Raw genomic sequence first — 56411 nt, forward strand, 5'->3', positions numbered from 1 at the left:
GTGGCCTGATCGACTGGAACGGCGACTACGCCAGCTTCCTGGTGCACAAGGAAGCTGCACTCTCGGCTGAAGAGACCGCCAACGCCCTGTTCGACAAGAAGCTGGCCCAGGAAGAAGTCTGGATCCGCCAGGGCATCAAGGCGCGCCGCACCCGCAACGAAGGCCGCGTGCGTGCGTTGAAAGCGCTGCGGGTTGAGCGCAGCGAACGGCGTGAACGCACCGGCAAGGCCAATATCCAGCTCGATACCGCCGACAAGTCGGGCAAGCAGGTGATGGTGCTGGAGAACGTCAGCTTCCATCACCCGGAAGGCCCGTTCCTGATCAAGGACTTCTCCATGGTCCTGGCGCGCGGTGACCGTATCGGCCTGCTGGGCGCCAACGGTACCGGCAAGACCACCTTGCTCAAGCTGATGCTCGGCGGTCTGCAGCCGACCAACGGCACGGTGGAAGAGGGCACTCGCATCGACGTGGCCTACTTCGATCAGCTGCGCCACCAGTTGGACCTGGAAAAAACCGTGATCGACAACGTTGCCGAAGGCCGCGACTTTATCGACATCGACGGCCAGAGCCGCCACGTACTCAGCTATCTGGGCGACTTCCTGTTCAGCCCGCAACGTGCGCGTACACCGGTGAAAGCCTTGTCCGGTGGCGAGCGTGCGCGCCTGCTGCTGGCCAAGCTGTTCAGCAAACCGGCGAACCTGCTGGTGCTCGACGAACCGACCAACGACCTCGACGTGGAAACCCTCGAGCTGCTGGAAGAGGTCTTGCTGACCTTCAACGGCACCGTGCTGATGGTCAGCCACGACCGGGCATTCCTCGACAACGTGGTCACCAGCACCCTGGTCTTCGAAGGCGAGGGCAAGGTGCGCGAGTACGTCGGTGGTTATCAGGACTGGCTGCGCCAGGGCGGCTCGCCGCGCCTGCTGGGCGTAACCGAGAGCAAGTCCGGCAAGGCCGACTTGACCTCCGCAGTCGTCGCGCCCGTGGCCGCTGCTGCTCCGGCACCGGAAGCTGCACCCTCTGCGAAGAAAAAACTCAGCTACAAGCTGCAGCGCGAGCTGGAAGCGTTGCCGGGCGATATCGACGCCAAGGAACAACAGATCGCCGCGGTGGAAGCGCAAATGGCTGACGCGGGTTTCTACCAGCGTCCGGCGGCGGAAACCGCTGCGGTCATCGCTTCCCTGGAGACGTTGAACCAGGAGTTGGAAGCACTGGTTGAGCGTTGGGCCGAGCTGGATGGCTGAGTGACCTTCGCACAATGAAAAAGCCCGGCGCTCTTATGAGCGCCGGGCTTTTTTATATGAAATGCGGTCAACATGTGGGAGGGGGCTTGCTCCCGATAGCGGTGTATCAGTCACCAGATGTATCAACTGACAGACTGCTATCGGGGGCAAGCCCCCTCCCACATTGGATCTACGGCGTTCTTACGTATTTTTTACCAGCTTCACCGCCAGCACATCGCACGGCGCGCCGTGCAGTACATCGTTGGCAGTAGAACCCAGCAACAACGCCAAACCGTGACGACCATGGCTACCCACCACGATCAAGTCGCAAGCCTTTTCCTTGGCCAAGTGGTGGATTTCCTGGCGCGGTTGGCCGTATGTCAGGTGGCAGTCTTCCTTTTTCAGGTGCGGGTATTTGAGAATCAAACGATCCAGGCGCTCCTTGGCCTGGTCAAATTGTTGTTGCTGCAACTGGGAGAGGTCCATCGGCACGTCACCGCCAAAGGCCATGGCCATGGGCTCGACGATATGCACCAACGACAGTATGGCGCCATTGGCCAATGCAGATTCCTGCGCGCGCTTGATCACTGGATCGCACTCTTCGGTCAGGTCGACGGCGACCAGAATATGTGTGTAGGGCATGGGGCGTTCCTCCAGGGGACTGCAATAAATTCAGTATGGCTGCTTTCGAGCGGATCGGCTTGCGTCAGATCAAATCCGCTCATCAGGAAATTCGGGGGTACACATATGACGGTCTGGATAGTGGTGTCAATCCTTGTGGTGGTCCTGAGCCCTCTGGCATGGCTGCGTCCATCGCGCCATCAGAGCGGGCGCATGGCCCTGCGCATGGAGGCGCGCCGCATCGGGCTGGCCATGCAACTGGCGCCCCAGGAGTGGCCGCACTGGCTTAAGCAAGAGCCGCCGAGCCCCTGCGCGCAGTATTGCCGACCACGACGCGGCAGCACGCCGGCCCTCTGGAGTTACTGGCAGTTGGAGCCGGGTGTGTGGGTCAATCAATGGCGCGAGGTCTGCGTGGATGAAAAGTTGTTGCCGTATTTTTCGACGCTGCCGGCCAATGTGTACAAGGTCGAGGCCGACAAGCAAATGATCGCCTTGTATTGGGGCGAGAAGGGCGAGGCGAGCGTGTTGAAGGATATTGATGCACTGCTCAAAGCCCTGGCCTGACATAACCCACTCATTGTAGGAGCGAGCTTGCTCGCGAAAAACCTGAGAGCGCCGCGTTAAAGCTGAGGTAGCTGCGTTATGGTTGGCGATTTTCGCGAGCAAGCTCGCTCCTACAGAAAAACCGGAACGCCGGGCAATAAAAAGCCCGACTCATCATCGGGCTGGAGTTGGCCAGGCAGGCCGGTAGATCTTCAAGTTGCCGTTAGCCTAGCCGCCAATCCGTTTCTGTACAGTGCTTTCCCATATGTTTCCTATTATTGATCTTGTGAATAGTTAAATATTGACGGGTTGCTATCTTGCGCTTCGGGTTCTGAAATGACTGGAAAGTCGCGTTTTTCCTAGCCTTTGGAGCGATTGACAATTGCTCTGAATTGGATGAAGGTGGCGTACCCAAATCAAACGGGCGTATGAATTGAGCGTTTGTCCTACAGGCGACTCTGACATAACCCCGACTATCGCACTGGCGGGTGTGCCTGGCGGATTGGCGTGAGCATTGATGCAGCTGTCAATGTCCAACCAGAGGCCAGCGTCCGGTGTGTACTGTTCAGCTTCCATATCGTGGAGATCAGTTGATGATTTACGAAGGTAAAGCCATCACGGTTAAGGCTCTTGAAAGTGGCATCGTCGAATTGAAATTCGACCTCAAGGGTGAGTCCGTCAACAAGTTCAACCGTCTAACCCTGAACGAACTGCGTCAGGCCGTAGACACCATCAAAGCAGATGCTTCGGTCAAGGGCGTGATCGTCTCCAGCGGCAAGGACGTGTTCATCGTCGGCGCTGACATCACCGAATTCGTCGACAACTTCAAGCTGCCCGATGCCGAGCTGGTGGCTGGCAACCTCGAAGCCAACAAGATTTTCAGCGATTTCGAAGACCTCAACGTACCCACCGTTGCTGCGATCAACGGTATCGCCCTGGGCGGCGGCCTGGAAATGTGCCTGGCGGCAGACTTCCGTGTCATGTCCGCTACCGCCAAGATCGGTCTGCCTGAAGTCAAGCTGGGCATCTACCCGGGCTTCGGCGGCACCGTGCGCCTGCCGCGCCTGATCGGTGCCGACAACGCCATCGAATGGATTGCCGCCGGCAAGGAAAACCGTGCTGAAGACGCGCTGAAAGTCGGTGCTGTCGATGCCGTGGTTGCCCCGGACAAACTGGCCGAAGCCGCGCTGAACCTGCTCAAGGGCGCCATCAGCGGCGAATTCGACTACAAAGCCAAGCGTCAGCCGAAGCTGGAAAAGCTCAAGCTCAACGCCATCGAACAAATGATGTCGTTCGAAACCGCCAAAGGTTTCGTGGCAGGCCAAGCCGGCCCGAATTACCCGGCACCGGTCGAAGCGATCAAGACCATCCAGAAGGCCGCGAACTTCGGTCGCGACAAAGCCCTGGAAGTGGAAGCGGCAGGCTTCGTCAAATTGGCGAAAACCTCGGCTGCACAGAGCCTGATCGGCTTGTTCCTGAACGATCAGGAATTGAAGAAAAAGGCCAAGGCCTACGACGAAATCGCCAAGGACGTGAAACAGGCCGCCGTACTGGGTGCCGGTATCATGGGCGGCGGTATCGCTTACCAGTCGGCGTCCAAAGGCACGCCGATCCTGATGAAAGACATCAACGAGCACGGTATCGAGCAGGGCCTGGCGGAAGCCGCCAAACTGCTGGTGGGCCGCGTTGATAAGGGTCGTATGACCGCTGCGAAAATGGCTGAAGTGCTTAACGGCATTCGTCCTACGCTGTCCTACGGCGATTTCGGCCACGTCGACCTGGTCGTCGAAGCCGTTGTCGAGAACCCGAAGGTCAAGCAGGCGGTATTGGCTGAAGTCGAAGCCCAGGTCAAAGACGACACCATCCTGGCTTCCAACACCTCGACCATTTCCATCAGCTTGCTGGCCAAGGCTCTCAAGCGTCCGGAAAACTTCGTCGGCATGCACTTCTTCAACCCGGTGCACATGATGCCGCTGGTGGAAGTGATCCGTGGCGAGAAGTCCAGCGAGCTGGCTATTGCCACCACCGTTGCCTACGCCAAGAAAATGGGCAAGAACCCGATCGTGGTCAATGACTGCCCGGGCTTTTTGGTCAACCGCGTACTGTTCCCGTACTTCGGCGGTTTCGCCAAACTGGTCAGCGCCGGTGTGGACTTCGTGCGCATCGACAAGGTCATGGAAAAATTCGGCTGGCCAATGGGCCCTGCGTACCTGATGGACGTGGTCGGCATCGACACCGGCCACCACGGTCGCGACGTCATGGCTGAAGGCTTCCCGGACCGTATGAAAGACGACCGCCGCTCGGCGATCGACGCACTCTACGAAGCCAAGCGCCTGGGCCAGAAGAACGGCAAGGGCTTCTACGCCTACGAGGCCGACAAGAAGGGCAAGCAGAAGAAAGTGGCCGACCCGTCGGTGCACGAAGTACTCGCACCTGTCATCTACGAGCAGCGTGAGGTGTCCGATGAGGACATCATCAACTGGATGATGATCGCCCTGTGCCTGGAAACCGTACGTTGCCTGGAAGATGGCATCGTCGAGACCGCCGCCGAAGCCGATATGGGCCTGGTGTACGGGATTGGTTTCCCTCCGTTCCGTGGTGGTGCGCTGCGTTACATCGACTCGATCGGTGTGGCCGAGTTCGTTGCCCTGGCTGACAAATACGCTGATCTGGGCCCGCTGTACCACCCGACCGCGAAGCTGCGTGAAATGGCCAAGAACGGCCAGAGCTTCTTCGGTTAAGCGCCCAATCGACTAGAGCGAGAATATTTATGAGCTTGAATCCAAGAGACGTCGTGATCGTCGACTTCGGTCGTACGCCGATGGGCCGTTCCAAAGGCGGCATGCACCGCAACACCCGTGCCGAAGACATGTCGGCGCACCTGATCAGCAAGCTGCTGGAACGCAACGTCAAGGTTGACCCGAACGAAGTCGAAGACGTGATCTGGGGCTGTGTGAACCAGACCCTGGAGCAGGGCTGGAACATCGCGCGCATGGCCTCCTTGATGACCCAGATCCCGCACACTGCAGCCGGCCAGACCGTGAGCCGCCTGTGCGGTTCGTCGATGAGCGCGCTGCACACGGCCGCCCAGGCGATCATGACCGGTAACGGTGATGTGTTCGTGGTCGGCGGCGTGGAGCACATGGGCCACGTCAGCATGATGCACGGCGTCGACCCTAACCCGCACATGTCGCTGTACGCGGCAAAAGCCTCGGGCATGATGGGCCTGACCGCAGAAATGCTCGGCAAGATGCACGGCATTACCCGCGAAGCCCAGGACGCGTTCGGCCTGCGCTCCCACCAACTCGCCCACAAGGCGACGGTGGAAGGCAAGTTCAAGGATGAAATCATCCCGATGAACGGCTACGACGAGAACGGTTTCCTGAAACTGTTCGATTACGACGAAACCATTCGTCCGGACACCACCCTGGAAAGCCTGGCGGCGCTCAAGCCTGCCTTCAATCCAAAGGGCGGCACCGTGACTGCCGGTACGTCGTCGCAAATCACCGACGGTGCTTCGTGCATGATCGTGATGTCGGCGCAGCGTGCCCAGGACCTGGGCATCCAGCCGCTGGCGGTGATCCGCTCGATGGCCGTGGCGGGTGTGGACCCGGCGATCATGGGCTATGGTCCAGTACCGGCCACACAAAAAGCCTTGAAGCGCGCGGGCCTGACCATCTCCGATATCGACTTCTTCGAGCTCAACGAAGCTTTCGCCGCACAGGCCCTGCCAGTGCTGAAAGATTTGAAAGTACTCGACAAGATGAATGAGAAGGTTAACCTGCACGGCGGCGCGATTGCCCTGGGCCACCCATTCGGTTGCTCCGGTGCCCGCATCTCCGGCACATTGCTGAACGTGATGAAGCAAAATGGCGGTAACCTTGGGGTAGCAACCATGTGCATTGGTCTCGGCCAAGGCATTACCACCGTCTTCGAACGCGTCTAAGCGTTGGGTTGACGGAAGCCGGGGCCCAGTGCCCCGGTTTTTGTTTTTTGGAATTTTTAATTTTTTTTCAATAAATTTTGTAAGAGGGCCAGAGCATGAAAGTCGAACCCGGGCTCTACCAGCATTACAAGGGGCCGCAGTACCGCGTTTTCAGCGTGGCGCAGCACTCCGAGACCGAAGAAGAAATGGTGTTCTACCAAGCACTGTATGGCGATTACGGCTTTTGGGTACGCCCGTTGAGCATGTTCCTGGAGACCGTCGAGGTTGACGGCGAGCAGGTCCCGCGCTTTGCTTTGGTCCAGGCCGAACCCAGTCTTTTTAAAGGGCAATAACGGCGGGTCGCGCAAAATGCTGCGCTTGACCTCACCTTGTTGCCACTATATATAGCGTTGCCGCGACAGGCGCCAACTGCCTTTCACTTCTCGAATTCAGGAATTTTCCGATCCATGGGCAAATCGCTGGTCATTGTGGAATCCCCGGCTAAGGCCAAGACCATCAACAAGTACTTGGGCAACGAGTACGTGGTGAAGTCGAGTATCGGCCATATCCGAGACCTGCCCACCAGCGGTTCGGCTAGCGCCAGCAAGGAGCCTGCCGCCAAGCGCGGCAAGGCGGCTGCGGGCGAAGGTCCGGTGCTCACGCCTAAAGAGAAAGCACGCAAGCAGCTGGTCTCGCGCATGGGTGTGGACCCGGATCATGGCTGGAAGGCCAAGTACGAAATCCTTCCGGGCAAGGAAAAGGTCATCGAAGAGCTGCGCCGGCTCGCCAAAGATGCCGACACCATCTATCTCGCGACGGACTTGGACCGCGAAGGGGAAGCCATTGCCTGGCACCTGCGCGAAGCCATCGGCGGTGATGACAGCCGCTACAAGCGCGTGGTGTTCAACGAAATCACCAAGAAAGCCATCCAGGAAGCCTTCTCCAAGCCGGGCGAGCTGGACATCGACCGCGTCAACGCCCAGCAGGCGCGGCGCTTCCTCGACCGCGTCGTGGGCTACATGGTCTCGCCGCTGCTGTGGGCAAAAATCGCCCGTGGCCTGTCCGCCGGCCGTGTGCAGTCGGTGGCGGTGAAGCTGGTGGTGGAGCGTGAGCGCGAGATTCGTGCGTTCAATCCCGAAGAATATTGGGAAGTCCACGCTGACCTCGGCACTGCCAAGGGCAACAACGTGCGCTTTGAAGTGGCCCGCGAAAAAGGCGAGGCCTTCAAACCGCTGAACGAAGCCCAGGCCATGGCCGCGCTGGAGAAGCTCAAGGCCTCCAGCTACAGCATCGTCAAGCGCGAAGACAAGCCGACCAGCAGCAAGCCGTCGGCGCCGTTCATCACCTCCACCCTGCAGCAGGCCGCGAGCAACCGCCTGGGCTTCGGTGTGAAGAAAACCATGATGATGGCCCAGCGTCTGTACGAAGCCGGCTACATCACTTACATGCGTACCGACTCCACCAACCTGTCGCAAGACGCGGTGGCGATGGCGCGTACCTATATTGAAAGCGAGTTCGGCAAGAAGTACCTGCCGGAAAAGCCAAACGTCTACAGCAGCAAAGAGGGCGCCCAGGAGGCTCACGAAGCGATTCGTCCTTCCGACGCCAACACCGAGCCGAGCAAGCTGAGTGGCATGGAACGCGACGCCGAGCGCCTCTACGAACTGATCTGGCGCCAGTTCCTGGCCTGCCAGATGCTGCCGGCGCAATACCTGTCCACCACCGTCAGCGTGGGGGCGGGCGACTTTGAGCTGCGTGCCAAGGGCCGGATCCTCAAGTTCGACGGTTATACCCGCGTAATGCCGCAAATCGCCAAGCCTGGCGACGACGATGTGCTGCCGGACATGGCCCAGGGCGATACGTTGAAGCTGATCAAGCTTGACCCGTCCCAGCACTTCACCAAGCCGCCGGCGCGTTATTCGGAAGCCAGCCTGGTAAAAGAGATGGAGAAACGCGGCATCGGTCGTCCTTCGACCTATGCGGCGATCATCTCCACCATCCAGGACCGTGGCTACGTGGCGCTGCACAACCGCCGCTTCTATTCGGAAAAAATGGGTGACATCGTCACCGAGCGTCTGTCCGAGAGTTTCTCCAACCTGATGGACTACGGCTTCACCGCCGGCATGGAAGAGAACCTCGATGACGTGGCCCAGGGCGAACGCGACTGGAAGAGCGTGCTGGACGAGTTCTACGGCGATTTCAAGAAAAAACTCGAAGTGGCCGAGAGCCCTGAGAGCGGCATGCGTGCCAACCAGCCGGTCATGACCGACATTCCGTGCCTCACCTGCGGCCGGCCGATGCAGATTCGTACAGCGTCCACCGGCGTGTTCCTGGGATGCTCGGGCTACAGCCTGCCGCCCAAAGAGCGCTGCAAGGCCACCGTCAACCTGGTGCCGGGCGATGAAATCGCGGCGGATGACGAGGGTGAATCCGAGTCGCTGGTGTTGCGTGGCAAGCACCGTTGCCCGATCTGCAGCACGGCGATGGACGCTTACCTGCTGGATGAAAAGCATAAGCTGCACATCTGCGGTAACAACCCGGATTGCAACGGTTACGAGATTGAAGAGGGCACCTACCGCATCAAAGGCTACGAAGGTCCGAGCCTGGAGTGCGACAAGTGTGGCAGCGAGATGCAGCTCAAGACCGGCCGTTTCGGCAAGTTCTTCGGTTGCACCAACCCAACCTGCAAGAACACCCGCAAACTGCTGAAGAGCGGTGACGCGGCGCCGCCGAAGATGGACCCGGTGAAGATGCCTGAGCTCAAGTGTGAGAAGGTCAACGACACCTACATCCTGCGCGACGGTGCTTCGGGCCTGTTCCTGGCAGCCAGCCAGTTCCCGAAAAACCGCGAGACCCGTGCCCCGCTGGTGCTGGAAATCGTACCGCACAAGGATGAGATTGATCCGAAGTACCACTTCCTGTGTGAAGCGCCGAAGAAGGACCCAGATGGTCGCCCAGCCGTGATCCGCTATAGCCGCAAAACCAAGGAGCAGTACGTGCAGACCGAAGTCGACGGCAAGCCTACCGGCTGGAAAGCGTTCTACGACGGCGGCAAGTGGAAGGTCGAGGACAAGCGTCAGGGCGCTTGATAGTCCAATGTGGGAGGGGGCTTGCTCCCGATAGCGGTGTATCAGTCAACATACCTATGACTGATGCATCGCCATCGGGAGCAAGCCCCCTCCCACATTTGGATCTGCCTAATGGCACTTGCAGTTAACGATGACGCGAGAAATCTGATACACAGTGGTGCTCTCAGGTTTTTCGCGAGCAAGCTCGCTCCTACACAGCCAGCATCACGCCTCATTCGTTGTGGAGATTGCCGTCATGGCCAACGAACTCTATACCCGTACCAACCAGAAAATTTACTTCGCGGGGTTATCCCTGGAAGCCCTTGGTCGTGCCGAGGCGGGCAAGGAGATGAATGCCATCGCGCTGGTCCAGGCGGGGCGTGAGGCCGCTCTGTTTCACCTGTACGGCGCCTTGCTGGGGTTATGCCATGAAATCGCCGGGTTCTACCGCTTGCCCCAGGCCGGTTCGCCCCGCGCGGAAATGATCATGGCCCGAGACGTGTTGGAAACCATGGCTATCCCGGAATTGGCCGAGCTGGTGGAAATGGCCCAGAGCCCGGACAGTTGGGTAGCACGCCTGCTCAAGGCGCACGCCGACATGTTCCAGCCGCCCCGCGTTCCCCATGTACCCAAGGGTGATGTGACGCAGCCATTGATCGTGGCGGTTGCATTGGAGGCGGATGAGCCTAAGCCTTTGAGCCGGCAAGAGCTGGAAAGCTGGCGTCAGGAACTGAAAAAGCTGGCGTTGCGCTTTCGCGAAGGTTTGAGCGAGTGCTGAGCGGGCACGCCTGCACGCGACAACACTGATATAATCCCGCGCTTTCGTGGAGAACAGACTTTTATGCCAACGTCCTTTCTGGAAATTGTTGAACTGCCTGACGGCCGAATCGAGCTGCGTCGGGCCGAGGACGAAGGTTCTCTGGTCATTCTGGACTTTTCCGAAGACGCAAAAGCGTTCCTGCAAGGCCAGCATGTGGAAGTGGCTAAAGCGATGTTGAGCGTTGGCGTGCAAATGGCCGGTCGCCTGGCTGAAGGCGAGCCGGAGAAGGAAGATGGCCCAAAGGTTCTTCACTGAGCCTTGGGTAACCCGCTCACTTCTTACCCCAGTCGAATATTCAAGCTCTGCGCATCGCCCGTGTGCGCGGCGCTGATCAGCTGCTGCTTGGCCGTTGCATTCAGTGGGTTCAGCCAGCTCACCACCGTATGGCTACGGCCCAGGCGCAAAGCTTCGCAGGTCAACTGCTGGGCACTTTGCGCGCCTCGTGGCTGCAGCAACAGAATACGTTCACGGTTGAGGCCGGCATCCCGCAGCCAAGCCTGGGTCAGGCTGGCGGGCGGGGCGATCAGCGTCAACCAGCGCGCGTCCTGCTCCTCACTGAGTTCGCGCAGGATCGGCGCCAGCAGGCTCAAGCAGCTCCCGGCAGCCCCACGCAACGACAATTCACTGAATACCTCAGGTTCGCAGCTCCACGGCGCTTCGACCGTTTCCTTGAGGATGGGCGCAAGGGGTTGAGCCATGAAGGCCTCGAACAGCGACAGTTGTGTGTGTTGTGGGGTGTGCACGAGCTGCATGATGTCTCCTTTAGCGGCGAATGACGCCGACACTCAAGCCTTCGATCACCAGGTCCTGGTCTTTGAGGTTCACTTCAATCGGCGCGAACTCCGGGTTCTCGGCCAGGAGCCAGACCTTGCTGCCTTCACGCTTGAAGCGCTTGACGGTGACCTCATCGCCGATCCGCGCCACGACGATCTGGCCATTGCGGGCTTCGCGGGTGGTGTGAACGGCCAGCAGGTCGCCGTCGAAAATACCCACGTCCTTCATGCTCATGCCGTGCACCCGCAACAGGTAATCGGCGCGCGGATGGAAGAAGGTCGGGTTGATGTTGCAGGATTCCTCGACGTGCTGTTGCGCCAGGATCGGCGCACCCGCGGCCACTCGACCGATGATCGGCAGTGTCGATTCGTCGGCCTTGGCTTCGAAGCCAGGGATGCGAATACCGCGCGAAGCCCCAGGGGTCATCTCGATCGCGCCTTTGCGCGCGAGGGCCTTGAGGTGTTCTTCGGCAGCGTTGGGAGACTTGAAACCCAGCTCCAGCGCAATTTCGGCGCGTGTCGGTGGGTAACCGTTGTCATCAAGGCAGCGCTTGATAAAAGCCAGAATCTCAGCTTGGCGTGGCGTCAGTTTTAGCATGTTGATCGCTCTGTCTTTTTATACAGTGACTGGGATTATATACAGTGGACGGCGCTTGGCAATGATCCTTTTGCGCGACTCCGCTGGACGGTCATCCATCATCCGTATTGGGGGGCGGAGATAGCGCCGCCTACAGGCCATGAAAGATGTGATTAAATAGCGACGAAATAGATGACTGCCCAGCCGGAAAACGGACACGCAGGCTTGACAAGACATACCCTGAAACGTATGTTTCAAACAAGTGTTTGTCAGGCGGAGTAGCCATGGCCCAGTCGGAAACCGTTGAACGCATTCTCGATGCTGCCGAGCAATTGTTCGCGGAAAAAGGATTTGCTGAAACTTCATTGCGGCTGATCACCAGCAAGGCTGGAGTTAACCTCGCCGCCGTGAACTACCATTTCGGCTCAAAAAAAGCCCTGATCCAGGCGGTGTTCTCGCGCTTCCTGGGGCCGTTCTGTGCCAGTCTTGATCGCGAGCTGGAGCGTCGCCAGGCGAAGGCGGATAACAAGCCAAGCCTAGAAGAGCTTTTGGAGATCCTGGTCGAGCAAGCCCTGGTGGTTCAGCCGCGCAGCGGCAACGACCTGTCTATCTTCATGCGTCTATTGGGCCTGGCGTTCAGTCAGAGCCAGGGCCACCTGCGTCGTTATCTGGAAGACATGTACGGCAAAGTGTTTCGTCGCTATATGTTGTTGGTCAATGAAGCTGCCCCGCGTATCCCACCCATCGAGCTGTTCTGGCGCGTGCACTTCATGCTCGGCGCTGCGGCCTTCAGCATGTCCGGGATCAAGGCTCTGCGCGCGATTGCCGAGACGGATTTCGGCGTCAACACCTCCATCGAGCAGGTGATGCGCCTGATGGTGCCATTCCTCGCCGCCGGCATGCGCGCTGAAACCGGTGTGACCGATCAGGCCATGGCCGTGGCTCAATTGCGCCCGCGCAGCAAATCCACCCCCACCCTCGCCAAGGTTTGACCGCTGCGGGTGTGCGCGGCCGCTTGCATCCGCTAAGCTAGCCGCCATGCCGATTTCAGCTATTTACGCGCAATCCGTCGTGCTTACCGTAACCGGTAGGGATGACGGGTTGTGCGCGTTATTTAAGGAAGGTTTATGACTGCTGCCCTGCAAGGTTCTTTGATGGTCGACGTTGCCGGTACCTGGCTGACGGCCGAGGACCGCCATCTGTTGCGCCAACCTGAAGTCGGCGGCTTGATCATCTTTGCGCGCAACATCGAGCACCCACGCCAGGTCCGCGAATTGAGCGCAGCGATTCGTGCGGTGCGCCCGGACCTGCTGCTGGCGGTCGACCAGGAAGGCGGCCGCGTGCAGCGCCTGCGCCAAGGCTTTGTGCGCTTGCCGGCCATGCGCGCGCTGGCGGATAACCCCAACGCCGAATACCTGGCCGAACAATGTGGCTGGATCATGGCCACCGAAGTACTCGCCGTGGGCCTGGACCTCAGCTTCGCCCCAGTGCTCGACCTGGATTACCAGCGCAGCGCCGTGGTCGGCACCCGCTCGTTCGAAGGCGACCCCGAGCGCGCCGCCGTACTCGCCGGTGCCTTTATCCGCGGCATGAACAGCGCGGGCATGGCCGCCACCGGCAAGCACTTTCCGGGTCACGGTTGGGCCGAGGCCGATTCCCACGTCGCGATTCCCAACGACGAGCGCAGCCTGGAACAGATTCGCGCCAATGACTTGGTGCCTTTCGCACGCCTGAGCAAGCAATTGGCCGCCGTGATGCCCGCGCATGTGATCTACCCGCAAGTGGACAGCCAGCCCGCCGGCTTCTCACGCCGCTGGTTGCAGGACATCCTGCGCGGTGAGCTGCAGTTCGACGGGGTGATTTTCAGTGATGACCTGTCCATGGCCGGTGCCCATGTGGTGGGTGATGCGGCCAGTCGGATCGAGGCGGCACTCACTGCTGGTTGTGACATGGGGCTGGTGTGCAATGACCGCGCGGCTGCCGAGCTTGCACTGACTGCAGCCCAGCGGATGAAGGTCACACCTTCGGCTCGCATTGCGCGTATGCGGGGGCATGCAAGTGCCTCGACTGACTACAAACAGGATCCGCGCTGGCTGGCAGCCCTTGGAGCGTTGCGAGACGCTCAGCTGATTGAATAAGAAGCTTGATGTAGGCAGCGTCTGAATGCTGTTGGAGCTGTCTCTTACTCTAGTGTGGGAGTCGCCCTGCTTTAAGTCCCGTTACTGGCTGCTGTAGAGTCCTTGTTTGATGAATGATCTAATTGCACGTATCGTCGAATTGGATTGGCAAGCGTACTTTGAACCTCGCTCGCTGGAGCGTGGGTTTGAGTACGCTGGCGAAAATCGTCTTGAAATAAAAGAATTCGGGCATCACCGGCTGATCGCGCATTGCAGGGGCTCTGGCCGTAATGTCTACACCCTGTCGATTACCCTGGAGAGTGCAGCATCCCGTCGGCCGGGCATCATCTGTGTGTGTTCTTGCCCGGTGGCGATAAATTGCAAGCACGCGGCTGCGGTCTTGTTTACGTTAACTGTGCTGTACGAAGAGCTGAACGAGCCGAAGAAGCCGGTGGGCGACCGCCTGAGTCCGCAGCTCGAAAACTGGCTCGAAAGCATCCCCAAGCCCACCCCGCCGGGTGAGGCTCAGCCCAAGAACACCGGCACTTGTTTGCTGTACCAAATCACTCCTGATGTTTATTCCAGTGGCTGGTCATTGGAGGTGTACCGGGCGCGCGTGACGAAACAAGGCGAGTACAGCGATATCAAGCCTCTGCACTCGATGGATGAGGTATTACGGCGTGCCCCTGGCTATATGTATGAGCTGGATACACGCATTGGTCGATTGCTGTTGTTGGGCCGATCTTATGGCAACTATGGCAGCAGTTTTCAGTTGGCCGGCGAGACGGGGGCCGAAATTCTCCAATTGGCGTTAAAAACCCAGCGCCTGTTTCTGGAGCTGGGCGCAGGACTGGCGCTCAACCCTGGCCCGGCCCGCGCTGCTCGTTTTGATTGGGCCGTGTTGCCCGACGGCAATTACATTCCCTGCTGGATCAGCGACGGGCGTGAGTTGGACGATGTGTTGCCGCTCAAACCGCTTCATTATCTTGACCTCGAAAGCATGGCGATCGGGGTGATCGAGCATGGGCTGGATGAGAACCTGGCCCTGCATCTTTGCGGTTTGCCGATGATTCCAGCTGAGCAAGTCGCGTTATTCAGTCATCGCATCAGTGCGGTGTCCAAGGAGATTCCTCCACCGCGCGAGCTGACCGAACGCGTCGTGGATACGTTAGAGCCCCAAGGATGCCTTACATTGGGAAGCGACGAAGCCTACGTTTACGGCCGGTTCCACAGGGAGCACCGCGCTGCATTGGCGTTCCGCTATGACACCAGCCTGGCCAGCGGCAAGGGAACCGAGGACATCCTGTTTCTCAATGGCACCGAAACCCAGCGTATCCAACGCAAGCCTGCGGCTGAAAAAGCGCTGCGCAAGGCACTCACGAAAATCGGCTTTAAAGCGGTCAATCGCAAAAGCCGCGCGCTGCCTGAAAACGCTGGGGAAATGTTCGATCTACCCACTGATGAAGCCTGGCTGGGTTTCGTTGAAAGCGATGTGGCGGTTTTGCGTGAAGCAGGGTGGGACGTTGTCATTCAACCGGGCTTTTATTACGACGTGGACGCTGTGGACCACTGGTACGCGGATATCGAAGAAGCGTCAGGTCATGAGTGGTTCAACCTTGAGCTGGGCGTTGAGGTCAACGGCGAGCGGCACAGCCTGTTGCCAATCATGCTCGACTTGATGCGGAATCAGCCCGAGCTGCTCGATGTCGCCTACATGGCTGAGCGTGACGACGATGAGCGCGTGTTGGTCAGTTTGGGCGCGCGCACTCATACAAAGGTTGCGCTGCCTTACGGGCGCATCAAACCCTTGATGGCAACCCTCGGCGAACTCTACCTGCGCGCCCCCCAAGGTGATGCATTGCGGCTGAGCGCGCCCGATGCGGCTCGGCTCAGTCATCTGGACGCCATGCCCTTGGTGTGGCGCGGTGGCGAGCGACTGCGTGATTTCGCCCAGCGTCTCAAGGGCTCCACCCATGCCCAGGTCTCTGCCCCCGAGGGCTTGAAAGCCGAACTTCGTGGCTATCAACTCGAAGGCCTGAACTGGATGCAAACGTTGCGCGAACTGGAAGTCGGCGGGATTCTTGGGGATGACATGGGCCTGGGCAAAACCCTACAAACCCTTGCGCACCTGCTCGTGGAAAAACAGGCAGGGCGATTGCAAATGCCCGCATTGGCCGTAATGCCCACCAGCCTGATCCCGAACTGGATCGACGAAGCCACACGGTTCACGCCACAGCTCAGAGTCCTGGCGCTGCACGGTGCACAGCGTCAGGCTGACTTCATGCGCTTGACCGATTACGACCTGGTACTCACCACCTACGCGCTGTTGCCCCGAGACCTTGAGGTCCTGCAGCCGCAGCGCTGGAGCGTGTTGATCCTCGACGAAGCGCAGAATATCAAGAATCCCAACAGCAAGGCGGCCCAGGCCGCTCGCCAACTGGATGCCGGCCAGCGGCTGTGCCTGAGCGGGACGCCGTTGGAAAACCATTTGGGCGAACTCTGGTCGCTGTTTCACTTCCTGTTGCCGGGATGGCTGGGCGATAGTAAAACCTTCAATCGCGATTACCGCACGCCGATTGAAAAGCACGGCAATGCGCAACGCATGCAGCACCTGACGGCGAGGATCAAACCCTTCCTGTTGCGCCGCAAAAAAGAACAGGTGGCCACCGAGCTGCCGCCCAAGACCGAGATCGTGCACTGGGTGGACTTGAGTGACGCCCAGCGTGACGTGTATGAAACCGTGCGTGTGGCGATGGACAAGAAGGTTCGCGATGAGATCACCCGGCATGGTGTCGCCCGCAGCCAAATCATCATTCTCGAAGCGCTGCTCAAGTTGCGCCAGGTCTGCTGCGACTTGCGCCTGGTCAAGACTGCACCCGCCTCCAAACTGGCCCGGGCCGGTACTGGCAAACTCGGCAGTTTGATGGAGATGCTCGAAGAGTTGCTCAGCGAGGGGCGGCGCGTCCTGCTCTTTTCGCAGTTCACCTCGATGCTGGCATTAATCGAAGAGGAACTGAAGCAGCGTCAGGTCGACTATTCAATCCTGACCGGTGAAACCCTGGACCGGCGCACACCGGTGAAGGATTTCCAGGACGGCAAGACGCCGTTGTTCCTGATCAGTCTGAAAGCGGGCGGAACCGGCTTGAACTTGACGGCCGCGGATACGGTGATTCATTACGACCCCTGGTGGAACCCGGCCGTGGAAAACCAGGCCACCGACCGTGCTTACAGGATCGGGCAGGATAAACCGGTATTCGTCTACAAGATGATTGCCCGAGGTACGGTGGAAGAAAAGATTCAGGCGTTGCAATTGGAAAAGGCAGCGCTCGCCGACGGCGTGCTTGAAGGGGGCGCCAGTGCGGGCTGGAAGCTGGAGCAGCGGGATATCGAGGCGCTGTTTGCGCCGTTGCCTGGCTAACGACCGCGGCTTGCCCTAATGCCAGTCAGTTAAGGACGAACACTGTACCTGTGGCGAGGGAGCTTGCTCCCGCTGGGCCGCGAAGCGGCCCCAAAAATGGGACTGCTGCGCAGTCCAGCGGGAGCAAGCTCCCTCGCCACAGGTTACTTTTTACCCTTTCTACTTCTTAACTGACTGGCATTAGGGCTTGCCCGCGATGGCGATCCGACAGTCAGCGCTTTTCCTGCTTATTGGGCAATGGCGCAAATAGCGCCTCGATATCCTCATTACCCAACTGCCAATCCCCGGTCGAACGCCCATCCAGCACACCCGCCGCGAGGTCAGATTTTTCCTTCTGCAAGTGCTGGATTTTTTCCTCTACCGTGCCTCGGGCAATCATCTTGTAGACGAACACTGGCTTCTCTTGCCCGATTCGGTAGGCACGGTCGGTGGCCTGGTTTTCGGTTGCCGGGTTCCACCAGGGGTCGTAGTGGATCACGGTGTCGGCTTCGGTCAGGTTCAGGCCGACGCCGCCGGCTTTCAGGCTGATCAGAAAAATCTGCAGCTTGCCGCTCTGGAAGTCCTTCACCGGTGTGCGCCGATCGCGTGTCTGGCCGGTCAGCAAGGCGTAGGCGATTTTGCGCTGCTTGAGTTCAGCCTCGATCAGACTCAGCATCGAGGTGAACTGCGAGAACAGCAGTATCCGCCGCCCCTCGGCAAACAATTCCTCGAGCATCTGCATCAAGCTGTCGAGCTTGCCCGAGCTGCTGCCTCGGGCGGGCAGGGCGGCATCGTTGACCAAGCGCAAATCGCAGCACACTTGGCGCAGTTTGAGCAGTGCCTCAAGGATGATGATCTGGCTACGCGCCACGCCCTTGCGGGTGATCTCGTCGCGGACCTTTTTATCCATGGCCAGGCGCATGGTTTCATAGACGTCGCGCTGCGCTTCGTTAAGGTCGACCCAGTGGATAATTTCGGTCTTGGGCGGCAGTTCCGTTGCCACCTGTTCCTTGGTGCGGCGCAGCAGGAACGGCTTGATCCGACCGTTGAGGTGCTGCAATCGCACCTCACTGGCGCGTTTTTCAATGGGAACGCGGTAATCGCGGTTGAAGCTTTTCACATCGCCGAGCCAGCCCGGCAGCAGAAAGTGGAACAACGACCATAACTCGCCCAGGTGGTTTTCCAGCGGCGTGCCGCTCAGGCACAGGCGCTGCCGCGCATTCAGCTCGCGGGCCGCTTGCGCCGCCTTGCTGGTGGGGTTCTTGATGTACTGGGCTTCATCGAGGATCAGCACATGCAAGGGCAGGGCGGCGAGGGTGTCGATGTCCTTGGGCAGCAGTGCGTAGGTGGTCAACAGCAGGTCGTAGTCCTGCAGATTGGCGAAATGTTTCTTGCGCCCTGCGCCGTACAGCGCCTGCACCCGCAATTGCGGAGTGAAATGCGCGGCCTCATCGAGCCAGTTGGGGATCAGGCTGGTAGGCATGACCACCATGCACGGTCGATTCAGCCGTCCTGCATTTTTCTCCGTAAGAATATGCGCCAGGGTCTGCAAGGTTTTACCCAGGCCCATGTCGTCCGCGAGAATCCCACCCACCTCCAATTGGCGCAACGACTGCATCCAGCTCAGGCCTTCCAGCTGGTAAGGGCGCAAGGTTGCATTCAAGCCTTCAGGCGCCACGCAGGTGAAATCCTTGATATCCCGCAGGCGCTGGGCGAAGTTGCGGATTTTCTCGCCGCCTTCCCATTGCAGTGGCAGATCTTCCAGCGGGTTCAAGCGGACCGCATCGGCCTTGGCCAGGCGCAATGTGGTGGTGCCGGGTTCCTGCAGGTAGAACTCGCCGAGGGTCGCCAGTACCGGCTTCAATCGCCCGTAGGGCAGCGCCACTTGCAGCGGACCGTGGCCGTTGGGCAGGCCGGGAATGTTCACCAGGATCAATTCATCGTCGCGGCGCCGTGCGAGTTTTTCCGGGTTGAGGATTTCGGTGTGGGAGCGCATCAAATTCAGCAGGATCGGCAGCAGACTCAGCCGTTCGCCATTGACGATGATGCCCAGCTCCAGATCGAACCAGTCCCGCTCGGGGGCTTCATCGACGCTGGCGTACCAGTCGTCCACCGGGCTGAGGTCAAAACCGAAGTCTTCATCGATTTGCAGCTCCCAACCTTCGGCCCGCAGCGCAGGGGACGCGTTGAGGGTGAAATTCAGCCAGGCGCTGTCATTGACCATCTCGAACAGCTCGCCGGCGCTTTCCGGCAAGGCCTTGCTCTGGCGCGTGGCGATCTTGAAACCGAGCAGGCGCAGGTGTTCGCGATAGGGCTGTTCAAGCTCGGGATGGCGCTTGATGCGAAGGCTCTGGGTTTCCTGGCGCACAATGATGTCGGCGTTCTTTTGCCCGCTGACATAGTTACCCAGATAGTTGAACGACAGCGCCGCGCGATGCTGGATATAACGCTGCATCTTGCCATTGCGCGGTTCGAACGCGCTGAACTCCACACTGGCCAGCCACAGGCGCGGCACAGGGCGCACATCCTCCATGACCACCTGCGGCAGCACCACACGGTTATCCAATACCGCCTGCAGTTTTCCCAGCAGCTCGGCATCCTGGGCCGCAGCCGGGTAGGCCAGGGTTTCCTGCACCTTGAGCAGCACGGCGGCAATATGCTTGCAATTGGTGTGCACCGGGCAGGTACAGCGGCTGTCCACCAGAATCAGCATGCCCTTGGCCGATTCGCGCAACGAAATGGTCTGCCGGTAGACGTTGCCGCCCGAACCTTCGCAACTGGCGGTGATGGTGCTGTCGCCGGATTCGACGATGCGCACCCGATTCTCCAGCGCGTAACGCCGCCCGCGCTCCAGGCTTTGCTCTTTGAAGCGATTGGCCCACGAAGGGGCCAGGGGTTTGGTCAGCGACGCTGTCAGGGGCATGGCGCGGGATCAGTCCTGCATGTCGGGCGGTGGTGCGCTGGGGGGCTTGGCGGTCAGCGAAGTGATCTTGATCAGCAGCGCCAGGTGGCCGCCATCCAGGTAATTGAGCTGGTTGTTCTTGGTGCGCACGTCCTTCTGGCTCAGGTGTTCGCTAGCGATCACGCTGCCGTTGCTGTCGAACTGGTTGATCCAGAAGTCGGCGTCGATATCAGTGAAGCGACCCAGTTGCAGGTTCAGCACGCCCTCGATAGGAAATTGGCCGAATTGCTCCTGGCCGTCGGTGATCGCGATCTTCACTGGCTGTTCGCCGAGGCTCTGTTCCCAGGCCTTGTGCGCAAGTACGGTGTAGTTGGAATCGGCGCGCAGTTTTTCGACGATATTGCCCAGGCGCGGCGGGCTCATTCGCTCGCCCAGGCGCTGCGCACCGCCATCCCAGTTTTCCGGGGCGGCGCGGCTGTTGATCACCGGCTCTGCATTCTGGCGCACCAGGATCATCTCCACCTGGTAGGGGCTGTCGGCAAAGGCCGAAGGCGCGAATACCAGCAACAGCAGGCTCAGAATGCGGAACACGCGCATGGAGGCGTCCTTCAAGCAGATTTCGGAATGAGGCGCTCAAACAGCGCCTCCAGGGTATTGAAGCGTTCTTCGGCGCGTTCCATCGGCACCATGAACTTGAACAGCGTAGCCCCTTCGAACTTGTAGCGGTTGGGCTGGCCCTGGATCAGCTTGATCAGCACCAACGGGTCCACCGGCGTTTGCGCTTCGAATTCGATCCGCCCGCCTTGCGGCCCCGCGTCGACTTTCTTGATGCCCAGCTGTTCGGCCTGCAATTTGAGCAGGGTCAGGCGCACCAGGTTCTTGGTCGGTTCCGGCAACAGGCCGAAGCGGTCGATCATTTCCACCTGCAGGTCCTTCAGGCCTTCTTCGTCGGTGGCCGAAGCGATGCGCTTGTACAGGATCAGCCGCGCGTGCACGTCCGGCAGGTAGGCTTCGGGGATCAACGCCGGCAAGCGCAGGTTGATTTCCGGGCCACCGCCCAACGGTTGGTCGAGGTTCGGCTGTTCGCCCTTGCGAATGGCTTTCACCGCGCGTTCGAGCATTTCCATATAAAGGGTAAAGCCCACGGCCTGGATCTGCCCGCTCTGGCCGTCGCCGAGCAGTTCGCCGGCGCCACGGATTTCCAGGTCGTTGGTGGCCAGCACGAAGCCGGCGCCGAGGTCCTGGGTATTGGCGATCGCTTCCAGGCGTTTTTCCGCGTCGGACGTGATCTGCTGGCGCGGTGGCGTCAACAGGTAGGCGTAGGCCTGGTGGTGACTGCGCCCGACCCGGCCGCGCAGTTGATGCAGTTGGGCCAGGCCGAACTTGTCGGCGCGTTCGATGATAATGGTGTTGGCGCTGGGGACGTCGATACCGGTCTCGATGATGGTCGAGGCGATCAGCACGTTGAAGCGCTTGTGGTAAAAGTCGCTCATCACCTGCTCGAGTTCGCGCTCACGCATCTGCCCATGGCCGATGGCGATGCGGGCTTCCGGCACCAGTTCGGCGAGGTCGGCGGCGCATTTCTCGATGGTCTTCACGTCGTTGTGCAGGTAATACACCTGGCCACCGCGCAGCAATTCGCGCAGCAGCGCTTCCTTGACCGTGCTTTTGTTCTGCTCCATCACGAAGGTGCGTACCGACAGACGGCGTGCCGGCGGCGTGGCGATGATCGACAGGTCGCGCATACCCGACACCGCCATGTTCAACGTACGCGGAATCGGCGTGGCGGTGAGGGTGAGGATGTCGACTTCGCTGCGCAGGGCCTTGAGCTGTTCTTTCTGGCGCACGCCGAAGCGGTGCTCTTCGTCGATGATGACCAGGCCCAGGTTTTTGATCTTCACATCGTCCGAGAGCAGTTTGTGCGTGCCGATCACGATGTCGATCTTGCCTTCGGCAAGGTCGGCGATGGCGGCATTCACTTCCTTGGCGGACTTGAAGCGGCTCATCACTTCCACGCTCACCGGCCAGTCGGCAAAGCGGTCGCGGAAGCTGTTGTAGTGCTGCTGGGCGAGCAGGGTAGTCGGCACCAGGATCGCCACCTGCTTGCCGCCATGCACCGCAATGAACGCCGCGCGCATCGCCACTTCGGTCTTGCCGAAGCCGACGTCGCCACACACCAGGCGGTCCATCGGCTTGGGCGCGAGCATGTCGGCGCGCACGGCGTCGATGGTGGTTTGCTGGTCGGGGGTTTCTTCGAAGGCGAAGCCAGCGCTGAAGGTGGCGTAATCGGCTTTCGGGTCGGCGAACGCATAGCCTTCGCGGGCCGCACGGCGTGCGTAGATGTCGAGCAGTTCGGCGGCGACGTCGCGCACCTGTTCGGCGGCCTTGCGCTTGGCTTTCTGCCAGGTCTCGGAGCCCAGGCGGTGCAACGGCGCCAGGGCGTCATCGCTGCCGGTGTAGCGCGCGATCAAGTGCAGGCTGGCCACCGGCACGTAGAGCTTGGCGCCTTCGGCGTATTCCATGGTGAGGAATTCGGCGGCCTGGTTGTCGATTTCCAGGGTCTGCAAGCCGAGGTAGCGGCCCACGCCGTGGTCGATGTGCACCACCGGCGCGCCTTCACGCAACTCGGTGAGGTTCTTGATCACCGCGTCATTGTTGGCGTCGGCGCGTTTTTCACGGCGGCGACGCTGCATCACACGCTGGCCGAACAACGGGCTTTCGGCGATCAGCGCCAGGGCCGGGTCGTCCAGCAACAAGCCTTCGTCCAATGGCGCGATGGTGATCGCCAGGCGCTCTTTGCTTTTTACGAAATCCGGCCAGCTATCGACGGTCTTCGGGCGCAGCTTGAGGCGTTCGAGCAGCTCCAGCAGGACTTCGCGACGCCCGGCGGATTCGGCGGTAAACAGCACGCGGCCGGGGAAGTCGCCGAGGAAGTTGGACAGCGCTTCCAGCGGCTGCGTGGCTTTGGCCTGGATCGCCAGGTCCGGCAGCGTGCCCGCCGGGAAACGCTCGCGGCCGCTGCCGGCGTCCACATCCTGCTGGCTGGCGACTACACGAGGCCAGTTTTTCAGGCGGGCGAAGCAATCTTCCACCGGCAGGAACAGTTCGCCAGGCGGTAGTAACGGCCGGGATGGGTCGACGCGGCGCTCTTCATAGCGGTTGCGCACGTCGTTCCAGAAGTTTTCCGCAGCCTGTTCGATGCCTGGCAGCGAGAACACCTGGGTGTCTTGGGGCAGGTAGTCGAAGAGGGTGGAGGTTTCGTCGAAGAACAGCGGCAGGTAGTACTCGATACCGGCCGGTGTAATCCCGCTGCTCAGGTCCTGGAAGATCGGGCAGCGGCGGAAGTCCACGTCGAAGCGCTCGCGAAAGCGTGCCTTGAAGCGCGTGACCGCATCTTTTTGCAGCGGGAATTCCCGCGCCGGCAGCAGTTTGATCGACTCGACCTTGTCGATGGAGCGCTGGTTTTCCGGGTCGAAGGTGCGCAGGGTCTCGATTTCGTCATCGAACAGGTCGATGCGATACGGCAGCTTGCTGCCCATCGGGAACAGGTCGATCAAAGCACCGCGTACGGTGAATTCGCCGTGTTCGTACACCGTGTCGACATAGCGGTAGCCGGTGGCCTCCAGGCGCGTGCGCATCTGCTCCACGTCGAGTTTCTGGCCGACATCCAGCACCAGGCTGCTGCCCAGCAGGAATTTGGTCGGCGCCAGGCGATGCAGGGCCGTGGTGATCGGCACCACCAGCACGCCGTGAGCCAGTTCCGGCAAACGGTACAGGCTGGCGATGCGCTGGGAAATGATGTCCTGGTGCGGCGAGAACAGGTCGTAGGGCAGGGTTTCCCAGTCGGGAAAATGCAGCACCGGCAAATCGGGGGCGAAGAAGCTCAGCTCCTGCTCCAACCGCTCGGCGCTTTGGCTGTCGGCGGTAAGCAGCAGGGTAAAGCGTTTGGCTGCGCTGGCAGCCTCGGCAATGGCCAGGCTCAGGGCGGCACCGGGCAGGTTGCCCCAGTGCTGTTTACCTGCCGCGGCAGGGAGTAGCGGTAGACGCAGAACGGGCACGGAAGGTTGAGCTCCAAGCGTTGCGACAAAGTCGGTAATTGTAGCGGCCAGAGGTGCCGCCTGTCAGTTGCTGACTGTGCCTATTACGGTTTGTTGGAAATGTAGTGGCTAAGACAAACAATCGTCGGTTTTGACTCAATATGTAGTGCCAAAATACGCGAATGTTTAGGAGGGTTACGGACAAGTCGGGCTGCTCGGCAAACTAGTGGCCTTCTGGAACCCGCGTATTTCCTGGGCTGTAGCGGGGTGGTATTTTTTTGCAAGGGGTTTTTGTTGCCTGTCGCGCATTGCTCAACGGGCGGTCGGGCGACATAATGTAGCCCCTTTTTTCTGCCCCTACATGTGGAAGGTTCCCGTGACTCAGAAGCCCGACCAGTGTCTTGGTGAATGGATCGACCGTGAAGCACTCGCAGAAGCGATGATCCCGCTTATCGGCCAGCTGTACCGCAATAACAATGTGGTGAGCTCGATCTATGGCCGCAGCCTGATCAATCAGTCCGTCATCGCGATTCTCAAGGCTCACCGCTTTGCGCGTCACCGTTCCGCCGACGACAGCGAACTCTCCGTCCACGAAACATTCCCACTGCTCAAGGCCATGAGCGAGCTCAAGCTCGGCGCGGCGTCGGTGGACCTGGGCAAGTTGGCGTACAAATTCCGTAAAGAAGGCGCCGGCCGCAGTGCCGAGCAGTTCGTGCGTGAAGAAATGGCCGACGTGGTCGGCCAGCAAAACGCCGCTGCCCGCAAAGGCACCGACGTTGTGCTCTATGGCTTCGGTCGTATCGGCCGTCTGCTGGCGCGCATCCTGATCGAAAAAACCGGCGGCGGCGACGGCCTGCGCCTGCGCGCCATCGTGGTGCGCAAAGGTGCCGAGAACGACCTGACCAAGCGCGCCAGCCTGTTGCGTCGCGATTCGGTACACGGTCCGTTCAACGGCACCATCGTCATCGACGAAGAAAACAACACCATCACCGCCAACGGTAACCTGATCCAGGTGATCTACGCGAAGAACCCGTCCGAGGTGGATTACACCCAGTACGGCATCAAGGACGCCCTGCTGGTGGACAACACCGGCGTATGGCGTGATGCCGAGGGCCTGGGCCAGCACCTGGCCTGCCCGGGTGTTGACCGTGTGGTGCTGACCGCGCCTGGCAAAGGCAAGCTGAAGAACATCGTGCACGGCATCAACCACACTGAAATCACCGCCGACGACAAGATCGTGTCCGCCGCTTCCTGCACCACCAACGCCATCGTGCCGGTGCTCAAGGCAGTGAACGACAAGTTCGGTATCGTCAACGGCCACGTTGAAACCGTTCACTCGTACACCAACGACCAGAACCTGATCGACAACTTCCACAAGGGCGACCGCCGTGGCCGCAGCGCCGCGCTGAACATGGTGATCACCGAGACCGGTGCCGCCACCGCTGCCGCCAAGGCCCTGCCTGAACTGGCCGGCAAGCTGACCGGTAACGCGATCCGTGTGCCGACGCCGAACGTGTCGATGGCCATTCTCAACCTGAACCTTGAGAAAGCCGCCACCCGTGAAGAGATGAACGAGTACCTGCGCTACATGGCGCTGCACTCCGATCTGCATAAGCAAATCGACTTCGTCAATTCCCAGGAAGTGGTGTCCACCGACTTCGTCGGCTCGCGCCACGCCGGTGTGGTGGACGCCGAAGCGACCATCAGCCAGGACAACCGCGTTGTGCTGTACGTGTGGTACGACAACGAGTTCGGCTACAGCTGCCAGGTGGTTCGCGTGATGGAAGACATGGCAGGGGTTAACCCGCCGGCGTTTCCGCGTTAAGCCTCAGCGATAAATGAAAAAGCCCCGGCTGGTTTGGGGCTTTTTTATGCCTGTGGTTTTGTGGTGTGAGTGAGGGCCTCATCGGGAGCAAGCCCCCTCCCACATTTGAATGTATTCACAAATCAACTGTGGGAGGGGGCTTGCCCTCGATAGCCATAGGTATCTACACAACTTTGTAGCCGCCTAAGTAACCACGATGCGAAGCGAGCCGCTCTTGCTTGTGATCTTGCTTTTGATCTAGGCGCCCCGTTAAACCACGCTGGCCGGAATCCGATAGTGATTTGGGGGGTAAACCGGCGGGGATGCCGGTTTAGCCGCCCCGCGCCATGGATGGCGCGTGGCGGCGGCCCCCCAAATCACTGTCGGATTACGGGCACACCGAGCCTAGGCGAGGTGCCGAGTGGTGGGGCAGGAGCCCTTTGGTTACTTTGGGGCTCTTTTCCAAAGTGACCCGCCGTCAGGGCGGAACCCTAAGCCGCCGTTACCGCAGCAACGGATATGTACTCGCTCTGATCCAACATCATGGTCGGCTGTCAGGCCGCCATCGGGAGCAAGCCCCCTCCCACATTTAGGTCGCGGGGCATCAGTTAGAGAGGTTTCGGCTCCCGAGCAATCACAGGTTCAAGGCCGTGCCAAAGTTGTGTAGATACCTATGCCCCGATAGCGGTAGTCCAGCCACAACCCCTACATCTGACACCCTCAGCACTAAAAAAATAGTTGCCGCATAATGCTCATCCCAAAATCGACTGATTAGCGGCCTGTTAGTATGGCAAGACTGGCCTATGACGCGACCAAGGGTTAATGTGCGCGGCGTTGAGCCTTATATAGACTGTGCCCCGGTTCACACACTTGAGCCAAATTGTCCTTCATGCCCGCTGGCCGCGGCATGATTTAGTCAGGCGTCCAACCGTACGCCTGGCCTGTTCTGAGGAGTACGCATGGCTGTCTACAACTACGACGTGGTGGTACTGGGTTCCGGCCCGGCTGGAGAAGGCGCGGCGATGAACGCTGCGAAGGCAGGGCGCAAGGTGGCGATGGTCGATAGCCGTCGCCAGGTCGGCGGTAACTGCACCCACCTGGGTACCATCCCGTCCAAGGCGTTGCGTCACTCCGTGCGCCAGATCATGCAATTCAACACCAACCCGATGTTCCGGGCCATTGGCGAGCCGCGCTGGTTTTCGTTCCCCGACGTGTTGAAGAGCGCTGAAAAGGTCATCTCCAAACAAGTTGCTTCGCGTACCGGCTACTACGCCCGTAACCGCGTCGACCTGTTCTTCGGCACCGGCAGCTTCGCCGACGAGCAAACCGTCGAAGTGGTCTGCGCCAACGGCGTGGTCGAGAAACTGGTGGCCAAGCACATCATCATCGCCACCGGTTCGCGCCCGTATCGCCCGGCGGACATCGATTTTCACCACCCGCGTATCTACGATAGCGACACCATCCTCAGCCTGGGCCACACCCCGCGCAAACTGATCATTTACGGCGCCGGGGTGATCGGCTGCGAATACGCCTCGATCTTCAGCGGCCTGGGTGTGTTGGTGGAACTGGTAGACAACCGCGACCAGTTGCTGAGCTTCCTCGACTCGGAAATTTCCCAGGCGTTGAGCTACCACTTCAGCAACAACAACATCACCGTGCGTCACAACGAAGAGTACGAGCGTGTCGAAGGCCTGGACAACGGCGTAATCCTGCACCTCAAGTCCGGCAAGAAGATCAAGGCCGACGCCTTGCTCTGGTGCAACGGGCGTACCGGCAACACCGACAAGCTGGGCATGGAAAACATCGGGGTCAAGGTCAACAGCCGTGGCCAGATCGAGGTGGACGAGAACTACCGCACCTGCGTGCCGAACATCTACGGTGCCGGTGACGTGATCGGCTGGCCCAGCCTGGCCAGCGCCGCCCATGACCAGGGCCGTTCAGCCGCCGGCAGCATTGTCGACAATGGCAGCTGGCGCTACGTGAACGATGTGCCGACCGGGATCTACACCATTCCGGAGATCAGCTCGATCGGCAAGAACGAACACGAACTGACCAAGGCCAAGGTGCCTTACGAAGTGGGCAAGGCGTTCTTCAAGAGCATGGCGCGTGCGCAGATCGCCGGTGAGCCGCAAGGCATGCTGAAGATTCTGTTCCACCGCGAGACGCTGGAAGTGCTCGGCGTGCATTGCTTCGGCTATCAGGCGTCGGAGATCGTGCACATCGGCCAGGCAATCATGAACCAACCCGGCGAGCAAAATACCCTGAAGTATTTTGTGAACACCACGTTCAACTACCCGACCATGGCTGAAGCCTATCGGGTAGCGGCCTACGACGGCCTCAACCGGCTTTTTTGAGCGGCTCCGGCCGGTGGCCTGAGCCGGCCGGGGAGACCGATTTCAGTAATTCCCGAGGGTGGCAGTGGCCAAACCGGGAAAGTCTGTAATCAGGCTATCTACGCCGAAGTCGGCGAGCCTGCGCATCAGCGCAGGTTCGTTGACCGTCCAAACGGATACGTGCAGGCCCTGGCGCTGGGCTTTTTCCAGCCGCTCGGGGGTGCACAACGTCCAGTTCAATGCCAGGAACTCACAACCGTAGTTTTGCGCGACCTTCAATGGGTCAAGCCAGGCGTATTCGGCCACCAGCCCGCGTGACAGGTCTGGGGTGAGGTCAACCGCCGCTTTCAACACTTCCCGTGAACTTGAGGTCACCGTGACCTTGTCCATCAGGCCAAAACGCACAGCCATCTCGCGGATCGCCAGCACGGTGGTCGCAGCGCGAGTGCGCGAAGCGCTTTTGACTTCCAGTTGCCAGTGATCGAAGTCGCACTGTTCGAACAGCTCTTCCAGGCGCGGGATCGGGCATGGGTTGACCCAGCCTGGGCCGCCTTTGCGTGCGTCCATCTTCACTAGGTCCGCCGCCGAATACTCGACGACTTTGCCGCGCCGGTCAGTGGTGCGCTTGAGGGTCGGGTCGTGGATGACCATCAGCTCGCCGTCCATGGACAGGTGCAGATCCAGTTCGCAGCGGCGCACGCCGTGTTTGAGGCATTCCTGAAAGCTGGTCAGGGTGTTTTCCGGTGCTTCGCCTTTGGCACCGCGATGGCCGTAAATCAGGGTCACAATTGCTCCTTTGCGCCAGGCTCGCTGGCGTCGTGAATACGCATTCAGAGTTCGTCGCTTTGTTCTCGCGCCAGGCGACGTTCCTGGGCCTGTTTCTGCAGGATGTAGCGCGCCAGCAGTTGGCGTTGGGCATCGGTCATGGATTCGAACTCCGTGCCCACGTCAAAGTGCTCGCCCTTGGGATCGCAATGGGTGACCCGCGCACGCAGCAGCAGGCCGAGGGCCTGGGGCATCAGCACCAGCTTGACCGCCAGGTGAGTGTCCGGGGCCAGCGCCACAGGGTGCTGGAAGTCGATGCCGCCTTCGGAAAGGATCACCGGCTGCGGCGCGCCCACCTCGCTGAGCAGCCCGCGAGCCATGACCTGGCTGAGCAGGTCCAGGCGTTTGTTCTGCACTTTGAGGAACGCCGCCAGGCTGCGGTCTTTTTCGTTGATCTGGCGCAGCAGGTGCTGGGCCTCGAATTCGCTGAGGTGCAGTTCACTGAGCAGATTGAACAGCGGCGAATCATCCAGCAACACTTCCTTGCTCGCCGCGTCGGGTGCCGACAGGGGTTTGATTTGGAGTGCGATCATGTCGTCGATACGGTAGTATTCGCGGCGCTCTTCTTCATCTAATGTCGACATGGCGAACCCCAGGTAACGGTAATGGTCTGAGTGTAAAGCTGCTGACCAGACCCCGCCACCGGGACGTCTTCTTTTCCTCCGAACAAGCCCCGACATGTTCAGACCTCTCTTCGTATTTATTGGCACGCGTTATACCCGTGCAAAGCGTCGCAATCATTTTGTGTCGTTCATTTCCCTGACCTCGATGATCGGTCTCGCCCTGGGCGTGGTCGTGATGATTGTGGTGCTGTCGGTGATGAACGGCTTCGATCATGAGATGCGCACCCGCGTGCTGGGCATGGTGCCCCACGCGACCATCGAGGGCGACGCGCCCATCAGTGACTGGCAAAGCCTGGCCGCCAAGGTCAAGCAGAACCCCAAGGTGCTGGCCGTTGCGCCGTTTACCCAGATGCAGGGCCTGCTGACCAATGACGGCAAGGTGCAGAAAATCCTGCTCAATGCGGTCGACCCGGCCCAGGAGCGCAACGTCTCGATCATCGACAAGTTCATGTTGCAGGGCAAACTCGACGATCTGGCGCCCGGCAGCTTCGGCATCGTCATCGGCGACAAGGCCGCTGCCAAGCTTGGTGTGGGCGTCGGCGACAAGCTGACCTTCGTTGCGCCGGAGGTCACCGTGACCCCGGCCGGCATGTTCCCGCGCATGAAGCGTTTTACCGTGGTCGGCACCTTCCACGTCGGCGCCGGCGAGATCGACGGCTACCTCGGCTTGACCAACCTCACGGACCTGGCGCGCCTGCATCGCTGGCAGCCGGACCAGGTGCAGGGCCTGCGCCTGAAGTTCAACGACCTGTTCGAGGCACCGCGCGGCGCCTGGGAAATCGCCCAGCATCTGGGCGAATCGCAGTATTACGCCCGCGACTGGACCCGTACCCACGGCAACCTGTACCAGGCCATCCGCATGGAAAAAGCCATGATTGGCCTGTTGTTGCTGCTGATCGTCGCTGTGGCCGCCTTCAACATCATTTCCACGCTGGTGATGGTGGTGAATGACAAGAAGGGCGACATCGCCATCCTGCGCACCCTCGGCGCCACGCCGGGGCAGATCATGGCGATCTTCATGGTGCAAGGCACGGTGATCGGCGTGGTCGGCACCCTGATCGGCACCGCCTTGGGGATTCTGGCCGCACTGAATGTCAGCGCCGCCATCGCCTTGCTTGAAAAAGTGCTCGGCCACAAGTTTCTCAACGCCGATGTCTACTTCATCGACTACTTGCCGTCCCAGGTTCAGGCCCAGGACGTGTTGATGGTGGGCGGCGCCGCGTTGGTCCTGAGTTTCCTTGCCACCCTGTATCCAGCCTGGCGCGCGGCACGCACCCAGCCAGCACAGGCATTACGTTATGAGTGAATCGGGCATGAGTGAAAAAGCAATCCTGAGCTGCCGCAACCTGGGCAAATCCTACGAGGAAGGCCCGGAATCCGTGGTGGTGCTGGCCAACCTGCAGCTTGAACTCCATCCAGGCGAGCGCGTGGCGATCGTCGGCAGTTCCGGTTCCGGCAAAAGTACCTTGCTCAACCTGTTGGGCGGCCTTGATACGCCGTCCCAGGGCAGCGTGTGGCTGGCCGGTGAAGAGCTGTCCGCCTTGAATGAAAAGGCCCGCGGCCAACTGCGCAACCGTTCGCTGGGTTTCGTGTATCAATTCCACCACCTGTTGCCGGAATTCACCGCCCTGGAAAACGTGTGCATGCCGCTGTTGATCGGCAAGACCGCGATCCCGGAGGCGCGCCAGCGTGCCACGGCCTTGCTGGAGCGCGTCGGCCTGGGCCATCGCCTGGAGCACAAACCGGCCGAGTTGTCCGGCGGCGAGCGCCAGCGCGTGGCGATCGCCCGTGCCCTGGTGAACAACCCAGGGCTGGTGATGCTCGATGAGCCCACCGGTAACCTCGACTCCCACACGGCCCAGGGCATCAAGGACTTGATGCTGGAACTGAGCACCCAGATGCGCACCGCGTTCCTGGTGGTGACCCATGACATGAGCATGGCCCGTCAGATGGACCGAGTACTGCACTTGCAGGAAGGTCATCTGGTCGCTATCTGACCTGTTGCAAGCCCGTTTTTTTGAAACCGGGCTTTTTCATTTTTTCAACGGTGCCCGCGAATGTTCAGACCGTTATCGATTTTCATCGGCACGCGCTATACCCGCGCCAAGCGCCGCAACCGTTTTGTCTCGTTTATCTCGATGACCTCGATGATCGGCCTCGCCCTGGGCGTGTTGGCGATGATCGTGGTGCTTTCGGTGATGAACGGCTTCCAGCGCGAAATGAGCTCGCGCATCCTCGGCATGGTGCCCCACGCCACCATCGTGGGGGTGAACCCGATCGATGACTGGCAGCCGGTGGCCGCCGCTGCAATGAAGAACCCGCAGGTCACAGCAGCGGTACCGTTCACCCAGATGGACGGTATGTTCTCCTACAAGGGCGCGATGCAGCCGATTGAGATCAACGGCGTCGACCCGGCCCAGGAAGGCAAGGTGTCGATCGTGGCCCAGCATATCGTGCGCGGCAAACTGGAAGACTTGAAAGCCGGTGAGTTTGGCGTGGTGATCGGCGACATCACCGCGCGCCGCTTTCGCCTGAACGTGGGCGACAAACTGACGTTGATCGTTCCGGAAATCAGCACCGCGCCGGGAGGCATCACCCCGCGCATGCAGCGTTTGAACGTGGTGGGTATCTTCAAGGTGGGCGCCGAGCTGGACGGCTCCATGGCCTTGATCAACAAGGCCGATGCGGCCGAAATCCAGCATTGGCAACCCAACCAGGTGCAGAGCGTACGTCTGGCAGTGACAGACCTGTACGCGGCACCCAAGGTCTCGGCCGATATCGCCGCCAGCCTCGGCGCGGCGTATAAGGCGGACGACTGGACCCACACCCAGGGCAGCCTGTTCAGCGCGATGAAAATGGAAAAGACCATGATCGGCCTGCTGTTGCTGATGATCGTCGCGGTGGCCGCGTTCAACATCATTGCCACCTTGATCATGGTGGTGAACGACAAGGGCGCGGACATCGCGATCCTGCGCACCATCGGCGCCACGCCACGCCAGATCATGGCGATCTTCATGGTGCAGGGCACGGTGATCGGCGTTGTCGGTACCCTGATCGGCGGCGTGCTGGGGGTGATTGCGGCGCTGAACGTAAGCGAACTGGTGGGCTGGCTGGAGCGGGTGAGCGGGCAACATATCTTCAGCTCGGATGTGTACTTCGTCAGCAACCTGCCGTCCGAACTGCAAGGTGGGGATGTGTTGCTGATTTGCTCGGCGGGGTTTGTGTTGAGCTTTCTGGCGACCATTTACCCGGCGTATCGGGCTGCGAAGATCGAGCCGGCGCATGCCCTCAGGTATTCGTAGTATTTGAGACCGCTATCGGGGGCAAGCCCCCTCCCACACTTGGAATGCATTTCAAATGTGGGAGGGGGCTTGCTCCCGATAGGGCTGGCCCAGCCTGCATCAATCCCCCTGGGACAACTCGATCACAAACCGCGTCCACCCCACCCCGGACTCACAAAAAATCCGCCCCCCATGCGCCCGCACTATCGACTGGGTAATCGCCAACCCCAGCCCCGCGTGTTCGCTGCTGCCTTCATGGCGCGCCGGGTCGGCCCGGTAGAACCGATCGAACAACCGCGGTAACAACTGCGCTGGAATGCCTTCCCCGGTGTTCTCAATCGTGAGTGTCACGCCGTCCACCATGCGTACCCGCACTTCGCCGCCCGCTGGCGTAAATCGCAGCGCGTTATCGAGCAGGTTCGACAGCGCCCGACGCAACATACCGCGATCACCCATCGTATGGGCTGTGCCTTCTCGCACCAGGCTGACGTGGGCGTCTTCAGCCAGCAACGCAAAAAACTCCAACAACGCCTCCACTTCATCGGCCAGCGCCAAAGGTTCGCGCTTGGGCACCAGCAAACCGTGATCGGCCTTGGCCAGGTGCAGCATGTCGTTCACCAACTGCGCCATCCACTGCAGTTCCTCCAGGTTGCTGTGCAGCGCTTCGCGGTAGTCCTCCAAGGGGCGCGGCTGGGTCAGGATGACCTGGGTCTGGGTCAGCAGGTTCGACAGCGGTGTGCGCAACTCGTGGGCGATATCGGCGGAGAAGGCCGAGAGGCGCTGGAACGCATCGTCCAGCCGGCCCAGCATGGCATTGAAGGTTTGGGCCAGCTCCGCCAGTTCTGCTGGCATTTGCTGTTGCGGCAAGCGTTGCGTCAGGGAATGCGCGGACACGCCGGCGGCGACTTCAGCCATGCGCCGCAATGGCCGCAACCCGCTGCGCGCCGCCCAGGCGCCGAGCAGTGCGGTGGCCAGGGCCGACAGGCCGACGGTCAGCCAGATCAAGCGCTGCATGCGTTGCAGGAAATGCTGGTGGTGGGTGATGTCGAGTATCAGGGTCAATTGCGCCGAGCCGGGTTGGCCAGGGTTCAGCGGCGCGTTATACACCCGGTAGGCGGTGCCAGCGTTCTGCAGGCTATGCAGGCCGGGGGCCTCGGGCAACGCCACGCCCGGCGCATCGTCAAGCCAGCGCTGGCCGGCCGCCGTGATGCGCAAGGCGAGGTCGGGTTGATGGCTGAGGTCGGCGCGCAGTTGGGGTTCGCGCTGGGCGAACGCGTGCGGCGAGTCGACCCCCTGCAACGTGCTGCGCAGCGCCACGAGTTTGCTGTCCAATTGCTGCTGGTCCAGCTCGATGAAGTGCGCCTCGCTGGCATGGTTGAACAGCACGCCGGCCAGCAGCGAGACCACGGCGGTGCAGGCGGCAAACAGCAGCGCCAGGCGGCTGGCGAGGGACAAACGCTTGATCAAGTGAAGCGCTCCTCGAGTACATAGCCCATGCCGCGCACGGTGTGGATCAGCTTGTTGGGAAAGGCGTCGTCGACTTTCAGGCGCAGGCGGCGGATCGCCACTTCGATGATGTTAGTGTCGCTGTCGAAATTCATATCCCACACCTGCGAGGCGATCAGGGATTTGGGCAGCACTTCGCCCTGGCGGCGCAGCAGCAGCTCCAGCAGGGCGAACTCCTTGGCGGTGAGGTCGATACGCTGGCCGCTGCGCTCGACGCGGCGACGGATCAGGTCCAGGCGCAGGTCGGCCAGTTGCAGGCTGGTTTCCTGCGGTGCACTGCTGCCGCGCCGTAACAGGCTGCGTACGCGGGCGAGCAGTTCGGAAAAGGCGAAGGGCTTGACCAGGTAATCGTCGGCGCCCAGCTCCAGGCCGTGCACGCGGTCCGCCACCGCGTCGCGCGCGGTTAGGAACAACACCGGAATGTCCAGGCCGGCACTGCGCACCGCTTGCAGGATTTGCCAGCCGTCGCGACCGGGCAGCATCACATCGAGGATCAATAAGTCATAGTCGCCAGTCAGCGCCAGGTGTTGCCCGCTGATACCGTCGGCCACCAGTTCGGTGGTGAACCCGGCTTCGGCCAGGCCCTGGCGCAGATAGTGGCCGGTTTTCGGTTGGTCTTCGACAATCAGCAGTTTCATGGGCGACTCTTGGCAGCGGTGGGCGCCGGACTTTATACCGCGGGCTCCCAGGTAAAGGGGTAACCTGACAAAGTTGTAATCTAGCAGTCAGTTGGCTGGCAGCGAGGCCCTCTTAAAGTGCTGGCCAAGCGAGTCACCCATTTGGAGAGTCAAAGATGGCGTTGCGTACACCTGTGTTCCTGGCGGGCTGCCTGTTGGCCCTGAGTTTCGATGCCGTCGCCGATGGGGCCCACACCTATGCTTTCGGCCAGCCGGCCACTGCGGACAAGGCCACACGCACGGTTGAAGTGACCCTGCAGGACATTTCTTTTTCGCCCAAGTCCCTTGACGTCAAGGCCGGTGAGACGGTGCGCTTTGTGCTGGTCAATAAAGGCCGGTTGCTGCATGAGTTCAACCTCGGCGACGCGGCCATGCATGCCGAACACCAGAAGGAAATGTTACAGATGCAGGCCAGCGGCATGCTTACGGCCACCGGTATGGGAGAAATGGACCACAGTAAAATGGACCATGGCGCGATGAAGCACGATGATCCGAACAGTGTGCTGGTCGAGCCCGGCAAAACCGCCGAGCTGACCTGGAAGTTCTCCAAAGCCACTGACCTTGAGTTCGCCTGCAATCTTCCCGGGCATTACCAGGCGGGCATGGTCGGCAAACTGACCGTTGAGTAAGGCGTTCCTTAAGGGCGCGGGCAAAGGCTGGTAGACTTGTGCGGTTTATTTAGCCAGGTTTCCGCCATGCATCCCGCAGCCGAACATTCGCCGCTGGGCAAGTCCAGTGAATACATCTCCACTTATACCCCTTCGTTGCTGTTCCCGATCCCTCGCGCCGCCAAGTGGGCCGAGCTGGGCCTGAGCGCCGAGACCCTGCCTTACAAGGGCGTGGATTTCTGGAACTGCTTCGAACTGTCCTGGTTGCTGCCGTCCGGTAAACCGGTGGTGGCCATCGGTGAGTTCAGCATCCCGGCCGACTCGCCGAACATCATCGAGTCCAAGTCCTTCAAGCTGTACCTCAACTCGTTGAACCAGACCGCGTTTGCCGATACGCCGAGTCTGGAAGCCACCTTGCGCGCCGACCTCAGTGCCGCCGCCGGCAAACCGGTGAGCGTGCGCATTCGCAGCCTGGCCGAGATCGAGGCTGAGGGTGTGATGGCGTTGCCGGGTGTGTGCATCGATGATCTGGATATCAACGTCAGCAGCTACGAGCACCCGCGTCCGGAATTGTTGCGCTGTGACGATTCGCGGGTGGTGGAGGAGAGCGTGCACAGCCACCTGCTCAAATCCAACTGCCCAGTCACCAGCCAGCCCGATTGGGGCAGCGTGGTGGTGGAGTACCGTGGCGCGGCGCTGGATCACGCCAGCCTGCTGGAATACCTGGTGAGCTTTCGCCAGCACTCGGACTTCCATGAGCAGTGCGTGGAACGCATCTTCCTGGACCTGCAGCGCTTGCTCAAACCGGCGAAGTTGACCGTGTATGCGCGGTATGTGCGGCGGGGCGGGTTGGATATCAACCCGTATCGCAGCACCGAAGAGGTGGCGTTCCAGAACGTACGCCTGGCGCGCCAGTAAGCCTGCGCACCATACCCAATGTGGGAGGGGGCTTGCTCCCGATAGCAGAGGTTCAGGCACAGATGCTGTGACTGACACTCTGCTATCGGGAGCAAGCCCCCTCCCACATTTTGCTTTTGCGCCGGACTTGGGTTCAGATTAGATCCCGATATTGCCCAGGGTGATCATGATATTGCGCAAGGTCCCGGAAATGACCGGGTGCTCAGCGTCGAACTCTATGGCCGCTTGATTCACATCGTCGGAAATGCTCGGCGTTTGGGTGGCCGGTTCCAATTCAAGTTGCACTTCGAACTTGGCAATCAACTCCTCCAACGCTTCACGTTTTTCAGGCGACAGCGGTGGCTCCTGTTCCAACTGCCCACGCAGGATCTCGATCTGCTCTTCCAGCTTTTTGCGATCAGGCATGACGTTCTTCCTTTTATCGATAGTCACTGGCATAGACCGCGGCACGCCGGGAAAGGTCTACGAACTGACCTGTAGATTAATCCACTGCGGCCAACCGTGCATGATCCTTGTCAGGGCTTCTCGCCTTTGAGCCGGCGCAGGCGGATGTCGGCCAGGCAGGTGCCGAGTTCACCGAGGTGATCGATCACTGAGTGCACGCCTAATCCATAGAGCGCCACGGTGGCCTTGCCGCGCTTGTGCTCGCGTTCCTTGTCGCTCAGTGCTTGCCACTGCTGCGGCGCGACGCCGCACAGGGAGCCGCAGGACGCCAGGCCGATGGTCCACAAGCCGGCATTCAGGCCCGATTGCAGCAGTCGCGGCTCGCCGCTGACCAGCACGCAACCGTCCAGGCGTGTGATATTCAGCTCCATCAAGGCCTCCCAGCAGGCATGGGGCGCCGGCCAGCGGATGGCGGAGGGCGAGGCGGCCTTGAGCCAGGCGGGCAGGGTGGCGGCCAGTGACGTAGTGATCGAGGGCGGCAATTCATCCAGCCAGGCGCAGGGCACGCCTTGTTCCTTCAGGCTGCGCAGAATTTTCAGGGCCCCGGGTGTGGTCTGGGAATCGGGGGAAGGGGAGTCGCTGCGCGCCTGGGAACCGAAATCCACCAGGCAGCCACTCAAACCAAACAACACGGCAGTCAACGCGGGGGCAGTGGTGACGGCTATCTCGGCATGCGGCATCTGAACGTCCCTGAAATAGTTACAACGCTATCGGGATGGCATGACAAGTGGATGACACAGGTGGGTATTTGTAGGAATTTTGTCCAAATCATGAAAGTCGTTTCCTTGCGAGTGCCTAAATCGACACTTCCGTCATATACTGACGGCCTTATTCAGGGCATAGCGCCCATGACAGACTATTCAAGGAGCAAAAGCTATGCGCTGGAGCCAGTACTTCGCTCAGCTATCGGTGTGTGCCACCGTCCTGTTGGCCCCGTTCGCCGCCCAAGCAGCGACCGAAGACGACCCATGGGAAAGCGTCAACCGCCCGATCTTCACCTTCAACGACACCGTTGACACCTACGCCCTCAAGCCAATCGCCCAAGGCTATCAGTTCGTCACCCCGCAATTCGTGCAGGACGGCGTTCACAACTTCTTCCGCAACATCGGCGATGTCGGCAACCTGGCCAACAACGTCCTGCAGCTCAAGCCTCACAATGCTGGCGTCGACACGGCTCGCCTGTTGGTCAACACCACATTCGGCGTACTGGGCTTCATCGATGTCGGCACCAAAATGGGGCTGCAGCGTAGCGATGAAGACTTCGGCCAGACCCTCGGCTACTGGGGCGTCGGCAGCGGTCCCTACGTGATGATCCCATTGCTGGGCCCAAGCACCTTGCGCGATGCGCCGTCCAAATACGTGGACAGCTACACCCAACCGTACCGTTACATGAACGATATCGGCTGGCGCAACAGCACCTTCGGCCTGAACGTGGTCGACACCCGTGCCAGCCTGCTCGACAGCGAAAAGCTGATCAGCGGCGACAAGTACACCTTTATCCGAAACGCCTACCTGCAGAACCGTGAGTTCAAGGTCAAGGACGGCAAGGTCGTCGACGACTTTTAAGCTGAGACGTTTTGAAATGAAAAAGGCGACCTTTGAACGGTCGCCTTTTTTGTGCGCGCTTATCAGCGCATCTTCAAGATCTTGAGGCCCAGGTGCTGCTCATCGCCGGCAGCCTTGGTCCACACCACCTCGGTATCGGCCTCAAGGCCCTTGAGTGCAGCGTGCTCTGAATCGATGCGCACGGTGAGCAGGTCGCCCACGCTGAACTGGCGAGGGGCCTGCACCTGCATGCCGGAGCTGGACAGGTCCAGGCACACCCCTTCGATCTCCTGGCCAGCGTGGATCAAGGACACATCGGCATCCACACGCATGCGGATGAAGTCACGTTTTTCGGCGTAGTCGCGCTCGTGTTCGCTCACTGAGTCCATCCTTACTTTGCGTTGTGGTGATGAGCGTTCTTATAACTCCCGGTGATTTGCGGTGTAAAGACGCCCGGCGACCATCGGCATGAGCTTGAAACCCCTCACGGATGGGAGTACCGTCTGCGCCTTAGAAGGGCACCTCTGCTTTACCGTTGTGCATGGGCGAAATCCCAATGCTTTGTAGGACAGAGAGGCTAGAAAGCGAATCCAGTACGTGAGCACGGCCATTGCCGCGCCGCCTACGCCAACCTAATTCTGGCGCCGTTTGCCCACATGCAAAAAACCAGTGCCACGCTGCTGATAATCGATGACGACGAAGTAGTGCGCGCGAGCCTCGCGGCCTATTTGGAAGACAGTGGCTTCAGCGTCCTGCAGGCCAGCAACGGCCAACAGGGTCTCCAGGTATTCGAGCGCGACAAGCCCGACCTTGTGATCTGCGACTTGCGCATGCCCCAAATGGGCGGCCTCGAGCTGATTCGCCAGGTGACCGAGCGTGCTCCGCAGACGCCGGTGATTGTCGTGTCCGGTGCCGGGGTCATGAATGACGCCGTTGAAGCCCTGCGCCTGGGCGCCGCCGATTACCTGATCAAGCCCCTGGAAGACCTGGCCGTGCTGGAGCACTCGGTGCGCCGCGCCCTGGACCGTGCCCGGCTGTTGCTGGAAAACCAGCGCTACCGCGAAAAACTCGAGACCGCCAACCGCGAGCTCGAAGCCAGCCTGAACCTGCTCCAGGAAGACCAGAACGCCGGTCGCCAGGTGCAGATGAACATGCTGCCGGTCAGTCCGTGGACCATTGACGAATTCAAGTTTGCCCACCAGATCATCCCGTCGCTGTACCTGTCGGGTGATTTCGTCGACTATTTCCGAGTGGATGAGCGGCGTGTGGCGTTCTACCTGGCCGACGTGTCCGGCCACGGTGCGTCCTCAGCGTTCGTCACCGTGTTGTTGAAGTTCATGACGACGCGGTTGCTGTTCGAGTCCAAGCGCAACGGTACCTTGCCCGAGTTCACCCCCTCCGAGGTGCTGGGCCACATCAACCGGGGCCTGATCAGCTGTAAGCTGGGCAAGCACGTGACGATGGTCGGCGGCGTGATTGATGAAGAAACCGGTCTTTTGACCTACAGCATTGGCGGTCACCTGCCGATGCCGGTTCTATACACTCCTGACAGTGTGCGTTACCTGGAAGGGCGTGGCCTGCCGGTGGGCTTGTTCAATGAAGCCACCTACGAAGACCACATCCTGGAACTGCCGCCGACTTTCAGCCTGACGCTGATGTCCGACGGTATCCTGGACCTTCTTCCAGAGCCTACACTCAAAGAGAAAGAAGCCGCCTTGCCCCAAAAGGTCAAGTCGGCGGGCGGCAGCCTGGATGGTCTGCGGCAGGTTTTTGGATTGGCCACGCTAGGGGAGATGCCGGATGATATCGCCCTATTGGTGTTGAGCAGGAATCTTTGATGAGTACCGGAAGAATCCAATTCGCCGAGCAAGACGGGACCTTCGTCCTGAAATTTGTCGGTGAAGTGCGCCTGACCTTGTGTTCGGCGCTGGATGCGACGATTGAGCGGATCTTCACAGCGCTGAACTTCTCGGCGATCGTGATCGATCTGACCGAAACCCGCAGCATCGATAGCACCACCCTGGGCCTGCTGGCCAAGTTGTCCATTCTGTCTCGGCAGAAGGTGGGCCTGTTGCCGACCGTCGTCACCACCCACGAAGACATCACCCGGCTGCTGCAGTCCATGGGCTTCGACCAGGTGTTCAACATCGTTGACCGCCCGATCCCCTGCCCGGAATGCCTGACCGACCTGCCTTCACAGGATCAGTCCGAGGAAGTCGTACGGGTCAAGGTCCTGGAAGCGCACAAGATCCTGATGGGCTTGAACGAGTCCAACCGCGAAGCCTTCCACGACCTCGTCAACGCCCTGGAACGCCACTGATCCTCAATTGAAATGCGGTCAAATGTGGGAGGGGGCTTGCCCCGGTACAAACCGGGGACATCGTTTACATTTCTAACCGGGGACATGGTTTACAGGTTAATACGCATGATCAGGAGGTAACTGATCATGCCCTGGAACCAAGAGTCTCCGATGAATCAACGAATCAGACTGGTCGCTGACTGGCTTTCTGGTAACTACACCAAAAGCCAGCTGGCGCGCCGCTTTAACGTAAGTCGGCCTACCGTCGACAAATGGATCGGCCGGCACAATGGCGATTTAAAGTCTTTAGCCGAACTGTCCCGATGCCCTCACAACAGCCCCAATAAAACCGACGATGAAATCCTGGCCCGTGTGGTGGCGATGAAGGAGGCGCACGATAAATGGGGTCCGAAGAAGCTTCTCGAGCTATTGCGACTTGAAGATCCCTCCATCGCCTGGCCTTCCCCAAGTACAGCAGGCCAATGGCTTGATCGACTTGGGCTCGTCCAAAAGCGGCGCTTCAAGCGCAGACACGGTACTTCCCCTGTAGCAATGCGCGAGGCCAACGAACCTAACCAGACATGGTGCGCCGACTACAAAGGGCAATTCAAAATGCATAACGCGCAGATGTGCTTCCCTTTGACCATCACAGACCACGCGTCCCGGATGATTTTGGCGTGCAGGGCTCATTCAAAGATCAAGACTGAACCTGTTAAACACGCCTTTGAGAGACTGTTTGAGGAGTACGGCATGCCCGAAGTTATTCGGTCGGACAACGGTGTTCCGTTTGCCTCTCCTGGCCTGGCAAGAATGTCCACGCTGGCAGTTTGGTGGATACGTCTGGGCATCTATCCGGAGCGCACCATGCCAGGAAGACCGGCCCAAAATGGTCGCCATGAGCGGATGCACCGTAGCTTGAAACTGGAGCTGCCCTTAGGAGAAAACTTAATCGAGGAGCAGCTTTTGCTGGAGCATTTCAGGCATGAGTTCAATTACGTGCGCCCTCATGAAGCGCTCGGTATGAAGCGTCCAGGGGACGTGTATGTGCCGTCTACCCGGATTTACCCAGGATGCTTGCCGGATGTGGAGTATCCGTCCGAAATGAAGGTTCGAAGCGTCAGACAGGACGGGTCGATCAAGTGGAACGGCAAGTTGGTATTTATCAGCGAGGCGCTGTCAGGGGAGCAGATAGGGCTTAAAGAGGCTGAGGATGATGTTTGGGATTTGTACTTGTGTGATTATCCCCTGGGAAGGCTTGGGCGAGGTATGACCCGCGTCCAAGCCTCAAATGTGTAAACGATGTCCCCGGTTTCAGATGTAAACGATGTCTACGGTTCTACACCCCGATAGCGGTGGGTCAGTTATGAATAAGCTGACTGACACTCTGCCATCGGGGGCAAGCCCCCTCCCACAATGGATCTGTGCCTGGCTTGAAATTGGCAGCACAAAAAAGGGCGGCACCCGCCAAGGTGCCGCCCTTTTTGCCGCCTGCGCTTTTACAGCTTGGCCGACAACAACGCCTCCAGCTTCTCTTGATCACGAGCAAACTGGCGAATCCCCTCCGCCAGCTTCTCAGTCGCCATGGCATCTTCGTTGGATTCCCAACGGAACTGCGCTTCAGTCATATGCACCCGCGCTTCACCTGCGTGCCCTGGCGCCAACTTGCGTTCCAGCTTGCCTTCATCCGCCGCCAGCTTCTCCAGCAAGTCCGGGCTGATGGTCAGGCGATCACACCCGGCCAACTCCTCGATCTGGCTCAGGTTACGGAAGCTCGCACCCATCACCACGGTCTTGTAGCCATTGGCTTTGTAGTAGTTGTAGATGCGCGTCACCGACTGCACGCCCGGGTCATCGGAACCGGTGTAGTCGTTGCCGTTGGCCTTCTTGTACCAATCGTAGATACGGCCCACGAACGGCGAAATCAGGAACACACCTGCTTCAGCGCACGCCACGGCCTGGGCGAAGGAGAACAGCAACGTCAGGTTGGTCTGGATGCCTTCTTTTTCCAGTTTTTCCGCTGCGCGGATACCTTCCCAGGTGGACGCGATCTTGATCAGCACACGGTCACGGCTAACGCCGGCCTTGTCGTACAGATCGATCAGACGGTGCGCACGCTTGAGGATCGCTTCTTCGTCAAACGATAGACGGGCGTCCACCTCAGTGGAAATACGGCCCGGTACGACTTTAAGGATCTCCTGGCCAACCGCCACTGCGAAACGGTCACTGGCCAGGCCCACGTCGCCGTTGCAGTCCTGCACACATTCATCCAGCAGCTTGGCGTAGCCTGCGATCGACGAAGCCTTGAGCAGCAGGGAAGGGTTAGTGGTCGCGTCTTGCGGCTTGAGCTTGGCGAGGGTAGAAAAATCGCCGGTATCGGCTACGACGGTGGTGAATTGCTTGAGTTGTTCCAGCTTGGAAGTCATGGGCGTGCTCTGTCCTGTGGGTCTGATGACATTACCCGAGCGCTGGCAGGCGCTCAAGGGCGCAAATGCGTTAGGTCGTTTGCGAGGGCAACAACCTGAAAACCGCCGTATGAATGGCGGTCGTACTGCTCAATAGGAGGGCAAAACCGCCGCCAGGTTCAACCCAACTGCCCGATAGCGCCTTCATAGCCGCACACCGCACCAAATGTGGGAGGGGGCTTGCCCCCGATAGCAATGTATCAGCCAATCCAAAACTAACTGACCCGCTGCAAGCCAACCAGTCACCGCCCTTCCAACAACTCCCCAGCCTGATCCAGCAACGCCAACGGATCCGCCGCCTTATGAATATCCACCGACAACAACTGCCTGAACCTGCGCGCCCCCGGAAAACCAGTGCCCAACCCCAACACATGCCGAGTAATGTGATGCATCGTCCCACCACTGGCCAAATGCTCAGCAATATAAGGCCGCAACTGCGCCAACGCCTCCGCCCGGCTAATCACCGGCGCCTCACTGCCAAACAAGCGCTGATCCACCTGCGCCAACAGATATGGATTGTGATAAGCCTCCCGCCCCAGCATCACCCCGTCAAACGTCTGCAAATGCTCCTGACACTGCTCCAACGTCTTGATCCCACCGTTGAGAATAAACTCAAGCTCCGGGAAATCCTGCTTCAACTTCGCCGCGACGTCATACCGCAACGGCGGAATGTCCCGATTCTCCTTCGGCGACAACCCCTCCAGAATCGCAATCCGCGCATGCACGGTAAAACTGGTGCAGCCCGCTTCCTTCACCGTGCCAACAAAATCACACAGCTCGGCATAACTGTCCCGGCCATTGATGCCGATACGGTGCTTGACCGTCACCGGAATCGACACCGCATCGCGCATCGCCTTCACGCAATCGGCTACCAGCGCAGGGTGAGCCATCAGGATCGCGCCGATCATGTTGTTCTGCACCCGGTCGCTGGGGCAGCCGACGTTCAGGTTCACTTCGTCGTAACCGGCTGCTTCGGCCATACGCGCACAGGCGGCCAGATCGGCGGGGACACTGCCGCCTAATTGCAACGCCAACGGGTGCTCGGCATCGCTGTGGCGCAGGAAGCGCTCGTGATCGCCATGGAGGATCGCGCCGGTGGTGACCATCTCGGTGTAGAGCAGGGCGTGTTTGGAGAGCAAGCGCAGGAAGTACCGGCAGTGGCGGTCGGTCCAATCCATCATGGGTGCAACACTAAAGCGCCGAGACAGTGCGGGGCTTGATACTGCTGGGCTAAAGCTCTGTTTATCTAGCATTTTACTCAACGTGTTCTGGGCATGTTTTGGGGCGTTTTCCGGCGTTTTTAAAGCCTCGGTGGTACGATGTACCACTCAGAAACGGATGCGTACCACTTTCTATATGGCGACTATCAGGGCAAGAAAACTGGCAGATGGGACGGTGAGCTACACGGCTCAGATCCGCATCAAGCGCGACGGAGTGCAAGTCTATCAAGAGAGCCAGACCTTCGCCCGAAAACAGGCCGCTCAGGCTTGGGCACGTAAGCGCGAGACGGAGCTGGATGAGCCAGGTGCGATTGAGCGGGCAAGCCGCAAGTGCGCCACGGTTAAGGAGATGAATGCTCAGTATTTGGTCGAGGTGGAAAAGGCCCGACCACTGGGCAAGACCAAGCGCGCGACGCTAACAGCAATCGGCGAGACATACTTGGGCCAGTTGGCCGATACAGAAATCAACACCCAGGCCCTGGTCGACTTTGCCTTATGGCGAATGAGCAAGGAGGGCGGTGGGGTTCAGCCACAAACCGCCGGCAATGACCTGGCGCACCTCGGCGCTGTACTGGCGATTGCCAAAGACGCGTGGGGATACCAGGTCGATCCGCTCGCGATGGGCGGCGCTCGGCGGGTACTGAGGAAGCTCGGTTACAACCTGAAAAGTCGCGAACGTGACCGCCGGCCGACGCTGGACGAGCTGGGAAAGGTGCTGCAGCACTATGAGGACATGCAAGCGAGGCGTCCGACTGTCACCAATATGATGAAGGTCGTGGGTTTCGCCCTGTTCTCCACGCGTCGGCTGGATGAGATAACCCGTATACGCTGGGCGGACGTTGACGAGCCTGGTCAGCGGGTGCTGGTGCGCGACATGAAAAACCCTGGGCAGAAGATCGGCAACGATGTGTGGTGCTATCTGCCGGACGAGGCGTGGCACATTCTCCAGACAATGCCGAAAGCCGGCGAAGACATATTCCCTTACAGCCCTGAGTCAATTTCCACGTCTTGGGCAAAAGCCTGCAAGTTTCTGGAAATTGCAGATCTGCACTTTCACGATCTACGCCACGAAGGTATCAGTCGCCTTTTTGAGATGGATTGGGATATCCCGCGAGTGGCGAGTGTTTCCGGCCATCGGGATTGGAATTCGATGCGGCGGTACACCCACCTGCGTGGCAAGGGGGACCGCTATTTGGGATGGGAGTGGCACCAAAAGATATTGAGGGCGCCCGTCCAACTGGGCGCCGCGTCAATGAAGTGGCTCAAACGACGTGTTTTAACCCGTTGATCTGGTTGTGCTCTTTAACTGCGGCTGCGCGTTGCAGGTCCAAGTACGCGGCCAGGTCGATGAGGTGGACGCCCTTGGCTGACTTCTGGCTGAGCTCCAGGCGGGTGATGGGCAATTTGATCTGACCGCTCATCACCTTGCGCTGGAACATGTCTGGTGTGAGGTGGGTAAAGTAATCCCGGCAGAGCTGTTCCAGCGAGATAATCGCCTGGCCATCGTATTGGGCCATCAGGATAAAGGCTGTATTCATCGGATCTCTCCAAACAGAGACAGGCGATTCAAATGGTGTCGTAGCGAGGTGTGGTAGCCTCTGCCATGTCGCTTTGGGGTTGATTCACTTGCATGGTGGTTCTCCTTTTGATGGCAGGTGTCGGGGAGTTGGCGCTCCTCGACACCATCTTTCAGGCCGATTTGGCCTGGTCTTGCTCAATGATCGTTATGACTTCGTCTCTGTCTTTCGCATAAGCGAAGGGCAGTTCGCCTCCTGGGCGAGTGACGGGGTAGCGCGACTCCGGCAACCGGCAAAGCGCGACGGTGTAGCCGTTGTCGGTAACCCAGCAGTTCTGCTGGATTTGCCCGTCCCTATTGCGTTTCGGCGCCCATTTCATGCCCACGCCCTTATCAATTCTTCCCAGATGGCATCTCCGTTGGGGATATACGTGTGCACTTCTTGCTCCGGCGAGTAGTCCAGTTGCAGCACCGCCAGGCAGTCGTCGAACAGTGCGGTGTCGAGGCCGCGCAGGCTGGTCAGGACAAAGGGGTAGTCGCGGCCGTTGTAGAGCCCGAGCAGAAAGCGACCGATCACGGCGCTCTGGCCTGTATCGCGCTGGGCGACAGGGACCAGCCGGGCCAGCGCTTCAATACCGGCCTTGCGGATGGCAGGGCGCTTGGCTTCGAACTCCTGCAGTTGCTGGAACCAGTTGGGTTGCTGTTTTTGGGCAGACGTAGTCATGCGGGTTCTCCTTTCGAAGGCCGGGTCAGTAGGGGATGGTGTCGAAGAAGGCGATGTCGTGAACCAACTTCCTGGTCTCAAGCTGAAGGCGCTGCGGAACCGCGAGAAGATTGCAGAGCAGGTCAACCAGACAGATCATCTGTGCACAGTTGAGGGCTGTGCGCCCGTTGAGGTCCGTCCCGTATTTACGAGTGAGCTGGCCTTGATATGCGGGTAAAAAAGCCTTGAGACTGCTGCAAATCCATTCACCAGACTGCGCAATCTCGATACCGAACGCACTTGCCTCAGCTGCGTCGACGTTGCCAATGGCTTCCGGCCGGATTCTTGGCGTATGGGCGTCGTGAGCTGAGAGATCGACCGTCACCATTCTGCTGGTCACCGCATCACTGCATTCCAGCCGTTGGTTGGCGGTTATCACCAAAGCCCCGCGGAATGTCACTTCCTCACTCATGCCATCCCCCGAGCGAACGCTCACCCTGCCGGAGCTGAAAAGCGGCTTCAATTCGTCCCAGTCAATGGATTGGCCTACCTCGCCTTGTTCCTCACAAATCACAATCCGTTGCCCTGCGCTGGCAAACGTGCGCGCACGCCCGGCTGGAGTGGAATGCCCCAGGAAGTTGGAATAAGGCGTTTGCCCGTTCAGCTTTTGGAGGTAGCCCAGCAGCAAACTCTTGCCGCTGCCGGCGGCGCCGACGATCTGCAGGAATGGGAAGCTGGTCTGGTCCTCACGAATTCGGCCCGCATGCACCGCTCCCATCCACCAGGCCATAGCCAGTACCCCGCGCGCGCCGAAGTAGGCGACAAAGTCGTTGAAGCGAATGGCCGATTTGAGTTCGTTTTGCATGGTGCTGCTCCTGTTGTTGCGGTGGTTAAACGCCCTGGAATACCCAGCAGCGAATGGTTTTCGGTTTGTCGAAGGCGTCGACCTGGCGCGCCGAGTTGACGGGCTTGTTCGATTCCAGAAATTTGGGTGACTTGCTCGTCTTAAGCAGGCGTTTCAGGTCGCTCAGCGGCGGCACTTGCTGGCGTTTATTAGCGGCCATTTCCACAAACTCGTTGAGGTTCACGGCGATCAGCCCATCGCGGCGCGCATGGTTCAACGCGGCTTTCTCGTCCATGCCATTGAGGAATTCGTACAGGTCCCAAAACTCGCGCACGGTCGGGTGGTCGGCGTTGATTGCCTGCTGCCGCTCCAAGGCCATACGGTTGATTTCAGCGTGCGCAAGTGCCTTACGGCGGTCTCCCAGCGGCACGACGCCGGCCAGTGCGTCCACCAGGCTGCGCAACTGGGCGTGGTTCTTGGCGATACGCACGGTGCGCACGCCAGGCAAGGCCAGCAGCTCCTGTTCGTAGCCGGAGGTGTTTTCTTCCATCAGCCGCATGGTTTCGCTTTCGCGCTGCAGCGCCTTGACCAGGAAGCCGCTGATGCTGTCCATCGGCATGCGCTCCAGCTGCTCGGCGTACTGCTTGGTCTCTGGCGTGTGGTGCTCACGTGTCAGGTGGACGTGGCAGATACGCTGCAGGATTGGTTCCGAGGCGTTCACCGGGTTGTTCTGCGCGATCAGCAGGGCGGCGCGAAACGGCGGTTCGTGGGTGTCGTTGCCGTTGTTTTTCACACCGGTGGAGCGGACGCTACGGCCGTTGTAGGCGGTTTTCAGTTCGTCCCAGTCGAAGTGTTTAACCGGTTGGCCTTCCTTCTGTTCACGCTCTGACTCGATCAACACCACCGGTAGGTTGCTGACCTGCGAAAAGTTGCGCGCGCGGCTTGCGGCGGTCGCCTTCGACGGGTCAAAGCCTTCGTAATCAGTACGCCCGACCGACTTCCAGAGCAGCTCTACCAGGGTGGTCTTGCCCGAACCGGCTTCACCCACCAGCTCCAGGAACATCAGTGACTTGTGGATCTGGCGGATCTGCTCGGCGTGCAATGCGCCCAACCACCAGGCCAGCACCACCAGGCCCTGTACGCCAAAGCAGCGCCAATAGATGTCGAACCAACCTTCGTTGTAGGCGTTGAGGTCGGTGTTGATGTGCAGCACCGGTGACTGGCTCTGCGACTTGATGCTCAGCTTGCCGAGGTCGAAAAAGTCTTCCTTGTTGCGTACCTGCGCTTTGCCGCCGTAGAAGGCCAGGTCGTTGAAGACATAGGCGCCGTGGTCGCGGCTGTAGCCGATCCATTCGATGGTGTTGACGGTTTTGAGGTTGTCGAGCTGAGGCGCAAGAATTCGTTTGAGCTGCTGGGCGCTGCCCTCAAACATTGCGCCGTTGGAGACGTTGAGCAGGCGGTTAGCGAACTCAGGTGCCGACGTGAGCTGCTTGGCCGTGAACGTGCTCTTGATGGCGGGCCCCTGCGGGCGCTCGATGCGGAAGTAGTACCAAGCCTCGTCGGTCAGGTCATTGCGCATGTAATACAGCGCTTGGAAGTTGCAGTTGGCGATACTGGTCACTGAGCCCGACTGGCGCAGTGCCTTGTAGCGCCGCTGTTCATCAGTGAGCAACTGGTCTTCATGTCGCTCAGAGCTTTCCAGATCGCTCATCGCGCGGTCGTACTTATCAATGTCCAGCCGAAACCAGTACAGACGCTTGCGGAACGTGAAGTTGAATTCTTTGCGCTCGTCGCGCAGGTAAATGAGAAAACCTTTCTCCTCAGCAGAATCAGCCAGCAGCAGGTCGCCGTGGTGGCGTGCTTCATCAAGGTCCTGCTCGATCTGCTCGGCGCGCTTATCATCGCCTTCGATCGACTTCCACCGCAGGTGCAAGTCGTTCCAATCAACCTTCTTGCCATTGGGCTGGGGGATCACTGCCGCCTTGCAGATGAAGCCCAGATCGCGAGCTTCCTTCGCCCAGCGGCGCATGTTGGCCTTGGCAACTGGCTCGTTATCAAGCGCCCAAACCAGCACCGGCAGGCGCTTGTCCGCGTCGTGGCGCAGCTTGACCAGGGCCTTTAGCGAATCAATTGGGCACGGCGCGCTGGACATCATCGACACGGCCGATACGTCGTTGTGCACCAAAGCGATAGAGTCAAAGATGCCTTCGACTATATACAGCTCGTCCCCTTCCAGAAGGTCCACGCTCGGCGGGCACCACCAGACGCCTTTGTAACCGGGCTGGCCTTCGCCAGTCGGCCGGAAGCGCGCTTTCATCTTGCCGAACCGGTCCGGCCGATCTATCAAACGCTCCCAGTAACCGCCTTTCTCAAGGGGGAAACGCACCGTGGCGCTGCCGATGTTTTGACGGCCATCCCAATAGTTTTCCTGGCTGAACCAGCCCGTGATCAGCTCAAATTTGAAGCCCCGGGCAAACTCCAGGTAGGCGCGTGCCGTGGCAAGCGGGTTGTCGGGTGTCGATGGAGCGGTCTTGCTCCAGTCGTTGAATAGGTCGTCATAGACGTCTTTGACGTAGACGCGGTGGTCGCATTTCTCTGGCCGTCCGCAGATCAGCGTCCAGGGAGAGTCGTAGAACGTGTACAGGGTCTCCTGGCGGCAGGCCGGGCAAACACCCTTACGCATGTAGTTGGTGTTGGCCATGTGCTTGAGCTGGTAGTCCCGCTCAATGCGTTGGATGACGTCGGCGCGCAGCCTTTGTTCCATTTCCATCGTGGCTTACTTCGCTTCGTCGAGACTGTGTTTAAGGGCGCCAATCAGGCTTTTACGTGCGGCCATCGCGGGGAAGGCCACTAGCAACGAGCCGTGCCGCAAACCCTCGGGGATCAGGCGAAAGCGGTCGTCATACCAATGCTCGTTGAGCAGCACCGCGTATTGCGCACGTAGCTCAACGAGCAGTGCCTCAGCGTGGTCGCGGGGCAGTTTTGCGGTGATGGCGATGTCGATTTCCATGGTCCACCTCGGATTGCGGGCAAAGCTCACCCAAACCCATTGGGAATGGGGCAGGGCGGGTGTTTAAAGGGAAGCGTTACTGAGGGTGTGGCTTGTGTACGGTGCTGCGCTGGTCGAGCAGTTTCTGCGGCAGAAACCGAGCCGAAACCGGGAAGCGTTGGTCCGCGAGAACATCCACCAGGTGGACACGGGTGCTGTCCGACCCGCTCGCCCAATCGACGCCAATCCAACGGCGCTTTTTGATCACCTGCAGTTCTGTCCAGGCGTTGTGGACAAGTTTCGGTGCCATGAACACGGGCACTTCCAACGCAAGTGTCAGGTGGCGAATGCAGCGATCGAACAACAGATCGGAATCCACCAGGTGTTCTGCCTCATGGCGTTGCAGGTATGCGAAAGCAGCGTGTTGCATGCTGCTGCGGTAGTCATGAGTTTGTTGATCAAGGTTCATCACGCACGCTCCATTTCCAGTTGGTCCAGCAGATCGGGTTGATCGTTTTTCGACTTGAGGTTCTGACGGGCAAGGAGTCGAACTTTGGTCGGCGCCGTGGGCAAAACCGTCAGGGGCCGCTCAATGCCCGACGGGCTGAGCTGATACTCCCAAACCAACGAGCCGGAGAAGGTGGCGCCGCAGAGCAAGTTGGTGCATTCCGAGTACATCGAGCGGAAGCAGGGTGTCTGCCCCTCGGAGGTACGGATGCGCATGGAACTGTTGCAGCAAGGGCACACCAGCTTGTATGTACTCACTAAACGGCTCCCTGGCTGTAAAGCTGGATGGTTGCAAAGACTTCGGCGTACCGGGCTGACATGTAGGTGATCAGGGCGGCGACAATCGCGTCGGCCTCACGCTTTTCGATCACCCCGTCATCCAGCGCCGCAGCCATGATCTGGTCGACTTTGCCCCGCTGAGCCGACGCTTTGAGCGAGCGGCTGTACAACTCGACGTTGTCCAAGGTGTCCGGGAGGCTCAGGGGCACGAACATGCCGCCGTACATGGATGCGATGTAGTCGGCCAGGAACGTGGTACCGGCGACTTGCTCCAGACGGTGAATGTGTTCGTCGGTCAGCGGGCGACTGCCGGCATTCTCGTAGGCCTGGTTGTCGAACTTCTTAAGCGGCATGCCGAGGTCAGCCGAGGCGTACTGCCGACCGCCAGGGTAGGCGCCGATGACGGCCATAACGACGCTCTTTCTGCTGTCTAGAACTGGGCGTTTCATCTTCTGGTTTCCCCTTGGAGCCAGAGGCCCTAATTTGCAATCTCGCCGTCTTTGATGCCGAGCAGTACGGCAGCGCGGTGAGCTTCACCGCGCAAGCACTTCTTCTGTCCGTTCAAAACCGCGTAGACCGTCGATGGGTTGAATTCATGTTCTTCGGCCCAGTCTTTGGCTGATATCCCGAGACGTGCGAGACGGTCACGGGCCTCTTGGCATGCTTGCTCGATGGGGGATGCGTTCGGCATAGTCTCGTTTCGTGTGGTTTCGTGTGATGGCAGGGGAAGAATATTCAACGTGTGTTGAATAGTCAACTCAATAAGGGGTCGTTTTGTTGAATATCGGTGAAAGGCTGAGGGAGGAGCGCGTCCGCTTGGGATTCAATCAAGCGGATTTCGCCGCTATTGCCGGTGTGGCAAAGACCTCTCAGTTCAACTACGAAAAGGGCGATCGAAGTCCTGATGCTGATTACCTCGCCGCTGTTGCGGAAAGAGGTGTGGACATCCTTTACGTCGTCGTTGGTCAGCGGCTACCTGTTGCAGAACCGACGCTGTCTTCTGAGGAAGTTGAGATGGTCGAACAGGTGCGGGCGCTAGACGATGAAGACAAAGGGGCAGTGAAGAGGCTGCTTCGTGCGTTCAATCGAAAACAATAGGGACAGTCGGAATGAATCAAGGAATGAGAGCTTCAATATTTATCGGCGGACTTCTTTTTTCAGTGGTGGTGCACGCTGACGTGAGGGTCAAGACGGTATCGAGTGGGGATTTCGGCGATGCTTGGCCGTTCACTGTCGGCAGCGTCGACCTCATGTGCGACGGCCCGTCACCGAAGGCACTGGCGAGAACGGCTGACGGAACTGTTTACGCACTGAATGGAAGCGCCCGATCCCAGGCTAGGAGTCGCGGTTGGTCAGACGGACAAGACATTACGAAGCAAGATCCGTCCATACCGGCCATTAAGATGGACTACAGCCAGCTCGTACAAATCGCGCAGGAGTTATGCGCTAAGCCTTGATTTCTTTGCTAAAAATTGTGACGGAGGCTGGTGGCATTCCCACACGTACTGAAAATTCCTCGCTCCTCCGGGTGCTTTAGTTGGCACCTAGGTTGGTGCCGGGCACTCGGATGTGCTGAAGGGAGCAACACATGTCTACGAGTAAAAAGGTGCAGGCCGAGCAGTCCGACAACGTTGAATTTAAGGATCTGAATCAGCGTGAAAAGTTAGTGTTGCAGATGTTCCGGCAACTTGATCAGCAGCAGCAAAAGGACATTCTGCGATTCATGGCTGTGCTATTAAACACTTAATGACTGAGGAACCCGGCTGTGCCGGGTTTTTCTCTTTACGGCGTGCTGAATATCACACCCCTACTGCTTGCATCCTCTTCCACTCACGATCTACCGCTCGCTTGGCCGTCTTCTCACTCGCATACAGCCAGCGCAACCGCCTCGGCCTTGTTTGATCCCCCGCAGTAATCGTTGTTTCTTTCCCGGTTTTCTGATCGCGGTAGTAGGCGATGATCCCCGTGTAATCTCCCTTGTTCTCTTCTGCCAGGTCTTCAACATTGTCCTTTGGGAGCTTGCTTTCCAGCTCCAAGCTGACTGTATAGCCGCTGTTCGGGCTCAGGCTGTGCTGCACATTGCCGCCGTACCAGATGATCTCGTCGATCTCATCCTTGACGCCCTGCAGTGTGTAGGTCAGTTCGGGGATCAGATCCGGCCGGCCCATCGCGAGCGTGTAGCTGAGCGTGGCGCTGCCGCGCTGCAGGCGTCGAAATTCGGCCCTCGCGGCCCTGAGTGCTGACTGCTGGTCGCTGTAGGTGTGGCGCAGGTCTTTGAGATTGTCACCGCCACCGGCAATCGCTTCCTGTTTCTTAGCGCTGTGCACGTCGTAAAAATATGCACGCACCCCGTCGTAGCTGTCGCGATCTGCCTGCAAGTAGCGGTGCTGGTCACCATCGGCGCGGGTGAGGGTAATGTGGGGCAGGGGGAGCCCGCTGGCCGTCTTGCCGACACCGGCGGGGATGCACAGCAGGCACCCAGCCTTGACGCTGGCCACCGCGTCGAACTCTTCGCCCAAGCGGGTAATCAGGTTGGCATCCGACTCGTTGGCCTGGTCAAGCTGCAAGATCGGCAGGGCACCGAGCGCACCGGCCACAGTCGACGTGAGGTTGTTTCCCATGGCGATGTCGCCGATGACCTTGCCCAGCGTGGTATTGCTCCAGCTGCGTTCGCGTTTGGTCTTCAGCCCTTTACGCAGATCTGCAGATCGAGCGCGAATGCTGAGCACGTCCGGTGCGCCAGTGTGTTCCGTCTCGTCGACGGTGTAGGTGCCTTTGTCGACCAGGCCGGTGTCGCTCCACCCCAACCATAAACGTAGCACCGCGCCCTTGGGCGGTATCGACAGCAGGCCGTCATGGTCGCTCAGCGTAATCGTGAGCTGGTCGGCCTCGACGCCGCGGTTGTCTGTGAGATCGAGGTTCATCAGCCGCGGGCTCACCTTCATGGCGATATCGTTGCCGTCCACTGTGAGACGGAAGGCAGGGACAGGGTAGGCGGCATCCCGAACGAAGCGTTCCGCCGTGTCCACCAGGTAACCGGTGACTTTGGACAGCGCGGCCTCTATCACAACAGCCCCCGCAGAATGCTGAGCCCGGTACTGGTCGCGGCGCCGAGCAGGTCGATACGGTCATCATCGGTACGCTTGAGCGTAAGGGTGAACTCAATGCGCTTTGGCGTGCCGTCTCTGAAAAATACAGTTTTGGTCTCGCTCAGGCTTTCGATCACCCACAACCCGTATATCCGGCCTGTACCTTCAACCATCGGCCAGGCCTTGCCGGTGTTCGCCATCAAACGCAGAGCGTCCAGGCTGAGCACGCTGCCAGCCAGTTCCGGGAGGATGATGCCGGGCAGGGTGATCGTGTCGTCGCCACGGCCTACAAACTGTAGTGCGGGTGCCGCCCCGACTCGGCTGTTGCTGGCATGGCGCCAATTGGTTTGGCGCTGCAGCTCCTGGTAAGCGAGGGTCGATAGGCTGAATACGAACATGCCGAGGCTGAGCATCATGGTGATTAATCCCGGTCCGATAACTTGCTGCGCTGACGGGCGCGTTTCTCGTTTTCAATCTTGTTGAGCATGGCGCGCAGGCTTTTCTCCATGGCTTGCATGTCCAAGCCGGGGGCCGCTGCGATGGTGATTTCGTAGGTGTCGTGGCTGTCGTAAACCGTCGATGTGCCCGCGCTGCTGATCGGAGGACGATCATCGACCGCTAACGCCGGCATGGCTGTGGCGGTGAGGGCCAAGGTGCCGGCCGCAGTCAGTTGCTTGCCCATGTTTGACAACGCGTTGAGCGGCCCCTTTTGTCCGCCCTCCAGGCCCTTTGTCAGCCCTTCCATGGTGAAACCACCCAGCTCAGCGAACACCCGCGACGGGCTGTGGATGCCCAACTTTTCCTTGAACCATCCGATGCTGGAGTCGCCGATGGAACTGATAGCACCCTTCACGGCGCCGAGCCCGTCGGTCAAGCCTCTTACCAGACCGTTGACGATCATGCCGCCGAATTCAGTGAATTTGCCCGGCAGCTCCGCGCCGAAGTAATTCATCACACCAGCGAACGCCTGGTAGAACAGCCCGAGCGGGTTGAAGCCAGTGATCAGTTGCAGGATGCCCTTCAGGCCCAGGTCAAAGCTCGCTTTGATTGTGGACCACACATTGACTACACCAGTCGCGATTGACCCGATGGCGCTTTTGATAGCGCCAAAGCCAGCGGTCAGGCCGTTGACCAGGCCGTTGATGATCATGCCGGCGAACTCTGTGAATTTGCCAGGCAGCTCCACTCCGAAGTAACTCATCACCCCGGCGAAGGCCTGGTAGAACATCCCCAATGGACTGAAGTTGATGATCAGCTGCAGGATGCCCTTCAGGCCCTGGTCAAAGCTGGCTTTGATGGTGGTCCACACGTTGGCTGCGCCGGTTGCGATAGAGCCGATGCTCTGCAGCAGTGTCATGAGCATGTTGCCGACGGCTGCACCGAAGCGCTGGCCCATCGACTGCGCAGCACCGCCAACGTCGTCGACCGGCTTCAATAGGTCGCTGAACCAATTGATCACACCACTGATACCGGAAGAGATCATGTTGAACAGCGGGCGGACGATTCTGCCCAGCAGACGCAGTGCGAAACCGATAACCGGAATGGAGTAGGCCGCTTTGGCCAGGCTGACCAGCAAACCGCCGAACTTGCCGAACCCGGCAAGGACAGGCTGCAGGGCATCAGTGAGCCCCTGCCAGAAGCCGAGGAAGAACCCTTTAATCGGCTTCCAGTACTTGTAAATCAGCAACGCGGCGGCGACCAGGCCCGCGACAGCGGCGATCAGCCACCCTACCGGGGTTGCCAGGATGGCCGCACCGACCGCGCTGATGGCGCTGCCGAGCATTGGAAACACGCTGACTGCCGCAAGCCGCGCAGAATTGATTAGGGTTGGAATGACACTCACCATGCTGCCGGCGGCGCGACTGGCCGTGACCGTCTTCCAGATTCGTCCCATCCGGCCCACCTCTACACCGGCGCCTGCAGCTGCGATGCGGGT

At 59.7% G+C, this 56411-nt stretch carries 54 protein-coding genes (2 of these 54 cut by a window edge); 26 read left to right on the plus strand and 28 right to left on the minus strand.

The features are described from left to right. Window positions 1-1244 carry the 3' portion of an ATP-binding cassette domain-containing protein gene (locus C4J84_RS07500; protein ID WP_124435118.1) on the plus strand. It extends 676 nt beyond the left edge of the window, so 1244 of the gene's 1920 nt are visible here — the last part of the coding sequence; its start codon lies off the left edge, out of view; its stop codon occupies window positions 1242-1244. Between the two features lie 180 nt (window positions 1245-1424). Here the strand turns inward: C4J84_RS07500 and C4J84_RS07505 are convergent, their stop codons facing one another. After that, the gene (locus tag C4J84_RS07505; protein ID WP_104502144.1) at window positions 1425-1865 is read right to left on the minus strand and encodes a universal stress protein; all 441 of its coding nucleotides are present in this window, start codon (window positions 1863-1865) and stop codon (window positions 1425-1427) included. A gap of 105 nt (window positions 1866-1970) precedes the next feature. Between C4J84_RS07505 and C4J84_RS07510 the strand changes: the two genes are divergently transcribed. The 7 genes from C4J84_RS07510 (at window position 1971) to C4J84_RS07540 (ending at window position 10455) form a co-directional block, all read left to right on the plus strand. Next, complete coding sequence (locus tag C4J84_RS07510; protein WP_124403416.1) at window positions 1971-2408, plus strand: hypothetical protein; 438 nt, start codon at window positions 1971-1973, stop codon at window positions 2406-2408. A gap of 572 nt (window positions 2409-2980) precedes the next feature. After that, window positions 2981-5128: a fatty acid oxidation complex subunit alpha FadB gene (gene fadB / locus C4J84_RS07515; protein WP_124361792.1), complete on the plus strand. Its 2148-nt coding sequence runs from the start codon at window positions 2981-2983 to the stop codon at window positions 5126-5128. 29 nt (window positions 5129-5157) lie between these two features. Then, on the plus strand, window positions 5158-6333 hold the full coding sequence (gene fadA / locus C4J84_RS07520; RefSeq protein ID WP_124361793.1) for an acetyl-CoA C-acyltransferase FadA: 1176 nt from the start codon (window positions 5158-5160) through the stop codon (window positions 6331-6333). Between the two features lie 95 nt (window positions 6334-6428). Beyond that, complete coding sequence (locus tag C4J84_RS07525; protein WP_124361794.1) at window positions 6429-6665, plus strand: DUF1653 domain-containing protein; 237 nt, start codon at window positions 6429-6431, stop codon at window positions 6663-6665. Between the two features lie 114 nt (window positions 6666-6779). After that, window positions 6780-9401, plus strand: a complete 2622-nt coding sequence (topA, locus tag C4J84_RS07530) for a type I DNA topoisomerase (protein ID WP_124366269.1) — start codon at window positions 6780-6782, stop codon at window positions 9399-9401. Window positions 9402-9636: 235 nt separating this feature from the next. Beyond that, window positions 9637-10158 carry a DUF6586 family protein gene (locus tag C4J84_RS07535; protein WP_124370033.1) on the plus strand — a complete coding sequence of 174 codons (522 nt, stop codon included), beginning with the start codon at window positions 9637-9639 and terminating at the stop codon, window positions 10156-10158. 63 nt (window positions 10159-10221) lie between these two features. Beyond that, the gene (locus C4J84_RS07540) at window positions 10222-10455 is read left to right on the plus strand and encodes a hypothetical protein (RefSeq protein WP_124361797.1); all 234 of its coding nucleotides are present in this window, start codon (window positions 10222-10224) and stop codon (window positions 10453-10455) included. 23 nt (window positions 10456-10478) lie between these two features. Here C4J84_RS07540 and sulA read toward each other — a convergent pair whose 3' ends face one another. Next, window positions 10479-10952: an SOS-induced cell division inhibitor SulA gene (gene sulA, locus C4J84_RS07545; RefSeq protein WP_065886339.1), complete on the minus strand. Its 474-nt coding sequence runs from the start codon at window positions 10950-10952 to the stop codon at window positions 10479-10481. Between the two features lie 10 nt (window positions 10953-10962). Then, a complete protein-coding gene (lexA, locus tag C4J84_RS07550; protein ID WP_003172575.1) occupies window positions 10963-11571 on the minus strand; it encodes a transcriptional repressor LexA in 609 nt (202 codons plus the stop codon). Between the two features lie 263 nt (window positions 11572-11834). Here lexA and C4J84_RS07555 point away from each other — a divergent pair, with 263 nt between their 5' ends. The 3 genes from C4J84_RS07555 to C4J84_RS07565 all read left to right on the plus strand — a co-directional run bounded on the left by C4J84_RS07555 (window position 11835) and on the right by C4J84_RS07565 (window position 17085). After that, complete coding sequence (locus C4J84_RS07555; protein WP_124409313.1) at window positions 11835-12542, plus strand: TetR/AcrR family transcriptional regulator; 708 nt, start codon at window positions 11835-11837, stop codon at window positions 12540-12542. Between the two features lie 135 nt (window positions 12543-12677). Continuing rightward, window positions 12678-13688: a beta-N-acetylhexosaminidase gene (gene nagZ, locus C4J84_RS07560; protein ID WP_124406601.1), complete on the plus strand. Its 1011-nt coding sequence runs from the start codon at window positions 12678-12680 to the stop codon at window positions 13686-13688. Between the two features lie 109 nt (window positions 13689-13797). Continuing rightward, a complete protein-coding gene (locus C4J84_RS07565; protein WP_124435119.1) occupies window positions 13798-17085 on the plus strand; it encodes a DEAD/DEAH box helicase in 3288 nt (1095 codons plus the stop codon). Between the two features lie 211 nt (window positions 17086-17296). Here C4J84_RS07565 and C4J84_RS07570 read toward each other — a convergent pair whose 3' ends face one another. From C4J84_RS07570 to mfd, 3 genes are read right to left on the minus strand one after another with little or no spacing between them, the layout of a single operon-like run. Next, window positions 17297-19987, minus strand: a complete 2691-nt coding sequence (locus tag C4J84_RS07570; protein WP_124435120.1) for a DEAD/DEAH box helicase — start codon at window positions 19985-19987, stop codon at window positions 17297-17299. 9 nt (window positions 19988-19996) lie between these two features. Then, window positions 19997-20563, minus strand: a complete 567-nt coding sequence (locus tag C4J84_RS07575) for a CsiV family protein (RefSeq protein ID WP_124403423.1) — start codon at window positions 20561-20563, stop codon at window positions 19997-19999. Between the two features lie 11 nt (window positions 20564-20574). Continuing rightward, window positions 20575-24024: a transcription-repair coupling factor gene (gene mfd / locus C4J84_RS07580; RefSeq protein ID WP_124435121.1), complete on the minus strand. Its 3450-nt coding sequence runs from the start codon at window positions 24022-24024 to the stop codon at window positions 20575-20577. Between the two features lie 340 nt (window positions 24025-24364). Between mfd and C4J84_RS07585 the strand changes: the two genes are divergently transcribed. After that, window positions 24365-25828 carry a glyceraldehyde-3-phosphate dehydrogenase gene (locus C4J84_RS07585; RefSeq protein ID WP_124361805.1) on the plus strand — a complete coding sequence of 488 codons (1464 nt, stop codon included), beginning with the start codon at window positions 24365-24367 and terminating at the stop codon, window positions 25826-25828. A 938-nt stretch (window positions 25829-26766) separates the two neighbouring features. Next, on the plus strand, window positions 26767-28161 hold the full coding sequence (gene sthA, locus C4J84_RS07595) for a Si-specific NAD(P)(+) transhydrogenase (RefSeq protein WP_003189670.1): 1395 nt from the start codon (window positions 26767-26769) through the stop codon (window positions 28159-28161). Window positions 28162-28203: 42 nt separating this feature from the next. On the opposite strand, the gene C4J84_RS07600 is transcribed toward sthA, so the two are convergent. Further along, window positions 28204-28926: a glycerophosphodiester phosphodiesterase family protein gene (locus tag C4J84_RS07600; protein ID WP_124361806.1), complete on the minus strand. Its 723-nt coding sequence runs from the start codon at window positions 28924-28926 to the stop codon at window positions 28204-28206. A gap of 44 nt (window positions 28927-28970) precedes the next feature. Continuing rightward, on the minus strand, window positions 28971-29549 hold the full coding sequence (locus C4J84_RS07605; protein ID WP_124435123.1) for a PilZ domain-containing protein: 579 nt from the start codon (window positions 29547-29549) through the stop codon (window positions 28971-28973). A 94-nt stretch (window positions 29550-29643) separates the two neighbouring features. On the opposite strand from C4J84_RS07605, the gene C4J84_RS07610 reads away from it, so the two are divergent. From C4J84_RS07610 to C4J84_RS07620, 3 genes are read left to right on the plus strand one after another with little or no spacing between them, the layout of a single operon-like run. Then, window positions 29644-30894 (plus strand): lipoprotein-releasing ABC transporter permease subunit, encoded by a 1251-nt coding sequence (locus C4J84_RS07610; protein WP_124366280.1) that lies wholly within the window; start codon window positions 29644-29646, stop codon window positions 30892-30894. 7 nt (window positions 30895-30901) lie between these two features. Further along, the gene (gene lolD / locus C4J84_RS07615) at window positions 30902-31585 is read left to right on the plus strand and encodes a lipoprotein-releasing ABC transporter ATP-binding protein LolD (RefSeq protein WP_164484517.1); all 684 of its coding nucleotides are present in this window, start codon (window positions 30902-30904) and stop codon (window positions 31583-31585) included. A gap of 60 nt (window positions 31586-31645) precedes the next feature. Beyond that, a complete protein-coding gene (locus C4J84_RS07620; RefSeq protein WP_124366282.1) occupies window positions 31646-32890 on the plus strand; it encodes a lipoprotein-releasing ABC transporter permease subunit in 1245 nt (414 codons plus the stop codon). 99 nt (window positions 32891-32989) lie between these two features. Here the strand turns inward: C4J84_RS07620 and C4J84_RS07625 are convergent, their stop codons facing one another. Both C4J84_RS07625 and C4J84_RS07630 read right to left on the minus strand, forming a co-directional pair. Then, window positions 32990-34336, minus strand: a complete 1347-nt coding sequence (locus C4J84_RS07625) for a heavy metal sensor histidine kinase (protein ID WP_124435124.1) — start codon at window positions 34334-34336, stop codon at window positions 32990-32992. Beyond that, window positions 34333-35013, minus strand: a complete 681-nt coding sequence (locus C4J84_RS07630; protein WP_124370042.1) for a heavy metal response regulator transcription factor — start codon at window positions 35011-35013, stop codon at window positions 34333-34335. Before C4J84_RS07630 ends, C4J84_RS07625 begins: the two co-directional genes overlap by 4 nt. 155 nt (window positions 35014-35168) lie before the next feature. On the opposite strand from C4J84_RS07630, the gene C4J84_RS07635 reads away from it, so the two are divergent. Continuing rightward, the gene (locus C4J84_RS07635) at window positions 35169-35681 is read left to right on the plus strand and encodes a plastocyanin/azurin family copper-binding protein (protein WP_124370043.1); all 513 of its coding nucleotides are present in this window, start codon (window positions 35169-35171) and stop codon (window positions 35679-35681) included. A gap of 66 nt (window positions 35682-35747) precedes the next feature. Then, entirely contained in the window at window positions 35748-36578 is an 831-nt protein-coding gene (queF, locus tag C4J84_RS07640) for an NADPH-dependent 7-cyano-7-deazaguanine reductase QueF (RefSeq protein ID WP_124370044.1), read from the plus strand. A 138-nt stretch (window positions 36579-36716) separates the two neighbouring features. On the opposite strand, the gene C4J84_RS07645 is transcribed toward queF, so the two are convergent. Then, a complete protein-coding gene (locus C4J84_RS07645) occupies window positions 36717-36983 on the minus strand; it encodes a DUF4404 family protein (RefSeq protein ID WP_124370045.1) in 267 nt (88 codons plus the stop codon). Between the two features lie 110 nt (window positions 36984-37093). Next, complete coding sequence (locus C4J84_RS07650; RefSeq protein WP_124370046.1) at window positions 37094-37702, minus strand: HAD family phosphatase; 609 nt, start codon at window positions 37700-37702, stop codon at window positions 37094-37096. Window positions 37703-37898: 196 nt separating this feature from the next. On the opposite strand from C4J84_RS07650, the gene C4J84_RS07655 reads away from it, so the two are divergent. Beyond that, window positions 37899-38588 (plus strand): VacJ family lipoprotein, encoded by a 690-nt coding sequence (locus tag C4J84_RS07655; protein ID WP_057722960.1) that lies wholly within the window; start codon window positions 37899-37901, stop codon window positions 38586-38588. Window positions 38589-38650: 62 nt separating this feature from the next. Here the strand turns inward: C4J84_RS07655 and C4J84_RS07660 are convergent, their stop codons facing one another. After that, window positions 38651-38947, minus strand: coding sequence for a PilZ domain-containing protein (locus tag C4J84_RS07660; protein ID WP_124435125.1), 297 nt, complete (start codon window positions 38945-38947; stop codon window positions 38651-38653). Between the two features lie 276 nt (window positions 38948-39223). Between C4J84_RS07660 and rssB the strand changes: the two genes are divergently transcribed. From rssB to C4J84_RS07680, 3 genes are all read left to right on the plus strand, one after another. Beyond that, on the plus strand, window positions 39224-40405 hold the full coding sequence (rssB, locus tag C4J84_RS07670; protein WP_110624244.1) for a two-component system response regulator RssB: 1182 nt from the start codon (window positions 39224-39226) through the stop codon (window positions 40403-40405). Beyond that, a complete protein-coding gene (rssC, locus tag C4J84_RS07675) occupies window positions 40405-40887 on the plus strand; it encodes an anti-sigma factor antagonist RssC (protein WP_003172602.1) in 483 nt (160 codons plus the stop codon). The genes rssB and rssC overlap by 1 nt, the downstream gene beginning before the upstream one ends. A 126-nt stretch (window positions 40888-41013) precedes the next feature. Next, window positions 41014-42162 (plus strand): DDE-type integrase/transposase/recombinase, encoded by a 1149-nt coding sequence (locus C4J84_RS07680; protein ID WP_124435126.1) that lies wholly within the window; start codon window positions 41014-41016, stop codon window positions 42160-42162. A gap of 200 nt (window positions 42163-42362) precedes the next feature. Here the strand turns inward: C4J84_RS07680 and tal are convergent, their stop codons facing one another. Then, window positions 42363-43289, minus strand: coding sequence for a transaldolase (gene tal / locus C4J84_RS07685; protein WP_124370048.1), 927 nt, complete (start codon window positions 43287-43289; stop codon window positions 42363-42365). 281 nt (window positions 43290-43570) lie between these two features. After that, a complete protein-coding gene (dusA, locus tag C4J84_RS07690) occupies window positions 43571-44581 on the minus strand; it encodes a tRNA dihydrouridine(20/20a) synthase DusA (RefSeq protein ID WP_124436309.1) in 1011 nt (336 codons plus the stop codon). Between the two features lie 103 nt (window positions 44582-44684). On the opposite strand from dusA, the gene C4J84_RS07695 reads away from it, so the two are divergent. Then, the gene (locus tag C4J84_RS07695) at window positions 44685-45836 is read left to right on the plus strand and encodes a site-specific integrase (protein WP_124436310.1); all 1152 of its coding nucleotides are present in this window, start codon (window positions 44685-44687) and stop codon (window positions 45834-45836) included. On the opposite strand, the gene C4J84_RS07700 is transcribed toward C4J84_RS07695, so the two are convergent. From C4J84_RS07700 to C4J84_RS07745, 10 genes are all read right to left on the minus strand, one after another. Next, entirely contained in the window at window positions 45811-46086 is a 276-nt protein-coding gene (locus tag C4J84_RS07700) for a pyocin activator PrtN family protein (RefSeq protein WP_124435127.1), read from the minus strand. The two genes, C4J84_RS07695 and C4J84_RS07700, sit on opposite strands and share 26 nt — an antisense overlap. Before the next feature lie 151 nt (window positions 46087-46237). Beyond that, window positions 46238-46444, minus strand: coding sequence for a hypothetical protein (locus C4J84_RS26335; RefSeq protein WP_124435128.1), 207 nt, complete (start codon window positions 46442-46444; stop codon window positions 46238-46240). Further along, complete coding sequence (locus C4J84_RS07710) at window positions 46441-46788, minus strand: hypothetical protein (RefSeq protein ID WP_124435129.1); 348 nt, start codon at window positions 46786-46788, stop codon at window positions 46441-46443. The genes C4J84_RS26335 and C4J84_RS07710 overlap by 4 nt, the downstream gene beginning before the upstream one ends. Before the next feature lie 25 nt (window positions 46789-46813). Beyond that, complete coding sequence (locus C4J84_RS07715; RefSeq protein WP_124435130.1) at window positions 46814-47632, minus strand: hypothetical protein; 819 nt, start codon at window positions 47630-47632, stop codon at window positions 46814-46816. Window positions 47633-47657: 25 nt separating this feature from the next. Continuing rightward, a complete protein-coding gene (locus C4J84_RS07720; protein ID WP_164487824.1) occupies window positions 47658-50375 on the minus strand; it encodes a toprim domain-containing protein in 2718 nt (905 codons plus the stop codon). Window positions 50376-50387: 12 nt separating this feature from the next. After that, window positions 50388-50621, minus strand: coding sequence for a hypothetical protein (locus tag C4J84_RS07725; RefSeq protein WP_116079536.1), 234 nt, complete (start codon window positions 50619-50621; stop codon window positions 50388-50390). A gap of 76 nt (window positions 50622-50697) precedes the next feature. Beyond that, window positions 50698-51069 carry a hypothetical protein gene (locus C4J84_RS07730; RefSeq protein ID WP_124435132.1) on the minus strand — a complete coding sequence of 124 codons (372 nt, stop codon included), beginning with the start codon at window positions 51067-51069 and terminating at the stop codon, window positions 50698-50700. Continuing rightward, entirely contained in the window at window positions 51069-51365 is a 297-nt protein-coding gene (locus C4J84_RS07735) for an ogr/Delta-like zinc finger family protein (RefSeq protein ID WP_057709693.1), read from the minus strand. Before C4J84_RS07735 ends, C4J84_RS07730 begins: the two co-directional genes overlap by 1 nt. Continuing rightward, window positions 51365-51835, minus strand: coding sequence for a YmfL family putative regulatory protein (locus C4J84_RS07740; RefSeq protein WP_124435133.1), 471 nt, complete (start codon window positions 51833-51835; stop codon window positions 51365-51367). Before C4J84_RS07740 ends, C4J84_RS07735 begins: the two co-directional genes overlap by 1 nt. A gap of 29 nt (window positions 51836-51864) precedes the next feature. Further along, a complete protein-coding gene (locus C4J84_RS07745; RefSeq protein WP_124435134.1) occupies window positions 51865-52077 on the minus strand; it encodes a DNA-binding protein in 213 nt (70 codons plus the stop codon). An 86-nt stretch (window positions 52078-52163) separates the two neighbouring features. Here C4J84_RS07745 and C4J84_RS07750 point away from each other — a divergent pair, with 86 nt between their 5' ends. From C4J84_RS07750 to C4J84_RS26250, 3 genes are all read left to right on the plus strand, one after another. After that, window positions 52164-52484: a helix-turn-helix domain-containing protein gene (locus C4J84_RS07750; RefSeq protein WP_124435135.1), complete on the plus strand. Its 321-nt coding sequence runs from the start codon at window positions 52164-52166 to the stop codon at window positions 52482-52484. 23 nt (window positions 52485-52507) lie between these two features. Beyond that, window positions 52508-52843, plus strand: coding sequence for a DUF2511 domain-containing protein (locus tag C4J84_RS26680; RefSeq protein WP_354377756.1), 336 nt, complete (start codon window positions 52508-52510; stop codon window positions 52841-52843). A gap of 131 nt (window positions 52844-52974) precedes the next feature. Further along, window positions 52975-53133, plus strand: coding sequence for a hypothetical protein (locus C4J84_RS26250; RefSeq protein WP_164487813.1), 159 nt, complete (start codon window positions 52975-52977; stop codon window positions 53131-53133). A 52-nt stretch (window positions 53134-53185) separates the two neighbouring features. Here the strand turns inward: C4J84_RS26250 and C4J84_RS07760 are convergent, their stop codons facing one another. The 3 genes in view from C4J84_RS07760 to C4J84_RS07775 are tightly spaced (at most 5 nt apart) and all read right to left on the minus strand, a layout consistent with a single transcriptional unit that may run on beyond the window. Next, window positions 53186-54454, minus strand: a complete 1269-nt coding sequence (locus C4J84_RS07760) for a phage late control D family protein (RefSeq protein ID WP_124435137.1) — start codon at window positions 54452-54454, stop codon at window positions 53186-53188. Continuing rightward, entirely contained in the window at window positions 54451-54891 is a 441-nt protein-coding gene (locus C4J84_RS07765; RefSeq protein WP_124435138.1) for a phage tail protein, read from the minus strand. The genes C4J84_RS07760 and C4J84_RS07765 overlap by 4 nt, the downstream gene beginning before the upstream one ends. A gap of 5 nt (window positions 54892-54896) precedes the next feature. After that, window positions 54897-56411: the end of a phage tail tape measure protein gene (locus C4J84_RS07775; RefSeq protein ID WP_256681398.1), read on the minus strand. Its footprint extends 2172 nt past the window's final position; only the last 1515 of its 3687 coding nucleotides appear in the window; its start codon lies off the right edge, out of view — the gene reads right to left on this strand; its stop codon occupies window positions 54897-54899.

This window comes from Pseudomonas sp. R11-23-07 (assembly GCF_003852295.1).
Classification (GTDB): Bacteria; Pseudomonadota; Gammaproteobacteria; order Pseudomonadales; family Pseudomonadaceae; genus Aquipseudomonas.

What these genes read in the sequence shown, in the direction of transcription:
- C4J84_RS07700 (WP_124435127.1), bottom strand. Translation starts at nt 46,086, where the DNA reads ATGAATACAGCCTTTATCCTGATGGCCCAATACGATGGCCAGGCGATT.
- C4J84_RS07575 (WP_124403423.1), bottom strand. Translation starts at nt 20,563, where the DNA reads ATGCGCGTGTTCCGCATTCTGAGCCTGCTGTTGCTGGTATTCGCGCCT.
- C4J84_RS07585 (WP_124361805.1), top strand. Translation starts at nt 24,365, where the DNA reads ATGTGGAAGGTTCCCGTGACTCAGAAGCCCGACCAGTGTCTTGGTGAA.
- C4J84_RS26680 (WP_354377756.1), top strand. Translation starts at nt 52,508, where the DNA reads ATGAGAGCTTCAATATTTATCGGCGGACTTCTTTTTTCAGTGGTGGTG.
- C4J84_RS07655 (WP_057722960.1), top strand. Translation starts at nt 37,899, where the DNA reads ATGCGCTGGAGCCAGTACTTCGCTCAGCTATCGGTGTGTGCCACCGTC.
- C4J84_RS07710 (WP_124435129.1), bottom strand. Translation starts at nt 46,788, where the DNA reads ATGACTACGTCTGCCCAAAAACAGCAACCCAACTGGTTCCAGCAACTG.
- C4J84_RS07720 (WP_164487824.1), bottom strand. Translation starts at nt 50,375, where the DNA reads ATGGAACAAAGGCTGCGCGCCGACGTCATCCAACGCATTGAGCGGGAC.
- C4J84_RS07650 (WP_124370046.1), bottom strand. Translation starts at nt 37,702, where the DNA reads ATGCCGCATGCCGAGATAGCCGTCACCACTGCCCCCGCGTTGACTGCC.
- C4J84_RS07510 (WP_124403416.1), top strand. Translation starts at nt 1,971, where the DNA reads ATGACGGTCTGGATAGTGGTGTCAATCCTTGTGGTGGTCCTGAGCCCT.
- C4J84_RS07645 (WP_124370045.1), bottom strand. Translation starts at nt 36,983, where the DNA reads ATGCCTGATCGCAAAAAGCTGGAAGAGCAGATCGAGATCCTGCGTGGG.
- C4J84_RS07725 (WP_116079536.1), bottom strand. Translation starts at nt 50,621, where the DNA reads ATGGAAATCGACATCGCCATCACCGCAAAACTGCCCCGCGACCACGCT.
- C4J84_RS26250 (WP_164487813.1), top strand. Translation starts at nt 52,975, where the DNA reads ATGTCTACGAGTAAAAAGGTGCAGGCCGAGCAGTCCGACAACGTTGAA.
- C4J84_RS07680 (WP_124435126.1), top strand. Translation starts at nt 41,014, where the DNA reads ATGCCCTGGAACCAAGAGTCTCCGATGAATCAACGAATCAGACTGGTC.
- rssC (WP_003172602.1), top strand. Translation starts at nt 40,405, where the DNA reads ATGAGTACCGGAAGAATCCAATTCGCCGAGCAAGACGGGACCTTCGTC.
- lexA (WP_003172575.1), bottom strand. Translation starts at nt 11,571, where the DNA reads ATGCTAAAACTGACGCCACGCCAAGCTGAGATTCTGGCTTTTATCAAG.
- queF (WP_124370044.1), top strand. Translation starts at nt 35,748, where the DNA reads ATGCATCCCGCAGCCGAACATTCGCCGCTGGGCAAGTCCAGTGAATAC.
- C4J84_RS07745 (WP_124435134.1), bottom strand. Translation starts at nt 52,077, where the DNA reads ATGCCGAACGCATCCCCCATCGAGCAAGCATGCCAAGAGGCCCGTGAC.
- C4J84_RS07540 (WP_124361797.1), top strand. Translation starts at nt 10,222, where the DNA reads ATGCCAACGTCCTTTCTGGAAATTGTTGAACTGCCTGACGGCCGAATC.
- C4J84_RS07740 (WP_124435133.1), bottom strand. Translation starts at nt 51,835, where the DNA reads ATGAAACGCCCAGTTCTAGACAGCAGAAAGAGCGTCGTTATGGCCGTC.
- nagZ (WP_124406601.1), top strand. Translation starts at nt 12,678, where the DNA reads ATGACTGCTGCCCTGCAAGGTTCTTTGATGGTCGACGTTGCCGGTACC.
- C4J84_RS07555 (WP_124409313.1), top strand. Translation starts at nt 11,835, where the DNA reads ATGGCCCAGTCGGAAACCGTTGAACGCATTCTCGATGCTGCCGAGCAA.
- rssB (WP_110624244.1), top strand. Translation starts at nt 39,224, where the DNA reads ATGCAAAAAACCAGTGCCACGCTGCTGATAATCGATGACGACGAAGTA.
- C4J84_RS07635 (WP_124370043.1), top strand. Translation starts at nt 35,169, where the DNA reads ATGGCGTTGCGTACACCTGTGTTCCTGGCGGGCTGCCTGTTGGCCCTG.
- lolD (WP_164484517.1), top strand. Translation starts at nt 30,902, where the DNA reads ATGAGTGAAAAAGCAATCCTGAGCTGCCGCAACCTGGGCAAATCCTAC.
- sthA (WP_003189670.1), top strand. Translation starts at nt 26,767, where the DNA reads ATGGCTGTCTACAACTACGACGTGGTGGTACTGGGTTCCGGCCCGGCT.
- dusA (WP_124436309.1), bottom strand. Translation starts at nt 44,581, where the DNA reads ATGCTAGATAAACAGAGCTTTAGCCCAGCAGTATCAAGCCCCGCACTG.
- sulA (WP_065886339.1), bottom strand. Translation starts at nt 10,952, where the DNA reads ATGCAGCTCGTGCACACCCCACAACACACACAACTGTCGCTGTTCGAG.
- topA (WP_124366269.1), top strand. Translation starts at nt 6,780, where the DNA reads ATGGGCAAATCGCTGGTCATTGTGGAATCCCCGGCTAAGGCCAAGACC.
- C4J84_RS07525 (WP_124361794.1), top strand. Translation starts at nt 6,429, where the DNA reads ATGAAAGTCGAACCCGGGCTCTACCAGCATTACAAGGGGCCGCAGTAC.
- C4J84_RS07605 (WP_124435123.1), bottom strand. Translation starts at nt 29,549, where the DNA reads ATGTCGACATTAGATGAAGAAGAGCGCCGCGAATACTACCGTATCGAC.
- C4J84_RS07715 (WP_124435130.1), bottom strand. Translation starts at nt 47,632, where the DNA reads ATGCAAAACGAACTCAAATCGGCCATTCGCTTCAACGACTTTGTCGCC.
- C4J84_RS07535 (WP_124370033.1), top strand. Translation starts at nt 9,637, where the DNA reads ATGGCCAACGAACTCTATACCCGTACCAACCAGAAAATTTACTTCGCG.
- C4J84_RS07695 (WP_124436310.1), top strand. Translation starts at nt 44,685, where the DNA reads ATGGCGACTATCAGGGCAAGAAAACTGGCAGATGGGACGGTGAGCTAC.
- fadB (WP_124361792.1), top strand. Translation starts at nt 2,981, where the DNA reads ATGATTTACGAAGGTAAAGCCATCACGGTTAAGGCTCTTGAAAGTGGC.
- C4J84_RS07565 (WP_124435119.1), top strand. Translation starts at nt 13,798, where the DNA reads ATGAATGATCTAATTGCACGTATCGTCGAATTGGATTGGCAAGCGTAC.
- C4J84_RS07630 (WP_124370042.1), bottom strand. Translation starts at nt 35,013, where the DNA reads ATGAAACTGCTGATTGTCGAAGACCAACCGAAAACCGGCCACTATCTG.
- C4J84_RS07730 (WP_124435132.1), bottom strand. Translation starts at nt 51,069, where the DNA reads ATGAACCTTGATCAACAAACTCATGACTACCGCAGCAGCATGCAACAC.
- fadA (WP_124361793.1), top strand. Translation starts at nt 5,158, where the DNA reads ATGAGCTTGAATCCAAGAGACGTCGTGATCGTCGACTTCGGTCGTACG.
- C4J84_RS07620 (WP_124366282.1), top strand. Translation starts at nt 31,646, where the DNA reads ATGTTCAGACCGTTATCGATTTTCATCGGCACGCGCTATACCCGCGCC.
- C4J84_RS26335 (WP_124435128.1), bottom strand. Translation starts at nt 46,444, where the DNA reads ATGAAATGGGCGCCGAAACGCAATAGGGACGGGCAAATCCAGCAGAAC.
- C4J84_RS07610 (WP_124366280.1), top strand. Translation starts at nt 29,644, where the DNA reads ATGTTCAGACCTCTCTTCGTATTTATTGGCACGCGTTATACCCGTGCA.
- C4J84_RS07505 (WP_104502144.1), bottom strand. Translation starts at nt 1,865, where the DNA reads ATGCCCTACACACATATTCTGGTCGCCGTCGACCTGACCGAAGAGTGC.
- tal (WP_124370048.1), bottom strand. Translation starts at nt 43,289, where the DNA reads ATGACTTCCAAGCTGGAACAACTCAAGCAATTCACCACCGTCGTAGCC.
- C4J84_RS07570 (WP_124435120.1), bottom strand. Translation starts at nt 19,987, where the DNA reads ATGCCCCTGACAGCGTCGCTGACCAAACCCCTGGCCCCTTCGTGGGCC.
- C4J84_RS07765 (WP_124435138.1), bottom strand. Translation starts at nt 54,891, where the DNA reads ATGATGCTCAGCCTCGGCATGTTCGTATTCAGCCTATCGACCCTCGCT.